Source organism: Novosphingobium sp. FG90, assembly GCF_057808725.1.
Genome location: NZ_JBMDIO010000011.1, coordinates 1 through 56576, shown reverse-complemented (window position 1 = coordinate 56576; position 56576 = coordinate 1). Strand labels below are relative to the sequence as shown.

Genomic DNA, 56576 nt, shown 5'->3' with positions numbered 1-56576 from the left:
TTGAAGCGCACGCCCACCGCGAAAGTGCGGTCGATCAGCAGCGTGCTGGAATTGAACTGCTGCGGGTTACCGACGTCGCCGAACTTGTAGTAGTTCTGCTGCTTCGCCTTGGTGAGGTTCACCGCGTCGAAGGTCACGCCGATATCATCGTTGACGTTCCAGGTCAGCTGCAGGTCGAGGCTCTTTTCAGGCGCGCGCCAGAAGCCGATCGGGTTCGCGAAGGAGCGGCCCTCGTTGCTCTGGAGGAAGCCCTTGCGCCAGATGTACGACAGGCGGGCACCGATCGGGCCGTTGTCGTAAGCCAGCGTCGCGTTGTACGACAGCTTCGACACGCCGAAGAACGCCGACTTGGTGGAGCCGGTGATCTCGCCCTCGGTGTTGACGACCGGGATCGTCTGCTCGGAGTCGAGGATCGTTGCGCTGCCGGTGAAGCCGAGGCCGTTGAGCGGGCCGGGCAGATAGGTCGGGAAGTAGGTCAGGCCCAGTTCCACGCCCTTCAGCACGCCGTCGGAGGCATTGACCGGACGGGTGATGTTGAACGTCTCGGTATAGGTCTCGTTACGCGGCAGGTAGTTGTTCGGGATGATCTCGCGGCCCGTGAGCGGCACGACCAGCCCGTTGATCTCGCGGCGGAAGGCCGTCGCGTAGATCGCGCTGTTGCGCTCGAAGTACCATTCGATCGCGAGGTCGAAGTTCTTCGAATGGGTCGCGGTCAGGTTGGCGTTGCCCGCGCTGCCGGTGCCGAAGCCGATGCGCGACAAGTCGCCCGTCAGCGTGACGTTGGGGTTGAGATCGCCGAAGGCCGGACGGCGCAGCGTCTCGCCGTAGTTGAAGCGGATGCGCAGGTTGTCGGTGATGCCGTAGCGCGCGGTGAACGAGGGCAGCCACTTGGCCGATCCGGTCGACACCCCGGTGCGGGCGAAGTTGTTGCCGCGATCGAAGTATTCGTAGTCGGTGTCGATCTGCACGTAGCGCACACCGGCCTGCAGCTGCAGCGGGCGGCCGAACAGTTCGATCTCGCCGTCCGCCATCAGGTAGGCGGCGGTATTGATCTCGCCGATGCCGAAGACGTGGCCGAAGGTCAGCTGGTCGGACAGCAGCAGCCCCGGGTTGACCGCCTGGTACAGGGTGCGAACCGCATCCTTGTGCATGGAGCGCGGATCGGCGAGCACCCAGCTGGTCGGAATATCGGCGCGGCCGTCGAAGAAGCCGCTGTTGGTGAACGGCGTGCCCTGCCCGAACTGGTCGAGCGTCACGCCCGGCAGGCCGCCCGCGCCCTGGTCACGCACGTAACTGTCGGCCTTGCGGTCGTCGTAGCGGAAGCCCGCCTTGATGCGGCGCAGGAAGCCTTCGTCCCACTCGTACTCGCCGTCGAGCATCACGGTCAGCGCGCTGCCCTTGTTCCTCGTGCCGCTGTCGAACAGGTTGCCCACGGTCCACGCCGAAGCGTCGGTCAGGACGCCCTGGTTGGCGAAGCTGTACGAAGGCAGGCCGCCACCGGCGTTGAAGTCCACGTCGATGTCGAGCGGCGCGCGGTCGGTGCGGATCGCGAAGAACGAGGTCTCGTTCTTGCTGTCCTGATACGTGACGTCGGCAGTGATCTTGCCGCGATCGGCCACGTCCCACTTGGCGTTGAAGGCGTAGACGTAGCTGTCGGTCTTGTTGGTCGCATAGTCGCCGCTGTTGAAGCCCGCCACTGCGCCGACCTGACGCGACTTGATGATGTTGGTGCCGTCATACAGCTCGAAGCTGTTCGCCGCGTCGGCCGGCAGGTTGCCCCACCAGTCCACGAAGCTGAAGTTCAGGCTGTTGTAGGTCTTGCCCCGGAAGCCGGTGTAGAACACTTCGGCGGTGTAGACCGAGCGGTCATCCGGCGCCCACTGCAGCGCGGCGTTGACCGACGGGCGCGTGCGCTTGCCGTAGAGGTCGGAGGCGATCACCGCGTCGCGCGACAGGTAGTAGGGAACCTCGACGCCGTTGATATTGAGCGTGGAGCCCGCCTTGGTCGAGAGCCCCGCATCGAGGCCCGGCGTCCACAGGTTGCCCTGCGGGTTCGACGGGGTGACGGCGCGGCAGTCGGTGGTGAACAGGCGCTCCAGCGCGCCGAAGGGTGCGCCGCCCGGGCACGCGCCCAGCATGGTGCTGGTGGTCACTGACGGGCGCGCGCCATCGACCGTCAGGAACGGCACCATCGCGCCCGCCTGCAGGTTCTGGTTGCGGAATTCGGCGCGGGTATAGCTGGCGTTCACGAGGAAGCCGATCTCGCCGATGCCAGTATCCCACTTGTCCGCCACGAGCAGCGCGACATTGGGGTTCGCCTTGTCGGCCAGTTCAGAATAGATGCCGCGCGCGAGGCCCGAGATGGTGAAGCCGTCGAAGTCGAGCGGGCGGCGGGTCTGCACGTCGATCTGCCCGGCAAGGCCGGTCTCGATCTGGTCGGCCGAGCGCGTCTTGTAGACGTCGATCTTCTTGACGAGGTTCGCCGAGATGTCCTGCAGCGCGAACGAAGTGCCCGCCGCGGTAAAGATGTTGCGGCCGTTCAGCGTGGTCAGCGGATCGGTCAGGCCGCGGATGGTGATCGTTGCCGCTTCACCGCCGGCACGGTCGGTGACCTGGATGCCGGTGACGCGCTGCAGCGCCTCGACCACGTTGTTGTCGGGCAGCTTGCCCACGTCCTCGGCGACGATCGAATCGACGATCTGGACATTGTCCTTGCGGCTGTTGATGGCGCCGACGATCGACGCGCGCACGCCGGTGACGATGATGTCCTCAGCGCTGGCCTCATCGGCAGCGGCCTGCGGCATGGAATCCTGCGGAGCGGCATCCTGAGCCTGCGCCACGGAAGCGAAGCCGAGAGCAAGAACGGATGCGGTGCAGAATGCGAATGGCTTGAACGCCATGATCAACCCTCCCAAGGGGGCTGGCCGATACCATGCCCCGAAAACTGTGTGTCGCCTGATTATTAGTCGGACTATTTAGACGCAAGCGGAAAATGCATTGCTCCGACAAAAAGGCCATGGAGATGTGGCGGAATGGGCGCACTTCCGCACCATACCCGCGTAGACCACCCCGGAATCGACCTAATTAATCAGACAATATCCCGACCCGCTCGCAACGACGGGGGAAGGGAGTGACCGGCGCACTGCGTGCACAATGCTCCGGTCACGCCATGGCCTCAATCCGCCAGCCAGGCCACGCTGGCATCGTAGGAATCGGCCAGCACCAGCCGATCGCCGGCATGCGCGAGCGCCCTGCCTTCGTAAGCAACCGAGGCAAACCGCACGGTGCCGGTAGCGGGGCCGACCTCGCGGCGGAAGCGGTCCTGCGCCGCGACATCGCCGACAACCTCAAGGGGCGCCAGTCGCACCGAACCGTCCGGGCTTGCAGCCAGGCACAAGTCAGGCCTGAGGATCGGCACCAGTTGGACGGTGCCCTCGCCTGCCTCGACCGAACGGAACTGGGTCTGCGGCAGCGGCGCGTCGCTCACTGACAGGGCCATGCCGTCGCAAGCCATGCGCACGGTGCGGTGCACGGCGGGAATGAAGCGCTCCGGCAGCGCGCCGTTGCCCACCGGCACGCCGAAATCGGGCACGCCGTTCGCGTCATAATAGATGCGCTGGATGCGGGTGTGGCGATCGGGGTTGAACAGCGGGTCACCCTCGATCTTCTCATAGTCGCGCCCGTGGTAGACGAGGATATCGCGGCCCTCTTCGTCCACGGTGAAGCTGTTGTGGCCAGGGCCGTAGACCGAGGTTTCCCGGCAAGTCTCGAAGACCGGCCGGGGAGACTTGGTCCAGGCGCGCGGGTCCATGATGTTGGCGGTCTCGTCCACGCTGAGCAGGCCCATGCAGTAGCGCGCATCGGTGGCGCTGGCCGAGTACGTCATGAACAGGCGGCCGTTGCGGTTGAGGAAGGCCGAACCCTCGTTGACCTTGAAGCCGCGCACTTCCCAGTCGAGCGTCGGAACCGTCAGCCGCGCAGGCGCGGAGGCGAGCGTCAGCGCGTCCTTCATCGGCGCGATGTAGACGTTGGAATTGGTCTCGATCCCGGGCTCGCGCTGCGCCCACGAGAAGTAGCGCACGCCCCGGTGCGTGAAGATCGTCGAGTCGAGGTTGAAGCTGTCCCACGGCGCCTGGAACTGGCCGAGCACCGACCAGTTGCCGGTCATCGGATCGGGACCGTCGCAGACCACGGCATAGGTGCGGATACGGAACACGTCCTCGCCGCCGCCGCTTGGGCCGGCCGCGAAGTAGACGATCCACTTGCCGTCGACATGGTGCAGTTCGGGCGCCCACAGGAAGCCTGACATCGGCCCGCTCGCTTCATGACGCCAGAGCACCCGCTCCTCGGCATCGGTCAGGCCCGCCAGCGTCTTCGACCGGCGCAGCGCGAGGCGGTCGTACTCGGGCACCGAGCCCATCGCGTAGTACCAGCCGTCGTCGTGACGGAAGATCTGGGTGTCGGCGCGCTGCCTGATGAGCGGGTTGCTCGCGGCAGGCGCCTGCGGGCTTTTCGAGGTGCCGATCACGCTCTTGCCCGGCGCGGTGCAGGCGATCGGAAGCAGCGATGCGCCGACGCCAAGGCTGGTGGCGAAACTGCGGCGCGACAGGGGGAAGTTCATCATGGCCTCTCCGGCGGTTCTGGTACGTTGTGGTTACCTTAGGGGTATGTTAGGTGCCATTGGGTGCCACCCGAAAAAGACGCCCCGGCCAAGTATCGATAGCCGACCGGGGCGTATTCAGGTGGGTATTCTCAGTATTCGGCGATCCTAGTATTCGGCGGTGGGCCAGCCGTCCGCGTCCCAGCGCAGCGGCGCGATGCGCAGCGTGGGGCGGCCATCGGCATCCTTGTCGTAGGCGTGGTAGACGAGGTAGGTGGTTCCGTCCTTGTCGGTGAACGCTCCGGCGTGACCAGGCCCGCGGAAACGCTGCTTTTCCTGCAGGTCGGAGCGCAGCAGGATGGTCCCCTCGCCCTCCATCATCGAACTGCCGTCACGGCCCAGATACGGGCCGGTGATCTTCTTCGAACGGCCGACGACGGTGTAATACGTCGAGTTCACGCCCTTGCAGCAATAGTCGTAGGACGCGATCAGGAAGTACCAGCCGCCGTGGGGAATGATGAACGGCGCCTCCACCGGCGCCGCCGCTCCCGCAGGAGCCCGGCGGCGCGCAATCGAGTAGGGTTCGGTGCCGGGCACGACCTTGCCGGTCTTCGCATCGAGCGGGAACAGCTTGAGACCGCTCCAGAAACTGCCGAGCGACAGCCACTGGCGCCCCTGCGCATCGACGACGAAGTTGGGGTCGATGGCGTTGAAGTCATCGTCCTTGGTGGACATGACGACAAGGCCATGATCCTGCCATTTCGCCTTCGCGCCGAGGGTCTTGGACGTCGCAAGGCCGATCGCCGAGCGGTTCGACCCGAAAGTCGAGACCGAATAGTACAGCCGGTATTCGCCGTTCACATACGAAATATCCGGCGCCCAGATACCTTCGGTTCCGGGCGCAGCATCTTTCGCCCACGCCGGTATTTCGGAGAACACAGAACCGGCATCCTTCCAGACCTTCAGGTCGGTCGAGGTCTTGATACCGATATACTTGCCCACGGTGCTGAACACGTAATACGTGTCCCCTTCGCGGATGATGACCGGATCATGCACGACAAGGTCGCCGGAAAGCTGCGAATTCAGCGTCCCGGCCCCCTTCTCGCCGACCTGCTGGGCGCTCGCAGCACCGGCAAGAGCCAGCGCCGCAAACCCCAAGAAAACCGCCTTCATCACTGCAGTTCCAGAACCACCACCGACTTCGCCGGCAGCGTCACGACCAGCTGGCCGCCCTGCACGCTCGCCCCGGTGAAAGCGGCGGGCTTGACGACGTCGGGCGCGTCGAAAGTGTTGTGCGAATTGATCGCCGAGCCCGTCAGAATCCGGCCGGAAACCGCCGAAGCGCTGACGCCGTCGAGCTTGATGGTCACCGTGTTCGACTGGTTCGGATCGAGGTTCGACAGCGCGACATGCACCTTGCCGTCCTTCGCCTTCACCGCCGAGCCGCTGACTGCAGGCATGGTGAACTCGTCCTTGGAATACCACGGCGACTTGATTTCAAGAGGCAGCACGGTGGCGTCCTGCCAGGGCTTGTACATCTCGAAGACGTGGTAGGTCGGGGTCAGCACCATCTTGCTGCCCTGCGTGAAGATCATCGCCTGGAGCACGTTCACCATCTGCGCGATGGCGGTCATACGGACGCGATCGGCGTGCTTCGCGAAGATATCGAGGTGGACGGACGCGATCAGCGCATCACGCAAGGTATTCTGCTGCCTCAGGAATCCGGGGTGCGTACCCTCGTCCTGCGCATACCACGAACCCCATTCATCGACCGCGAGGAAGACGCGCTTCTCGGGATCGTACTTGCCCATGATCGCCGAGTGTTTGGTGATAAGCTCGTCCATGTGCCGCGCGCCGTTCAGCGCATCGGCCCAGCCATGTTCGTCGAAGTTCACCGCAGGCGCACGCGGCGGCCAGCCACCGGCGGGGTGGACGTAATAGTGCAGCGAAACACCGTCGAGCTGGTTCGCCGCGACGCGCATCATCGTCTCGGTCCAGTTGTAGTCGTCGACGTTGGCGCCGGCCGCGACCTTCAGGATCTTGGTCCCGGCGGGCGGCTTGATGAAGGTGGCGTAGCGGCGCGTCTCGTCCGCCGCGAACTCGGGGCGCATGTTGCCGCCGCAGCCCCACAGCTCGTTGCCGACGCCGAAGTACTTGACCTTCCAAGGTTCCTTGTGGCCGTTCTTCGCGCGCTCATCCGCCAGCGAGCCGGCGGGCGAGGTCATGTATTCGACCCATTCGGCCATTTCGCGCGGCGTGCCGTTGCCGACGTTGCCCGCGACGTAGGCCTCTGCGCCGACCTGGCGGATCAGCTCGAAGAACTCGTGCGTGCCGACCGCGTTGGGCTCGGTCACGCCGCCCCAGTGGGTGTTGATCTTGACCGGACGCTTGGCCTGCGGGCCGATGCCCTCACGCCAGTTGTACTCGTCGGCGAAGCAGCCGCCGGGCCAGCGGATCACCGGAACCGACAAGTCCTTCAGCGCCTTGACCACGTCGTTGCGGAAGCCGTTGGTGTTGGGGATCTTGCTCCCCTTGCCGACCCACAGGCCACCGTAGATGCCCTCGCCCAGATGCTCGGCGAACTGGGTGAAGACGTCCTTGTTGTAGACCGGACCGGGCTTGCTGCCCTCGATCGTGGCGGTGGTGGGCTGGCCACCCGTATCGGCGGATACGGGCGTGGAAAGCACCGTCGCTGCCATCAGCATGGCGAGCGACGCGCGGCGGAAGAACTTGGTCATTTCAGTCCCCTCCCTAGGGAATGGTCAATCGTGGAATTCGTCTACCAGCTTGCGGTGACCACGCAGGAATGCGTCGGCGACGAGGCGCAACGGGGCCACATCGACATCGCTGCGGCCACCGCGGATAAGGTTGGCGAAGCGCGCGTAGAGCCCCGGATACTCCATGTCCTCGGCATGCTCGGTGCCGCTCGGCAGCGTGAGCACGGCGCCGCCGTTGGCGAGCTTGAGGATTCCTTCGTCAGTCTCCACCACGATGTCCCACGACTGTGGGCCGGTCTGGCGCCAGTCGAGGTCCATGTGGATCGGCGCGCCGGCGGTGTCGCGGAACTGGATGTCGGCGGCGATCGGCGCGGCGCGGTTGGCCGGGATTTCCAGCGTCGCGCCCTGAAGGAACATCGGGCGCGGCAGGATATGCGTGACGATCGAGAGCGCATTGATGCCCGGATCGAACACGCCAAGGCCGCCCGGCTCCCAGATCCATGCCTGACCCGGATGCCACACGCGCACGTCCTCGCGCCACACGATCGAGACTTTCTCGATCTTGCGATCGGACAGCCACGCGCGCGCCGGGGCCACGCCCGCCGCGAAGCGCGAGTGCCACGAAGCGAACAGCGTCGCCCCGACCTTCTCGGCACGGCTTTCCAGCGCCACGACTTCGGACAGCGTCGCGCCCGGCGGCTTTTCGAGGAACACGTGCATGCCCTTCGACAGCGCCTGCACGGCCAGGTCATAGCGGACCTGCGGCGGCGTGCAGAGCGCCACCGCATCGACCGCCGGGCCGTTCGCGATCAGTTCGTCGAGGCTCTTGGCGTGCGGCACGCCATCGACGCCCGGATCACGCGGGCTGACGGTGGCGGCGAGACTGAACGCCTTGTTCCCGGCGATGGCGGGAAGGTGCTGGTCGCGGGCGATCTTGCCCACGCCCACCACCGCAATGCGGATCGGGTCCATCGATCAGAGCGCCTTCACGGCAAAGGCGCGTTCGGGAACGCGGACCAGCTTGTTGGCGACCGGCAGCGTGAACGGCGCGGCCGAGATCTCGAACACGTCGCCTTCCTGCGTCTGCACGCCGTCGCTGAACGAAAGCGTCGCGGTGCCGAAGAAGTGGACGTGCACGTCGCCCGCGCGGCGGAACAGGTCGTACTTGAAGTGGTGATGCTCAAGGTTCGCGAAGGTGTGCGACATGTTGCCCTCGCCCGAGAGGAAGGGCTTTTCCCAGATCGTCTCGCCGCCCCGGATGACCTTGCTGGTGCCCTCGATGTGCGAGGGCGGCGTGCCGAGCAGCAGCTCCGGACCCAGCGCGGCCTGACGCAGCTTGGAGTGGGCCAGCCACAGGTAGTTGTGACGCTCGGTGACATGGTCCGAGTACTCGTTGGCGAGCGCGAGACCGAGACGGTAGGCAGTGCCGTCCTCGCCGATCAGGTAGATGCCTGCGAGTTCGGGCTCCTCGCCGCCGTCCTTGGCGAAGGCGGGCATTTCGAGGTCGTCGGTCGGGCCGACGAGCTGCGAGCCGTCGCCCTTGTAGAACCATTCCGGCTGCTGGCCGGCTTCGCCCGGCGCAGGCTTGCCGCCTTCGAGGCCTTCGAGGAACATGCGCATGGAGTCGGTCGGCTTCTCTTCGGAAGCAGCCGCCTTGTGCATCTTGTCGCGGCCCTCGGCGGAACCGAGGTGAGTCAGGCCGGTGCCCGCGAGCAACAGGTGCGCGCCGTCCTCGTGGTCGATCGGCGCGAGCAGGCGGCCCGCCGCGAACTCGGCGGCGATATCGACGGCTTCGCCCTGCCCGGCATCCTTGGCGGCCTCAGCGAGCGTCTGGCCCGCAGCGATCGCACCGAGCGCGAGTTTACGTACCGAAGCGACGCCCGGCAGGAAATGGGCCGCATCCCCGTCGGCGAGAATGACGGAGCGAACGCCCTCGGCGCTCAGGTGCTGGAGCAGGCGAAGATAAGTCATGAGTACTCTCCCAAAGGCGGCGCGCTTCTTGGGAGCGCGCCGCCCGGATGGTTGGATCAGTTGAGGGTAAGCGTGCCGTCGATCAGGCGCGGGGCGCCGTCACCGAAGGCATCGTCGCGCAGTTCGGCCGGAAGCAGCCCTTGCGCGAAGTTCTGATAGCTGACCGGACGCAGGTAGCGGTCGATCGCCATGCTGCCGACCGACGTGGTGCGCGGGTCGGAAGTCGAGGGGAACGGGCCGCCGTGGACCATCGCGTGACACACTTCGACACCGGTGGGCCAGCCGTTGACGAGGATGCGGCCGACCTTGCGCTCCAGCACCGGCAAGACGCGGGCGGCGGCGCCCTCGTCGGCATCATCCATGTGGAGAGTGGCGGTCAGCTGGCCTTCGAGGCCTTCGAGCACGGTCAGCAGTTCGGCTTCGTCCTTGCAGACGACAACGATGGAGGCGGCACCGAACACTTCGTCGCCCGCCGCCTTGTCCGCGAGGAACTGCGCGGCGGTGGTCTGGAACAGGATCGCGCCGCCGGTAGTGCGGCTGCCTTCCTCGCCCTTGGCCAGCGTCTCGACGCCCGGAACGGCGGCCAGAGCCTCGACGCCCTTGGCATAGGCGGCGGCGATGCCGGTGGTGAGCATGGTCTGCGGCTTGGCCTCCGAAACGCCGGTGGTGGCGGCGGTTACGAAGGCGTTCAGCCCCTCACCCTCGACGGCTAGGATCAGGCCGGGGTTCGTGCAGAACTGGCCCGCGCCCATCGTCAGCGAGCCGACGAAGGCCGCGCCGAGCGCTTCGCCACGCGCCTTGAGCGCTTCTGGGAGCAGCAGAACCGGGTTGATGCTCGACATCTCGGCATAGACCGGGATCGGCACTTCGCGCGCCTGCGCCAGCTTGGCAAGCGCAAGACCGCCGCCACGCGAACCGGTGAAGCCGACCGCCATGATCGCCGGGTGCTGCACGAGCGCCGCGCCCAGTTCGTTCGAGGGACCGACGAGGTGCTGGAACACGCCATCGGGCAGACCCGCATCCTTCACCGCCTTGGTGATGGCGGCGGCGATCAGCGCGCCGGTGACCGGGTGTGCCGGGTGGCCCTTGACGACGACCGGGCAGCCGGCCGCCAGCGCCGAAGCGGTGTCACCACCCGCCGTCGAGAACGCGAGCGGGAAGTTCGAGGCACCGAACACTGCAACCGGGCCGACCGGGATCATGCGCAGGCGCAGGTCCGGGCGCGGCAGCGGCGCGCGGTCAGGCAGCGCGGGGTCGATACGCAGCTGCTGCCACTGGCCCTTACGCACGACGTCGGCGAACAGGCGCAGCTGACCGCAGGTGCGGCCACGCTCGCCCTCGCCGCGACCGCGCGGCAGGCCGCTCTCGGCGATGTAGGCTTCGATCAGCGGCTCGCCGATCGCCATGATCTCGTCAGCGATTCGCTCGAGGAATGCCGCGCGAGTCTCGCGATCGGTGGCGCGGTAGGTATCGAACGCAGCAGCCGCAGCAGCGCAGGCAGCGGCCACATCGGCGGTGGTGCTGATGGCGAGCGGCTCACCCTGAGGCTCACCGGTAGCGGCGACGATGGAACGAAATTCAGTCATTGGGCACTCCCTATTTACTCCGACATATTTCCTGTGCGAGCGAAACGCAATGTTTGTCGTTCCTTCTCGTGCAAACCGCTGTTAGTTTCGCTCCCGGAGGAGCCCATACCTGTGCCAGATGCCGATTTGACGACCACCGACGAAATCACCAAGCAGGGCGAGGAAGCCCGAGGCCCCGGCCGCAGACTGCATGGAGCCATTGCACACAAGCTCGGCACTGCCATCTTGTCAGGCAAATATGCCCCCGGAGATATTCTGTCGGGCGAAGTCGCCTTCGCCGAGGAACTGCAGGTATCCCGCAGCGCCTACCGCGAGGCGATCCAGGTGCTCACCGCCAAGGGCCTCGTCGCGAGCCGCCCTAAAGCGGGCACCCGCGTCCTCCCGCGTGATCGCTGGAACCTGCTCGACCCCGAAGTGCTCGGCTGGGCCTTCGCCGGAGAGCCGGACATCGAATTCGTCCGCAGCCTTTTCGAACTGCGCGCCATCGTCGAACCCGCTGCCGCCCGCCTGGCCGCGCAGCGCCGCGACAAGGCAGACCTCAAGGCGATGAAGGACGCCCTCACCGCCATGCGCCGCCACACCCTCACCACCGAGGCCGGGCGCGCGGCAGACCGGGACTTCCACAAGGCCATCCTTCAGGCGACGCGCAATGACGCCATCCTGACACTCAGCGCCTCGATCGGCGCGGCGGTAAACTGGACCACGCAGTTCAAGCAACGCGCCCGCGCCCTGCCGCGCAATCCGATCCCCGATCACGTGAAGGTCTACGACGCCATTGCCGCAGGGGATGCGGCTGCGGCTGCGGAGGCGATGAACGCGCTGGTGGATCTGGCTCTGGAAGATACACGTAGCTCGATGGAAGATTGAACAGGGGAAAAGCAGGGGTGGTAAACCCCTGCGACTTCCTCTTGCTTCTTAAACAAAAAAAGCCCCGACGATCTCTCGCCGGGGCTCATTTCCTATCTGCCGCGCGACTATTCGAAAGTCGCTTCCGGCGGCGGCACCGCGTTGGTCGGCTTGCTGCCCCACAGCGCGTAGAACAGCACGTAGAGTTCGCAAGCCGCCGTCAGCAGGAACGAGGTCTGCAACCCGTAGTTGTCGGCCAACCAGCCCTGCACCACGACCAGCGCGCCGCCTGCGATCGCCATGACGAGCAGGCCCGAACCTTCCTCGGTCAACGGACCGAGGCCCTTGATGCCGAGGGTGAAGATGGTCGGGAACATGATCGAGTGGAACAGGCCGACGAGGATCAGCGACCACATCGCCACTTCGCCGTGCGCGAAGACAGTGACCATCATCACCGCGAAGGCGCCGATCGAGAAAAACGCCAGCACCTTGCCTGCATCGAAGCGCTGCATGACCGCAGAACCCGCAAAGCGGCCGACCATCATGCCGCCCCACAGGAACGACAGGTACTTGCCCGCCTGTTCATGCGTGAGGTTCGCGATGTCGGGCTGGCTGACGAAATTCACGAAGAGGTTGGCGACGCCGATTTCCGCGATCAGGTAGATGAAGATCGCGGGCACGCCGAACACCAGGTTGCGGTGGTTCCAGAGCGAGAGGTGTTTGCGCTCCTCCTTGGCGGCGCGCGAACCGGCCGAGCCCATTGCGGGCAGCGGGAACTTGGCGATGATAACCGCGAGGATCACCAGCACCACGGCGACGAGCGCATAAGGCAGGATCACCGAGTGGGCGTCGGCCATGCGCTCGGCTTCGGTCAGGACAGTTCCGGCGGTAGCCGTGCCGCCCTTGGAACGACCGAGGATCAGGTAGGCCCCGAAGAGCGGCGCCAGCATCGTACCCGCCGAGTTCAGCGCCTGCACCAGATTGAGGCGCGAGGACGCGGTCTCGGGCTTGCCGACGACGGCGACGTAGGGGTTCGCGGCCACCTGCAGCAGGGTGATGCCGCTGGCGATGACGAACAGCATGACCAGCGTGACGCCGTAGGACGGGATGCTGGCGGCCAGCATCATGCCGCATGCGCCTGCGGCCATGATGAGCAGGCCCGCGACGAGCGACTTCTGATAGCCGATCCGCTCGATCAGCTTGGCTGACGGGATCGAGGCCACGAAGTAGGCGATGAACCACACCGATTCGATCAGTGTCGTCTGGGTGTAGCTCAGCTCGAATACGCTGCGCAGGTGCGGCAGCAGCGTATTGTTGATGACGGTGATGAAGCCCCACATGAAGAACAGGCTGGCGAGCAGCGTAAGCGCGGGACCGTAGCGCACGCCTGCGGGCTGCACATGCAGCACGGGCGCGTCGGTGGATGAAACCACTGGGGGCATGACATTCCTCTCTTTAGCGCACCCGGCGGATCACCTCTTGCGGCAAACCGGCTTGCGCTCATTCTATTTGTCGGACTATATGCGCCAAGCGAAGCCGTCAATGGGGCGTGTCTTCACACAAGAATCGAAATCTCACCGACATGCGGGAGCTAAGGGAATGAGGAATCCGGGCAAGGTCTTTCTGATGGCGACGGCCTCGGTAGCGGTTTTGGCCGCTACGCCGGTGCTGGCCACGGAAGCGACACAGGCGAGCGCCGGCAAGCTGTCGAACGGCAGCGAGGTCACCGCAGTAACGCTGACGGCGGGCAACGGCGTTTCCGCCACGATCCTGACCTTCGGCGCGACGCTGTGGAAGCTGAACGCGCCGGATCGTGACGGCAAGACCGCCGACGTCCTTGTCGCTTACGACAAGCTCTCCGACTTCGAGACGCGCCCGAACTTCTGGGGCGCAACCATCGGCCGCTACGGCAACCGCATCGCCGACGGCAAGTTCACGCTCGACGGCAAGACCTACCAGCTGCCCGGCAACGACCACGGCCAGTCGCTCCACGGCGGCGGCAAGGGCTTCGACGTGCAGAACTGGAAGCTCGAATCGGTGAAGTCGGGCAAAGTGGCAACCGCCGTTTTCTCGCTCGTCAGCCCTGACGGCGATTCCGGCTACCCCGGCACGGTGAAGGCCAAGGTCACCTATTCGCTCGACGAATCCGGCAACCTGCAGATCGTCTTCGACGCGACGACCGACAAGCCGACCGTGCTCAACATGACCAACCACGCCATCTTCAACATGGCGGGCGAAGGCTCCGATCGCGATGCGATGACCAACGTGCTCACCCTCCCGGCGAGCAAGTACACTCCCGTCAACGAAAAGCTGATCCCGACCGGCGAACTGCGTTCCGTCGAGGGCACGCCGTTCGACTTCCGCAAGGGCAAGCCGGTCGCCGTGGGCCTGCGCGACGGCAACGACCAGCAGATCGTCTACGGTCGCGGCTTCGATCACAACTTCGCGCTCGACAAGGGCCAGACCAAGACGCCCGAACTCGCCGCCCGCCTCGAAGACCCCTTCTCGGGCCGCGTGCTGGAACTGCTGACGACCGAGCCCGGCGTCCAGTTCTACTCCGGCAATTTCCTTGACGGCACCTTCATCGGCAAGCAGGGCCACCTCTACCGCATGGGCGACGGCATCGCGCTGGAACCGCAGAAGTTTCCCGACAGCCCCAACCACGCCAATTTCCCGAGCACCCGCGTCGATCCCGGCAAGCCGTATCGGCATGTCATGATCTACCGCGTCACCACTTCTCCGCGCTGAACCAGAACGAAACGACAAACCATGACCGATACTCCTGCTCCCAAGCTGCGCTCGCGCGCCTGGTTCGACAATCCCGACAACATCGACATGACCTCGCTCTATCTCGAGCGATATCTGAACTTCGGCCTCAGCCTCGAGGAACTGCGTTCGGGCAAGCCGATCATCGGCATCGCCCAATCGGGCAGCGACCTGTCGCCCTGCAACCGTCACCACCTCGTTCTGGCCGAGCGCATCCGCGAGGGCATTCGCGAGATGGGCGGCATCGCGCTGGAATTCCCGGTCCACCCGATCCAGGAAACCGGAAAGCGCCCCACCGCCGGGCTCGACCGCAACCTGTCGTACCTTGGCCTCGTCGAGGCGCTCTACGGCTACCCGCTCGACGGCGTGGTGCTGACCACCGGCTGCGACAAGACGACCCCGGCGATGCTCATGGCCGCCGCCACGGTGAACATTCCCGCCATCGCGCTGTCGGTCGGCCCGATGCTCAACGGCTGGCACAAGGGCGAGCGCACCGGTTCGGGCACGATCGTCTGGAAGGGCCGCCAGATGATGGCGGCGGGCGAACTCGACGCGGACGGCTTCATCAAGCTCGTGGCCTCCTCCGCGCCCTCGACCGGCTACTGCAACACGATGGGCACGGCGACGACGATGAACTCGCTGGCCGAGGCGCTGGGCATGATGCTGCCCGGTTCGGCGGCGATCCCCGCACCTTACCGCGACCGCCAGGAATGCGCCTACCACACCGGCAAGCGCATCGTGGACATGGTGCGGGAGGACCTGAAACCCTCCGACATCCTGACCCTCGACGCCTTCCACAACGCGATCGTCATCAATGCCGCGATCGGCGGTTCGACCAACGCACCGATCCACCTTGCCGCGCTGGCCCGCCACGTCGGCGTGGACCTGCCGCTCAAGGACTGGGAGCGCCTTGGCCACAAGATTCCGCTGCTGGTGAACCTACAGCCCGCCGGTGAGTATCTGGGCGAGGACTACTACCACGCGGGCGGCGTCCCTGCCGTCGTCGCGCAGCTGATCGGCCAGGGGCTCATCAAGGAGAGCGCCCTCACCGTCAACGGCAAGACCATCGGCGACAACTGCCGCGACGCCACGATCGAGGACGACAAGGTCATCAAGACCTTCGACCAGCCTCTGGTGGAAGAGGCGGGCTTCCTGGTCCTGTCGGGCAACCTGTTCGACGCGGCGATCATGAAGACCAGCGTGATCTCCAAGGAATTCCGCGACCGCTACCTGTCGAACCCCGCCGACCCGGATGCCTTCGAAGGCCCGGCGATCGTGTTCGACGGTCCCGAGGACTACCATCACCGCATCGACGATCCGGCGATGGGCATCACCGCCGACACGCTGATGTTCATGCGCGGCGCGGGGCCGATCGGCTACCCCGGTGCGGCCGAAGTCGTGAACATGCGCCCGCCCGCCTACCTCATCACCGAGGGCGTCAGCGCCCTGCCTTGCATCGGCGACGGTCGTCAGTCGGGCACTTCGGGCAGCCCTTCGATCCTCAACGCCTCGCCGGAGGCGGCGGCGATGGGCGGCCTTGCACTGCTCAAGACCGGCGACCGGGTACGCATGGACCTCAAGGCCGGCAAGGTCGACGTGCTGATCTCCGATGAGGAGATGGCCGCACGCCGCGCCGAACTGGAGGCTGCCGGCGGCTACAAGTACCCCGCTTCGCAGACGCCGTGGCAGGAAATCCAGCGTGCCCTCGTGGGCCAGATGGATACCGGCGCGATCCTCGAAGGCGCAGAAAAGTACCAGCGCATCGCCCAGACCATGGGCCTGCCGCGCGACAACCACTGATCCAGCATAAACCCCGTCATTCCCGCGAAAGCGGGAAAGACGGGGTTTTTATGGGCCGACAGATCAGCGGCCTCGACACGGGAGAGAGAACTATGGCCCTCTGGCGCAAGATCGAGCGCGACGTGCGCGACACCCTCGGCGAAGGCGCGCTGTGGTGCGCCCGTGATCAGGCGTTCTACTGGGTCGATATCCTTGCCCCGGCGCTCAACCGGCTGACGCTGGCGGACGGCCGGATCGAGCGCTGGGACATGCCCGCGCCGCTCGGCTGGGTCGCTCCGCGTGCTTCCGGCGGCTTCGTCGGCGGCTTCCGTGACGGCGTTGCATCGATCACGCTCGATCCGCTGACCATCGGCGAGCGCTCCGATCCTGAGCCGCACCTGCCCGGCAACCGCATGAACGACGGCAAGGCCGACCGCCACGGCGCCATCTGGTGCGGCACCATGGACATGGCCGAGGAAGAGGTTTCGGGCTCGTTCTACCGCCTCTCGCCGCAGGGCGAGTGGCAAGTCGTCGATACCGGCTACACCGTCACCAACGGCCCGGCGTTCTCGCCGTGCGGGAACTGGCTCTACCATACCGATTCCGGTCGCCGCACGATCTACCGCTTCGCGCTCGACGAACACGGCGCCCGTGATCGGCAGGAGTTCATCCACTTCTCGGAGGACGACGGCTATCCCGACGGCATGACCACCGATGCGGAAGGTTTCCTCTGGGTCGCCCACTGGGACGGCGGCCGTATCAGCCGCTTCGCCTCGGACGGGACCCGCGACCGCTCGATCGATCTGCCCGCCCGGCGCATCACCAACATCGCCTTCGCCGGGGAGAACTTCGACCGCATGTTCGTGACTTCCGCTGCGACGGGCCTGCCGGAATCGGAATTCGACGGCGCGCTCTACGAAGTCGATGCGGGCGTGACGGGCAACCCCTCGGGCATTTATCACGGCTGATCCGCAAGGCTGCTCTTTGTCGCAAGGATTTGCGCAAACGTTACACATTGCTACCAAAATCCCTGCTTACAAGTTGTCCCGCAGCGGCCATACGGAGCACCATGTTCACCACTCGTCGTATCGTGATCGGTGGCGTCGTTCTCGGCGCGTGCATCCTCCTTCTCGTCTGGAAGCTGTTCCTCGCCGCTCCGGCCGAGCCTGACGTCGCGACCGTAAAGGTCGCGCGCGGGGCGCTCGAACGTACTGTCGAGGCGACCGGCACGCTGGAGCCCAAGGAACTGGTCAGCGTCGGCGCGCAGGTTTCCGGCCGCCTCGACGAACTGAACTTCAACATCGGCGACGTCGTCCACAAGGGCGACCTCATCGGCCTGATCGATCCGCGCACCCAGACCAACAGCCTCGAGACCGCCCGCGCCGACCTTGCCAATATGCAGGCGCAGGCGGCATCGGCGAAGGCCACGCTGGCGCGCACGCAACTGGCGTTCAATCGCCAGAAGATGCTCGGTGCGGGCGAGGCGACGTCGCAACAAGACTTCGAGACGGCACGACAGGAACTGCAGTCCGCACAAGCCAGCTACGACGCCCTGCAGGCGCAGATCCGTGCCGCCAGCGTCAGCGTCAACACCGCCGAAGTCCAGCTGGGCTATACCAAGATCACCGCACCGATGGACGGCGTCGTCGTCGCCGTGGTCACCAAGCAGGGCCAGACCGTCAACGCCAACCAGTCGGCGCCGACGATCGTGATCCTCGCCAAGCTGGACGTCATGACCATCAAGGCCGAGGTCTCCGAAGCCGACGTCATCAACGTGAAGCCGGACCTGCCGGTCTATTTCACCATCCTCGGCGATCCCGACAAGCGCTACGAAGCCAAGCTGCGCATGATCGAACCGGCGCCGGAATCGATCGTCGACGAAGTCAGCACCAGTTCCAGCAGCTCCTCGTCCAGCAGTTCCTCGTCGAGCACCGCGATCTACTACAATGCGCTGTTCGAGGTGCCCAACGAGGACAACCGCCTGCGTGCGCTGATGACAGCCAAGGTCACCATCGTCCTCGACCGCCGCGCCAATGCGCTGACGATCCCCGCTACCGCGCTCGGCGCGAAGGACAAGGACGGCGCCTATGCCGTCCGCGTGAAGACCGATGACGGGAAGATCGAAAGCCGCAAGGTCAGGATCGGCCTCAACAACAACGTCAACGTCGAGGTCCTGTCCGGCCTCAAGGAAGGCGAGAACGTCGTCATCGGCGAGGCCAAGGCCGACAGCGGAACGAGCGGTCGCCGCCGCATGGGGCCGCCGGGCTTCTGAGGCGGGTGATGGAACCCGCCCCGCTTCTCTCGCTCTCGCACGTCCGGCGCGAGTATCCTTCGGGTGACGGCGTCTTCGCGGCGCTTAAGGACATCGACCTGACCATCGAGGCCGGCGAGATGGTCGCCATCGTCGGCCAGTCCGGTTCGGGCAAGTCCACCCTGATGAATATCCTGGGCTGCCTCGACCGGGCGACCTCAGGATCGTACCGGGTCAACGGCCGCGACACCGCCAAGCTGGAGCCCGACGAACTGGCCGCGCTGCGCCGCGAGCACTTCGGCTTCATCTTCCAGCGCTATCACCTGCTGACCGACCTCTCCGCCCTCGGCAACGTCGAGGTTCCGGCAATCTATGCGGGCAAGCCGCGCGGCGAACGCGCGTCGCGCGCAGCACAGATCCTGTCCCGCCTCGGCCTCGGCGAGCGGACCGGGCACCGGCCGGGCCAGCTTTCGGGCGGCCAGCAGCAGCGTGTCTCGATCGCGCGCGCGCTGATGAACGGCGGCGAGGTGATCTTCGCCGACGAGCCCACCGGCGCGCTCGATTCCGCCAGCGGCGTGGAAGTCATGGCGATCCTCGGCGAACTCCACGCCGAGGGCCACACCGTCATCATCGTCACGCACGACATGCACGTCGCGGAGCACGCCGAGCGCATCATCGAGATCCGCGACGGCGAGATCATCGACGATCGCCGCACCGCCCAGCCCAAGACCGCGCCCGCCCTCGCCCCGCCGCCAGTCGGCGCCAGCGGCTTCGGCCAGCTAGCCGACCGTTTCCGCGAAGCGTTCCGCATGGCCGTGCTCGCCATGTCGGCGCACAAGCTGCGCACCTTCCTGACGATGCTGGGCATCATCATCGGCATCGCCTCGGTGGTCTCGGTGGTGGCGCTGGGCAACGGCTCGCAGGCCAAGATCCTCTCCGACATAGCGGGCCTCGGGACCAGCACGCTCACCGTCTATCCGGGCAAGAGCTTCGGCGACATGCGATCGGGCAAGATCCAGACGCTAAAGGACAGCGACGCCGAGGCGCTCGGCCAGCTCTCCTACATCGACAGCGTGACGCCCAGCGTCTCCACCAGCGTGACCGCACGCTACCGCAACGTCGCGGCGACCGCACAAGTCAGCGGCGTCGGCGCCGACTACTTCCGCGTGCGCGGGTTGACGCTCAATTCCGGCAGCCTGTTCGACGCACAGGCAGTGCGCCAGCTGGCGCAGGATGCGGTGATCGACGAGAACACGCAGAAGACCCTGTTCCCCGATGGCGAGGACCCGCTGGGCAAGGTCGTGCTGCTCGGCAAGGTGCCCGTGCGCATAGTCGGCATCGTCGGCACCCAGCAGCAGGGCTTCGGCGGCAGCGACAGCCTGACCGCATACGTCCCCTACACCACCGCGATGAGTCGCATGCTGGGCCAGAGCTACGTCTCCAGCATCACCGTGCGCATCAGCGACAATGTCTCGACCTCGGCAGCGCAGGACGCCGTGACGCAGCTGCTGACCCAGCGGCACGGCACCGTCGATTTCTTCATCAGCAACTCCGACGACATCCGCGCCACGATTACCAGCGCCACCCAGACGATGACCCTGCTCGTCGCCGCGATCGCGGTGATCTCGCTGGTCGTCGGCGGCATCGGGGTGATGAACATCATGCTGGTCTCGGTCACCGAGCGCACCGCCGAGATCGGCGTGCGCATGGCGGTGGGCGCGCGCCAGTCCGACATCCTGCAGCAGTTCCTGATCGAAGCGATCCTCGTCTGCCTGATCGGCGGCGTCATCGGCGTCGGCCTGTCGCTGGCGTTGGGCGTGGTGTTCTCCTACTTCGCCTCCGACTTTGCGATGGCCTATTCGACTACCTCGATCGTCGCCGCCTTCGCCTGTTCCACCCTCATCGGCGTCGTGTTCGGCTTCCTGCCCGCGCGCCGTGCGGCCCGGCTCGATCCGGTCGACGCCCTTTCGAGAGACTGACGATGCGCCCTCACCTTCTTGCCGCGCTGGCGCTGTTACCGCTGACCGCAGGCTGCGGCGGCGTGGTCCGCTCACACTATGCCGCGCCCACGGTGCCAGTAGCCGCGAACTGGGATGCCGGCGTGCTCGGTGCCCCGCAGAAGGCCGGCGCACCGTGGTGGAACGAGTTCGACGACGCGGCGCTGACCGCCCTTGTCGACCAGGTCCTTGCCGACAACGCCAACCTTGCCGCTGCGGGCCTGCGCCTCAAGCGCGCGAAGCTTTCGTCGGACCTCGCACGGCAGGCGCTGTTGCCCAGCCTTTCGGCCAATGCCTCGTCGGACGCATCCAAGGCGCTGGAAGGCGGTTCGGCATGGAGCAAGAGCAGTTCCGCCTCGCTCGGCGCATCGTGGGAGATCGACCTGTTCGGCCGCCTCGATGCTCAGGCCGACGCTGCCCGCTGGGAAGCGCAGGCGACCGCGCAGGACCTTGCGGAAACGCGCCTGGCGCTGATCAGCACCACGGTTCAGGCGTGGTGGCAGCTGGCCTATGTCAACGAGCAGATCGCACTGGGCGAGCAAAGCCTCGCCTATGTGCGCCGGGCGCTGGCACTGGTGCAGCGGCAGTACGACGCAGGCGCCGTCTCGCGCCTCGAACTGCGCGACGCGCAGCAGACCGTGGCCGCGCAGGAATCCTCGCAGACGCAGCTGGTGCAGGCCCGCGTCGAAGCGCTCAAGACCATCGCCGCGCTGCTCGCCCGGCAGGACTATGAAGGATCGGAACCGCAGGCTCTGCCCCAGGCCGACCTGCCCGCCATCGCGGCGGGCGTCCCGGCCTCGCTGCTCGCCAACCGCCCGGACCTTGCCGCCGCCGAACTGCGCCTGCGCTCCACGCTGGCGACGAGTGACGCCACGGTGGCGAGCTACTACCCCAGCTTCAGCCTGACCGGCGCACTCGGCACGGCCAGTTCCTCGCTGCTCAAGTTCTTCATCAACCCGGTCGCCAGCCTCGGCGGCGCGCTGGCGCTGGCGGAGTTGAACCCGGCCAAGGTGCGCCTCGCCACCGGAGTCGCGCGGGCCGACTACGACATTGCCGTGCAGGACTTCCGCCAGACCTTCTACGATGCCCTGCGCGACACGCAGGTTTCGCTCTCGGCGCGCGATCAGTACATCCGGCAGGCTCAGTTCGCGGAGCAGAACTACGACGCCGCCGTCGATGCCGAGGTCCTTTACGAACGACAGTACCGCGCTGGCCTCATCCCCCTGCGTGACTGGCTTGACGCTCAGGAGCGTGCCCGCAGCGCGCGCAGCAGCCTCATCCAGAACCGCTACAACCGGCTGGTCGCGCAAGTGCAGGTCTATCAGGCTCTCGGCGGGCAGGTTCCTTCAGCGGGAAGCTAGACGCAGCGCGTTGGCGCTCACCCGCCGGTCGATCATTGCGGCGATCTCGGGATCGTCCTTCCACGCGGCGCGGATGCGCGGGATCAGCGCAGCGTCACCCCAGGCCTCATGCGCCCGATCGGCCGCTTGCAGAAGCTCCACCACGGCGCCTCGTTCGCGTTGCAGCGACGCCACCAGCACCGGCCATGCCCGGCTGCGCGAGCCATCGGCAACGTCCGCCAGCGCCTGCGCATAGACGACGCCCAGCAACTGCCCTCGTGTCGAATGCGCCAACTCGGCCGCCTTCGACAGCAGCCGCGCATCGGCCCGCGCGTTAGCGAAGCGGGTGAAGTGTCGCACGTAGCCCGCACTGTCGCCATCGACGAGGGCGATCACTGCCAGGCAATCCTGTGCGACCGGAAACTCGGGATGGGTCGTGGCGATTTCCTGCAGCGTGGCAACGGCGATCGCATCCTCTCCAGCCGACCACTGGGCCCAGGCAAGGTCGGTGCGGATCGGCAGGGAACCGGGCTCCAGCAGGGCGGCACGCTCAAGCTGTGCCAGCGCGGCGCCGTGGTCGCCGTGATCGCTGAGGATATTGCCGTACCAGAAGTGCGAGAGCACATCGTTCGGATCGAGCGCGAGCGCCCGCGCGAAGCGCCGCTGCGCCTGTGCGAAATCGTGGTCGCGCCAATAGGCGATGAAGCCGAGCAGGCGATGCCCCGAGGCGAGGTCCGGGTCGAGGCGCACCGCCGCCAGAGCCGCTTCCCGCGCCTGCCGGAAGGCATCGGCGTCCGCCCTCCCCCCGAACTCGCGCGAGAGGATCAGCGCTTCGGCGAGCCCCGCGTGCCCGGGGGCGAACCCGGGCGCCTGTGCCGTCACCCCTTCGAGCAACCCGATTGCGCGCTCAAGCCCCGCCGTCTCCCGATCCGCCACGAGGTCCTGCGCCACCAGCAGCCGCCCGCCGATGGTAGGGTCGGACGGCAGTTCGGATGGAAAACCCGTCGCCGCCGACGCGCTTCCCGTGATCGAATAGGTATTGCTGGCCGCCGCCATGAACATGCCCGCCGCCGCAAGCAGCGCCGCCGCCATCAGCACGCCTTCGAACGCCTCGAACCGGCGGGGCTCCGATATGGCTGCGTCACTGGAAAATTCGCGTGAGGAGAGGCCCTCCGTCCACGCTGGACCATTGGTAGAGCCTGCCCTGGTGCCCCCACCTGAACCGACTCGCATCGACGGCACGTTCATCATGGAACCCACCATTCCGCTTTCGGGCACCCCCTGTGATGCCCTCCCCAAACGCTTAGGCGCTAACCCCCGGCCCCGCATCCACCATCTGTTTAGGTCCTGCGTCTTTTCAGTCCGGAGAAATCGTCCCAAAACGGTGCACCAGGCTGGAAAGCCCCGCAAAACTGCGTGTCCCGGTCTTCTCGTAGATGCGGTGAAGATGGGTGCGCGCAGTCGCCCGCGCCATGCCCTGCCGGTCTCCGATCGCGGTGATATCCCCGGTATCGACCGCATCCCTGAGCACCCGCAGTTCGGTGGCCGTCAGACCATATAGGCTGCCGATCGCATCGAAGGCGATGGCGCGCGGCAGATCCACGCGGGTCACATGCACCGCGAAGGTGGCCGCCGGTCCTTCCGCAAGGTCGCCGAATCGAGACGTGTCGAGCCGCCGCGATTCGAGCAGCACGCGGATCGCACCGGCATCATCCCCGGGACTGACCTCCACCGCGACCGGCTCACCCCGCGTGATCGCACGGGTGATGGCGCTGCCAAGTACACCCTCGCCGATCGGCTCGCCGATGCGCAGGCGCAGCAGGGGGACAAGCGCCGGAGCTGCCTCCAGCAGGACATGTTCGGCACTCAGCAGCAGGATCGCACTGCCGGCGCTTCCCGCGAAGGCCCTGTCGGCGGCGGCATGTTCCTGCGCACGCACGAGGTGGCTCTGGATGTAGATCGCGCGGCGCAGATGCGGCACCAGCGCCCCCAGCCTTGCGCATTCGGCCCTGGTATAACGTCCTGCCGGCTCGCGGCGCAGCAGGGCGAGGCTGGCGATGATGCCCGGCCGCTTGATCAGGTTTACCGCCAGGTTATCGACGATCCCCTGCGGCGCCAGGTATTCGCGATAGAAACTGCTCGCGCGGACTTCCGGCGTCTGCAGCAGGTCCCAGGCGGGGCGGCACTCGCCCTCGGGAATGGCATGGAGGTGCGGCAGCAGCACGTCTTGCGCCGCATAAGTCTCGACATAGCGGCCGAGCCATACCGGGTCATTGCCGAACTGGAACTGGAAGCCGACCTGCCGATCCGGATCGCTCCAGCCGATGAAACCCGCCTGCGCGCCCATCATCGCGCCCAGCCCCTCGATAAGCGCCGGAAACCGGGCGCGATCGAATGCCGCGTCGTAAATTTCCCCAATTCCGAATGACATGCCGCTCCCTGTCGCCGCCAGACGATTCCGCCAGATTGCCGCTCCCGTCACCTTTGTCGAGCACCGAACCCGCTGCTCCATGATTTCCAGAGGGTGAATTGCCCCATCTTTTTGCGTCGGTGCATCTGGCAGCACCGGCTGTAGCAGGCATAATGGCTGGCATGATCGAGCCGATGAAGACGCCGCGCACGTCCGCCAGGGGAGAGGCGACGCGCAACCAGATCCTCGACGCTTCCGAAGTGCTGTTCGCGCAAAGCGGCTATCTCGGCACTTCGCTGCGAGACATCGCGCAGGAGGCGGGCGTGCGCATGGGGCTGGTGCACTACCATTTCGGCAACAAGCACCTGATCCTCGACGCGGTGCTGGAACGCAAGCTGGCCCTGCTGCGCGACACCATCGCCGCCAGCTTCGCGCGTGCCGAAAAGGAGGCAGCGGCGACATCGGGCAAGCTCGGGCTGGAACAGATCGTCACCGCCTTCATCCTGCCGTTCCTGCAGTCCGCCTCGCGCCCCGAAGACCCCTTGCGCAACTACATGGTCATGACCTCGCACCTGATGAGTTCGTACCGCCTGCCCGAACTGCGCCCGATCCTCGCCAAGCTCTCGGTGGTGTCGCAGATCCTGATCGACCGCCTGCGCGAACATCGCCCCGATATCGCCGAGCGCGAACTGCTCGCCGGAATCTATCTTATCGAGGCGGCACTGGTGTTCATGGTGCAGGATCCCGGGTTCCTCGACGATATCAGCGAGGGACACCACTCTGTCGCTCGGCTGGAGGACATGGCCGGCCCGGCCCTGCGCTTCTTCGCCGGTGGGCTCGAAAGCCTCGGCGCGCCGTGATCACAGCAACCAGCTGATCGGCAGGCGCGATGCGCAGCCGATCAGCAGGCTGTCGAAGAAGCCCAGCCCCGGCTCACACAGGCCGCTGCCGCGCTCGCCCGTCCAGTTCAGGCGCCCCCTCGCGTCGAGCGTGACTTCATAGGCTGCGCCCGGAACGATCGTCTCGAACGCCTCGGCCACCTGCCCGGCCAGCACCGGGCTGTAGATCACGAAGCCAAGCTCGGTATTCAGCCGCAGCGAACGCGGATCGAAATTGAACGAGCCTACGAACAGCCGCTCCCGATCGGCGGTGATGGTCTTGGCATGGATCGTCGCCGCGCCGGATCGCAGAGCCGCGAACGAGCCGCTGCCCGTCGGTCGCAGACGACTGCCGATGCCGAGGCGATTACCCTGCCGTCGCTGCTTCTTCGACGGGGCATCGCGCACTTGCGCCGCCGTCTCGAACAGCCGCACACCTGCCCGCAGCAGCCGCTTGCGCCAGGGAGCATACCCCGCGTGGACCAGCGCCACGTCGGTCGCGGAATAGCCGTTGGTAAGGACCGTCACCTTCACGCCCGACCGGGCATAGTCGGCAAGCTGGTGCGTCCCCTGCTCTCCCGGCACGAAATACCCCGACACAATGGTCATCTCTTCCCGCGGCCTTCCGATCGCCCCGTCGAGCTTTCCGGCAAGCAGATTGCGGTACTCTATGTCACGCACGACCTTGGCGGGATCGTCGCTGATCATGCGCACCTGTGCCCATTCGACGGTAAGGGTGCCCGCGATTACCTGCTTGACCAGAGGAAGGCTGTCCAGGCGCTCGACATAGCGGCGGGCGGAGACATCGCGCTCCACCACCGACGCGCGCGAACGCAGCTTCGCCCGTTTGTGGCGGCCCAGGATCGGCAGGATCTGACGCGCCGGGTAGGCCGATTCGCTGGTCCAGTAGCGCTGGAAATCCGCCTCGACCTCGCGCGCGACCGGGCCGATCGCCAGCACATCGAGATCCGCGAAGAGCGCACCGTCGCCCGCCCCGAAGTATTCGTCGCCGATGTTGCGCCCGCCCACGATGGTGACGGCGCCGTCCACGGTGAAGCTCTTGTTGTGCATCCGCCGATTGAGCCGCCCGAAATCGACGAGGAAGCCGATGGCCTTGGGGTAGCGGATGCGGAAGGGGTTGAAGAGGCGCACCTCGATGTTGCGGTGGGCATTGAGTGCCGCCAGCACGCCGTCCAGACCGGCGATGCCGTTGTCGTCGAGCAGCAGCCGCACTCGCACCCCGCGCTGCGCCGCCTCATGTACGGCCTCCAGCAGCAGGGTTCCGGTGCGATCGCCGTGCCAGATGTAATACTGCAGATCGATCGTGCGCTCCGCCGCCTTCACCAGCAGCAGACGTGCGGCAAAGGCGTCGACCGCGTCGGACAGAAGGTGCACCCCGGAAAGCCCCGGATGGTGCGCCGCCCGCTCCTGCGTGATACGCGAAAGCGTGGTATCGCCGGTGGCAGGGGGCGGAATTTCGGAGGAGGCCCGGCGACGCGGCAATCGATTGGCCCGAATCAAACCGAATCCGGCGGCAGCAAGCCCGCTCATTCCCAGCAGCGCCACCTGCCATCGCCGCAAAAGGGCCATTCACATACCTCAGTCTCACCCCGCCCCGACGTGGTAGAAGGGAGAGCAACCGCATGTAAACCCATGCCCTGTGACAAACGGCAGGGCAAATTCCATACGTGGTGATTTGGGAGGGATGGTAGCGGAGGAGGGACTCGAACCCCCGACACGCGGATTATGATTCCGCTGCTCTAACCGACTGAGCTACTCCGCCATACCAGGGCCGCTGCGAGGAACGGTTCCGATCCGGCGCCCCGTTGCTGCGGGGCAGGCCGCGTCCTCTAGGGGCAAGGTTCGCATCGGTCAACACCGAAAAAGCACCTTCAACCACGAAAAGATACGAGGCGGATCGGACGCCACAAACCGTCCTCCCATGCATAGAGTCCAAAGCCGCGAAAACGGAACGTGCGCGGCTGGAACTGAGGGGCCAGGTCAGCCTGCAGCGCCCTCGCCGCCTGCGCCGTCACCTTGTTCTGGATCGTCACGTGAAGCCGCAGTGGCTGCGCATCCTGCTGCGTCAGAAGGCCGTGCATCCGATCGGCGATACGGTCGTGCAGCGCCACCATCTCCGGGCTTTCGATGGAAAGGGCCGTGCCGGTGCCCAGCTTCATCAGTCCGCCGATCCGTGCAGGGGGCGGTGCAGTACGGGCAAGGCTTCCCAACAGTTCGACCAGTTCCTCTTCAACCGAGGGCGGCAGCGCGTGGAACAGCGTGACATGGGCGCGCAAGCGATTCCGGTCGGGCGGGTAGTGCGCGCGCCTTAGGGCATCGGCCCAGCCAAGCACGTCTGACGGCAACTCGGCAGTCACGAGCAAGGGCGCGCCCGCCTTGCGCGGCCCGGTGGCGATCCAGTTTGGAGCCGGCCAGTCAGCCGTTTGCTCAGTCATCGTGAAATTCCGCCGCCCCTCCCGAATCCGTCCCGATTGCCAGAAAGAGCCATGCAAGGCAAAGTTCGCGCCGGGAGTGCATGAAGGGGGAGCAGATGCGAACGTTCCGCGTGATCTCGATAATGATCCTGATCTGGAACCTGATCGGCGACTCCGCCTATCTGATGCAGGTCAATGCCAATCTGGACGATGTCGCGAAGACGGACCCGGTCACCGCTCAGGCCTTCGGCTCGATGCCCGCATGGGCCTGGGCCGCTTATGCCGTGGCGGTCTGGGGCGGCACGCTGGGGGCGATCCTGCTGCTGATGCGGCGCGAGATCGCATGGGTGTTCTTCGCCGCGTCGCTGGCAGGGGTAGTGGTTCAGTTCGGCTGGAGCTTTTTCGGCTTCGGCATCGTCGCGGCAAAGGGATGGTCGACGGCGGTGTTCCCGGCCGTGATCTTCGCCATCGCCCTCGCCTCGCTGCTCTATGCGCGGGCGAAGGCGAAGGACGGAACCCTGCGCTAGCTTACAGCTCGCCGCGCTCGCGGCGGATGGCGAACCATTTGGCGACGTTGCGGTTGTGCTCGGCCAGAGTGCCCGCGAAGGCGTGGCCGCCAGTGCCGTCCGCAACCATGTAGAGCGCGTCGGTCTTCGCCGGGTTCAGCACCGCCGCGATCGATTCGCGGCTGGGGTTGGTGATCGGCCCCTTGGGCAGGCCGACCATCGTATAAGTGTTGTAGCCGTTCACCGCCTGGATTTCCGACTGGAGGATGCGGCGGCCCAGACGCTTGCCCTTGGTGATCGGGTAGATGATCGTCGGATCGGCCTGCAGCAGCATGCCGGTCCGCAGTCGGTTCGAGTAGAGCCCTGCCACCATGCGCCGTTCGGAGGGCTTGCCGGTCTCCTTCTCGACGATCGAGGCGAGCACGATCGCCTGCTCGGGCGTCTTGACGACGAGACCCTTGGCGCGGTTCGCCCAGAGTTCCTTGAGCGTGCGGCTCATCGCCGCCTGCATGCGCCGCACTAGCTCCTCACGCGGCTCGCCGTTCTCGAAGTTGTAGGTGTCGGGCAGGATCGAACCTTCTTCCGGCACCGCAACATCCCCGGTCAGCGCCGTCTGTGCCTTGAGGCGATCATAGACCATGACCGAGGGCATGCCTTCGGGGATCGTCACGAAGCGCCGAATGATCTCGTCGCTGGAGATGATCGCCAGCACGGCCGAGGGGCTGGCGTGGGCGGGAATCGCGAACTCGCCCGCCTTGATCCCGCTGCCGCCGCCGAACACCCGCGCGCGCAGCTTGAAGCCGGAAGCGGAGGCGATCACGCCCTGCTTCTCCAGCCGGTCCGCCACGTCGCCAAGGCTGGCGCCGGTGGGGACGACGAAGTGCTTGTCTTCTTCCAGCGGGCCGGAGCCGTACCAACCGCCGAAGAAGGCCCAGAGGCTCCCGACGAAGAGTACGGCGACGACTGCCGCCAGGCCGCATCCGCGCCGGGAGATCATGGGCTTAGTCGATCTTGCGCATCACCAGGCTGGCGTTGGTGCCGCCGAACCCGAAGCTGTTGTTGAGGACCGCGCGCACTTCGCGCTTGCGGGCGACGTGGGGCACGAGGTCGACGCCCTCGCAGCCCTCGTCCGGGTTGTCGAGGTTGAGGGTCGGCGGCACGATCTGGTCGCGCAGTGCGAGGATGCAGAAGATCGATTCGACCGCGCCCGCGCCGCCCAGCAGGTGGCCGATGGCCGACTTGGTGGAGCTCATCGAGACATTGCCGATGGCATCGCCGAACAGGCGGCGCACGGCGCCCAGTTCGATGGTGTCGGCCATGGTCGAGGTGCCGTGGGCGTTGATGTAGTCGATGTCGGCGGGCGTCATGCCGGCCTTCTTCAGCGCCATCTGCATCGAGCGATAAGCGCCGTCGCCGTCCGGGTGCGGAGCGGTGACGTGGTAGGCGTCGCCCGACAGGCCGTAGCCGATCACTTCGCAGTAGATCTTCGCGCCGCGCGCCTTGGCGTGCTCGTACTCTTCCAGAACGAGGACACCGGCGCCCTCACCCATGACGAAGCCGTCGCGGTCCTTGTCGTAGGGGCGGCTCGCCTGTTCGGGGCGGTCGTTGTAGCTGCAGTTGAGCGCGCGGGCCTGCGCGAAACCGGCGATGCCGATCGGGCACACAGTCGATTCGGCGCCGCCCGCCAGCATGATGTCGGCGTCGCCATCACGGATCATGCGCGCCGCATCGCCGATCGAGTGCGCCCCAGTCGAGCAGGCGGTGACGACCGCGTGGTTCGGACCCTTGAGGCCGTACTTGATCGAGACCTGGCCCGAGATGAGGTTGATGAGGCGGCCATGGACGAAGTGCGGGGAGACGCGGCCCGGGCCTTTGTCGGCCAGCACCAGCGATTCGCTCTCGATGCCCGGCAGGCCGCCGATGCCCGAACCGATCGAGCAGCCGGCCATGAGCTTGTCTTCCTCGCTCATGTCGGTGAGCCCGGCGTCTTCGAGCGCCTGGCCCGCGGCGTCGATGCCGAAGACGATGAACGGATCGACCTGACGCTGAATCTTGTGATCGACGCGCTTGCCCGGATCGAAGCCGTATTCGTGATCGGCGGGCTTCACTTCGCACGCGATCAGGCACTTCTGGCCCGTGGTGTCGAACTTGGTGATCGGACCTGCGCCCGACTTGCTCGCGAGGATGTTGGCCCAAACGGTCTCCACGTCAGCGCCCAGGGGGGTGACGAGACCAAGTCCGGTTACGACGACACGACGCATATGCTCTCCGAAAATCTCAAATGGCCGCATCCGGTCGTCGGGAAACCGACGGGCCGAAAACGGCGACAGGCCCGCCCCCTTAAAGGGCGAGCCTGCCGATTTCAATCCGGTGTTGCATTCCGGCCCCACCCCTCACGGGCAGGACGCAGGAATGCAGGCCCGAAATCAGACCGAAGGGCTTAGCCCTTGTTCTCTTCGATGTACTTGATGGCATCGGAGACGGTGCTGATCTTCTCGGCGGCATCGTCCGGAATCTCGACGCCGAATTCTTCTTCGAACGCCATGACCAGCTCGACGATGTCGAGCGAGTCGGCGCCCAAATCGTCGATGAAGCTGGCGTCCTCGGTGACCTTCTCGGCTTCAACGCCGAGGTGCTCGACGACGATCTTCTTAACCCGATCGGCGGTATCGCTCATTTGTATAGACCCCTTCGGTAATAGGCGGGTTTGAATTACGCCAGTCGCCCTAAAGACTGGCGCGCGCGCTGGCAAGGGCCTTGGCGCGACGGCGGATGCCGGGATACCTCGCGTTATCCACGGTTGACCCGGTTTTCAAGCGGTGAACGCCCGTCCCCCGTCTCCGGAGGAAGTGCTCGACGCTTATTCGGTCGCGGCAGCCTTGGCGGGGGCGGCCTGCTTGACCGGCTCCACCACGCGCAGGTGCAGTTCGCGCAGCTGCTTGGGTTCGGCATGGCTCGGCGCGTTCATGAGGAGATCCTCGGCGCGCTGGTTCATCGGGAACAGCGTGATCTCGCGCAGGTTCTGCGCGCCGCACAGCAGCATCACGATGCGGTCCACACCGGCCGCCATGCCGCCGTGCGGCGGGGCGCCGTACTGGAACGCGCGGTAGAGGCCGCCGAAGCGGTCTTCCACGTGCGCTTGCGTCAGGCCGGTCATCTCGAACGCCTTGACCATCAGTTCGGGCGACTGGTTGCGGATCGAGCCCGAGGCGATCTCGAAGCCGTTGCAGACCAGATCGTACTGGAACGCCTTGATCGTCAGCGGATCCTGGTTCTCCAGCGCGTCCATCCCGCCTTGCGGCATCGAGAACGGGTTGTGTGCGAAGTCGACCTTCTTGTTGTCCTCGTCCCATTCGTAGAACGGGAAGTCGACGATCCAGCACAGCTCGAAGCGGTCCTTGTCGATCAGGTCAAGCTGTTCACCGACGCGGGTGCGTGCGAGACCGGCCAGTTTGGCGGCCTGCTCTTCCTTGCCCGCGGCGAAGAATACGCCGTCGTTGGGGCCGAGGCCCAGCGCTTCGATCAGCGCGGCGGTCTTTTCCTCGCCGTGGTTCTTGGCGATCGGGCCGCCGGGGACGCCGTCCTTGATGTTGATATAGCCGAGGCCGGAGTAGCCCTCACCGCGTGCCCAGACGTTCATGTCGTCGAAGAACTTGCGGCTGCCCGCGCCTGCGCCCGGAGCCGGGATCGCGCGAATCGTGCCACCGTTGGCGACGATGCCTGCGAAGATGCCGAAGCCCGATTCGACGAAGTGTTCGGTCACGTCCTTGATGAGCAATGGGTTGCGCAGGTCCGGCTTGTCCGAACCGTAGTCCAGCATCGCTTGCGCGTGCGGGATGCGGCGGAATTCACCGGCCGGGGTGACGGGCTTGTCGCCCGCGAACTCGGCGAAGGTGGCGCGCAGCACCGGCTCCATCGTCTCCCAGATTTCCTCCTGGGTGACGAAGCTCATTTCGAGGTCGAGCTGGTAGAATTCGCCCGGCAGACGGTCGGCGCGCGGGTCCTCGTCGCGGAAGCAGGGGGCGATCTGGAAGTAACGGTCGAAGCCCGCGACCATCAGCAGCTGCTTGTACTGCTGCGGCGCCTGCGGCAGCGCGTAGAACTTGCCGGCGTGGATGCGGCTGGGCACCAGGAAGTCGCGCGCGCCTTCGGGCGACGACGCGGTCAGGATCGGCGTCGAATATTCGGTGAAGCCGGTGTCTTCCATGCGGCGGCGCATGTCGCGGATGATCTGTGTGCGCTTGACGATGTTGGCGTGCAGCGTCTCGCGGCGAAGATCCAGGAAGCGGTACTTGAGGCGGATGTCCTCGGGATACTCCTGCTCGCCGGCAACCGGCATCGGCAGTTCCTCGGCCTTGCCTAGCACGGTGGCGACGCGGGCATAGACCTCGATCTGGCCGGTCGAGAGGTTCGGGTTCACGGTGCCTTCCGAACGCGCCTTCACGGTGCCCTCGATCGTCACGACGCTTTCCGCGCGCAACGAATCGAGCACGGCCAGCGCCGGGCTGTCGCTATCAGTCACGACCTGCGTGATGCCGTAGTGGTCGCGCAGGTCGACGAACAGGACGCCGCCGTGGTCGCGCTTGCGATGGACCCAACCCGAGAGGCGCACGGTCTGGCCGACCTCGGCCGCGCTCAGGGCGCCGCAGGTGTGGGAGCGGTAGGGATGGGTCATGTCGGGCTCTTCAAATAAGCGAAATCAGATAAGCGCGCCCACTAGTCGACTGAGGCCACGATTTCCAGCCGTGGATTTACCGCAGGCCGTCGAAGCGCCCGGTAACTTCAAATAAACCATTGGTCCGCTAAATCCGCGCGCACGGGTCGACACACCAAAAACCGGAAGAACGCAGATGTTTGCTGACGGCAAGCTGGACGAGATTCGCTTCCACCCGACGGACAGCGAGGAAGCGGGACTATATCACGAATGGGCCGATGCGCCGGTTTCCGCGCCTGCCCCTTCTCTGGCCGAGCCCGAATTTCCGGCCATGCTCGACTTGCGCGAACTCGCCGATCCCGAGGCTGATCCGGGGCATGAGCCCGAGGGCCTGTACCTGCCCCTGCCTTATGGCCACACCACCGGATCGCAGTTGCGCCACCGCTTCGTGACCGCCGAAAGCATCGCCGAACTGGCCGGCACGGAGAAGCCCAGCCTCGTGTCCAGGCTGTTGCGACTTCTCCCCGGTCGGAAATAAACTGCGACAAATCGGTTACACGGGGCGTTGATCCCCCGCGCGGTTAGGCGTAACGCCCTCGTTCAATGAAAATTCACCCGCTGATAACGAAAACCGAAGATCTTGCCGCCCTGTGCGAGCGTCTTGCGAAATCCGATTTCGTGAGCGTCGACACCGAGTTCATGCGCGAGAACACCTATTGGCCCGAACTCTGCCTCGTGCAGATCGCCAATACCGAGGAAGCCGCCGCGATCGATCCGCTGGCGGACGGCCTCGACATGACTCCGCTGCTCGACCTGCTCACCAACAACGAGGACGTCCTCAAGGTCTTCCACGCAGGCGGTCAGGACGTGGAGATCATCTTCAACTTCACCGGCCGCACGCCGCACCCGATCTTCGATACGCAGATCGCGATGATGGCGATCAGCCAGTCGGAGCAGATCGGCTATTCCAACCTCGTCGAATCGTGGCAGGGCCTGACGATCGACAAGGGTGCCCGCTTCACCGACTGGTCGCGCCGCCCGCTGACCGACCGCCAGATCGAATACGCGATCGGCGACGTCACGCACCTCTCCAAGATATTCCCCAAGATCCTCAAGCGCCTGATCAAGACCGGCCGCGGAGCGTGGCTGGATCAGGAGATGGAAAAGCTGGCCGACCCGGAGAACTACCGGAACGACCCCAAGGAAGCCTGGCACCGGATCAAGGCCCCCGGCCGCAACCCGCAAGTGCTCGGCCGCCTGCGCGCGATCGCCGAATGGCGCGAACTGGAAGCGCAGGGCAAGAATATCCCGCGCGGCCGCATCGCGCGTGACGAGACGCTGGCCGACATCGCCAGCCACCCGCCCAAGCAGCAGGCCGATCTCGCCAAGGTACGCGGCCTCTCGCAAGGCTGGAAGGACAACGAGATCGGTCGCCGCCTGATGACCGCCATCGCCAAGGCGGAAGCCCTCACCGACGACGAGATGCCGCCCCGCGCCCCGCGCGGTGCTCCGCTCGGCAAGGAAGGTGCGCTGGTCGCGGACCTGCTCAAGCTGCTGCTCAAGATTCGCGCCCGCGAGATCGACGCCGCCGCGCGTTTGCTGGCCCGCAGCGACGAACTGGAACTGCTGGCGGCGGGCGTTCGCAAGAACCTCAGCCTGTTGCAGGGCTGGCGCTACGACGTGTTCGGCCGCGATGCGCTCGATCTGGTCGAGGGCAAGCTCGCCTTCGCGGTGGAGAACGGCAAGCTCAAGATGACGCGCGTGGAAGACGTCGTCGACGATACCGTGGCCGAGTAAGCCCACCCCGCTGCGACTAGGCAGCAAGCTGCCAAGTCTCGCTCCCCTCCCGCAAGCGGGAGTGGCAATACCGCAATTTTCCTTCTCCCCTCCCGCTTGCGGGAGGGGCCGGGGGTGTGGGCTCTCTTCCTCCCCATCTTCCGCATTGCACAACGCCGCCCTTGGCGAAGTCGCGCGAGCGTGCAATAGCCACCACATGACCGTCTACCAACCGACGCTCAAGCAGCTCCAGTATCTCGTCTCGCTCCACGAGCACGGCCATTTCGGCCGTGCCGCCGATGCCTGCTTCGTGTCGCAATCGACGCTTTCGGCGGGCCTGCGGGATCTGGAAACACTGCTCGGCGTAGTCCTCGTGGAGCGCACCAAGCGCGCCGTCCGCTTCACCCCGCTGGGCAATGCCGTCGTCGAGAAGGCCCACCGCATCCTGCGCGAGACGGAGGAACTGTCCGAACTCGTCCAGTCAAGCGGCAAGCCGCTTTCGGGCGAGGTTCGCATGAGCGTGATCCCGACGATCGCACCGTTTCTGCTCCCCCGGATGCTGCCGCGCCTGCGCCGCGAGCGCCCGAACCTCAAGCTGTTCCTGCGTGAGGAGCCGAGCCAGGCGGCGATGGAATCGCTGCACCATGGCCGCGCCGACTGCGTGCTGCTGGCGCTGCCCTATGCGACGGGCGAAGTGGAAAAGGAGACGATCGAACTCGACGCCTTCTTCGTCGCCTTCCCCAGCGACGACCCGCGCAATCCCCCCGCCGAGGTCAGCCCCGACGTCATCGACGAGAATCGCCTGCTGCTGCTGGAAGACGGGCACTGCCTGAAAGACCACGCCCTCGCCGCGTGCAACCGGCCCGAACTGCGGGCCAGCGCGACGATGATCGGCACCTCGCTGCATACGCTGGTGCAGATGGTCGACAATGGGCTGGGGCTGACCATGCTGCCGGAAATGGCGCTCGACGCAGGGATTCTCAACGGCACCAACGTCGTGGCCCGCCCCCTGCTCTCGCCCAACGCCAATCGCGAGATCGCGCTGGTGTGGCGAAAGAACTCTCCGCGGGCTGACGAATTCCGGATGCTGGCGGACGAATTGCGGGCGGGCTGACGCGGGCTTTATGTTCCGGGGGCTTCGACAAGCTCAGCCTGAGCGGGGTTTAAAGACTGGCTCTCCATACCGCTCAGGCTGAGCTTGTCGAAGCCCTGGCGTCCTAGCGCCGCCGCAGCGTCTGCAAGGCCACGCCGAGCGTCGAAAAGCCGATCCCCAAGGCCGAGACCCCGCTCCAGCCCCACTGGTGCCATGCCGCCGTGGCCGCGCCCGAACTCGCCGCGCCGGCGAGGAACATCATCGCCATGTAGACGGTGTTGATGCGCGATCGCGCCTCGGGGCGCAGCGCGTAGATGATGCTCTGGTTGGAAATCTGGCTGAGCTGCACCGCCACGTCGAGCACCAGAACGCCCACGATCAGCCCGGCGATCGAGTGCCAGAAGCCGAAGATCAGCCAAGCCGCCAGCGTCATCACCGTGCCCAGCACGATCGCCGGATGCGGGCCGCGCCGGTCGGCAAGCCGCCCTGCGACCGGCGCTGCGAGCACACCGGCGGCCCCTACGATCCCGAACAGCCCCGCCGCTTCCGGACCAAGTCCGAAGTGCTCCTGCAGGCGCAGTGCAAGCGTGGTCCAGAACACGCTGAAGACGCCGAACAGGCAGCACTGCGTGTAAGCGGCAAGCCGGAGCGCGGGAAATTCGCGCCACAGACCCCAGAGCGAACGCAGCAACCCACCATAGCTGAGCCCGGTATCCTGCGGGCGGCTGCGCGGCAGTTGGAAGGCCATGAGCAGCGCAGTCAGCAGGGCCAGCGGCACGGCAAGCCAGAACATCTCCCGCCAGCCGAAAACCCCCGCCACGAAACCCGCCAGCGTGCGGCTGAGCAGGATGCCGCAAAGCAGACCCGCCATCACCGTGCCGACGATCGCGCCGCGCTTTTCGTCAGGAGCGAGATTCGCCGCGAACGGCACGATCTGTTGCGCCACCGAGGCAAGCAGCCCGACCAGCAGCGAGGCCGCCAGCACCAGCCCTGCACTCGGCGCGATGGCCACGAGCGCCAGTGCGACGGTCAATGCAAGGCACTGCAGCACGATCAGTCGCCGCCGCTCCACGAGGTCGCCCAGCGGCACCAGCACGACGAGGCCGAAAGCATAACCCAGCTGCGTCGCGGTCGGCACGTATGTCGCCGCCGCGCCCGCGAGGTCGCGCTCCATCAGCCCGATCATCGGCTGGTTGTAGTAGATGTTGGCGACGGTCAGTCCGGCAGCGACGGCCAGCGAGAAGACGACCGGCCGACTGGGGCCGCTGACGGCACTGGGCGCCGACATGGTGCTGGACGCGACGGTAATGGTGAAATCCTTCGTGCTGCGAGCCCCCGCTCCGCGCCCCAGATGGCCATCGCGGCGACTCAAACCAAGCGCGCGGAACGCAAGCCCTCTTGCTCGAACCGCAAGCGGAAAGCCGTCAATCCATGTGCTTGAGGCCGACCCGCAGGTAGTCCCAGCCCGTTACCACCGTCAGTACCGCCGCCGCCCACAGCGTCGTCAGGCCCACCGTATGCGGCACGTTGATCACCAGGGCGCCGAGGTCGAGGTTCCACCACGGCATCGCCACGCCAAGGATCAGCGCGCCCAGGCAAATCAGCTGGAACGTGGTCTTCCACTTGGCAAGGCGGCTGACCGGCACCGACACCTGCAACCCACCGAGAAACTCGCGAAGGCCCGACACCGCGATCTCGCGCACAAGGATGATGAGGCCCGCGATGACGTGCATGTCGCCCACGTAAGGCCCGCGCAGGATGCCTTGCGCGGTCAGCACCAGGATCACCGTCGCCACCATGATCTTGTCGGCGATGGGGTCGAGAAACACGCCCAGCTTCGACACGGTGCCGCTCGATCGGGCGAGATAGCCGTCGAAATAGTCAGTGAGCCCCATCAGGCAATAGAGCCCGAAAGCCAGCCCATACCCGAATTCCCACCGGGGCCACCATAGCAGGAAGGCCAGCAGCGGAAGGGCGACGATACGGGAAAGCGTCAGGATGTTCGGCAGAGTCAGCATGATGGGTATGCCATAGCCCGCAATCGCTACGGGAATAAAGTGGTCAACAGGGCTTGTGCCCCCGCCCCATGCCATTAAGTGTCCCGGCGACCAATGAGCAAGGCCGGCGGCGTACTTGAGATCATGACCACGACGACCCAACTCATCCGGGCGCGACGTTTCCTCCCCCTATTCGTCACCCAGCTTCTGGGCGCGTTCAACGACAACCTGTTCAAGAACGCGATGGTCCTCTTCGTCGTCTACGAGGTGTACCATTCCGAAGCGCAGGAAGCCCGGTTCAGCGCCCTGGCCTCGGCGATCTTCATCATTCCCTTCTTCCTGCTGTCGGCGCTGGCCGGACAGCTGGCCGACATGCGCGACAAGGCGAAGCTGATCCGCATCATCAAGGCCTGCGAGATCGGCATCATGCTGGTCGGCGGCGCGGGCCTCGCGCTGGCGTGGCAGGGGCAGGCGCTCGACGCCGTGGCGATCCCGCTGATGCTGCTGGCGCTGTTCGCGATGGGCGTGCACTCGACCTTCTTCGGGCCGATCAAGTACGCGATCCTGCCGCAGCATCTGAAGGAAGGCGAAGTCCTCTCCGGCACAGGGCTGGTCGAGGCGGGAACCTACATCGCCGTGCTGGCGGGCACGATCGTCGCAGGCTGGATCAGCGTCGATGCCGCCGCGATCGGTGTTATCGTAGTGGCCGTGATCGGCTGGTTCGCCGGACGCCAGGTGCCGCCCGCCCCGCCGCTCGGCAAGATCGAGCCGCTCGACTACCATGTCGTGCGCGCTTCCGTGCGACTGGTACGGACGACGATGCAGGACCGCCGCGTGTTCCTCGCGATCTGCGCGATCAGCTTCTTCTGGGCGATCGGCACCGTCCTGTTCGTCCAGTTCCCGCCGCTGGCCAAGAACATGCTGATGACCACCAAGGAAGTGGCGAGCCTGTTCCTGGTGATCTTTTCGGTCGGCGTCGCGATCGGATCGATGGTGATCAATGCGCTGCTCAAGGGCACCGTTTCCGCGCGCTGGTCGCCGATATCGGTCATCGGCATGGGCGTCTTCCTTGTCGCCTTCCAGCAGGTCTGCCGCATCTGGCCCCCGCATAATGGCCCCCAGACGCTGATGGACGTAGGCGTCTTCGTGGTGCAGCCGCTGGCGATCCCGCTCATGCTGACGCTTCTGGGCATCGCGATCTGCGGCGGCATGTTCGTGGTGCCGCTCTACGCCTTCCTCACGACATTTGTGGACAAGTCGCAGACCGCACGGACGATCGCGGCGAACAACATCGTCAACTCGGGCGCGATGGTCGTCGGCTCACTGGCGACGGGCGTGATGACGCTGATGGGCGTCGCAGTGGCCCAGCAACTGCTGGTCGTGTCGCTGTGCTGCGTCGCTTCCGCATGGCTTGGATACCTGCTGTTCCGTGCGGAGAAATGCCCCAGCGCAGGCTGAGGTCCCTGGCTTCGTCATGGCCTCGCATGCTCGCCATGACGATTCGGGAGAACGCCTTGCGCCTCCCGGTATCAGGCTCCGGGATCAGGCGATAAACAGCGTGATCGCTATGAAGCTCGCGCAATAGGCCGTCAGAAATCCGCGCCAGTCGCCGCCGCTGAGGCGCCATTTGCGCGCGGCTTCCGCATCCTCGTCATGCTCCGCCTCAAGCGATTCGGTGAAGACATGGGGCGGCAGAGAGCGGCGGAACCAGTGCCCGGCCGACTCCTGCGTGAGGACGAGTGCGCGACGTGTCATGCTTCGCATAATGCACGCATTAACGATTTGTTTACCATTACGCAAAGCGCATGGAACACCCTTCCCGAAACGGGACGATTCGCTTGCTCAAGCGTCGGAAAGGCAAAGAAAAAGGGCCGCCCGCAGGCAGCCCTTTCGCTGATCTTCCTCAGGAAGGGTCAGGTCAGACCCGGTCGCCCAGCGCGCCCTTGACCTTGCCGATGCCCTGCTGAATCTCCCCCTTCTTTTCCTGGGCCTTGCCCTCGGCCTGCTGGGCCGGATCGTTGCGTGCCTTGCCTGCGGCCTGCTTGACATTGCCGGCAATCTCGTTGCCCAAGCCCTTTACGGTGTCCTTGAGTTCACCCACGGCGGTATCTCCTTAGCCTGGCAGCGAAACATCTCGCTGCCGTCACGGGAAGAGAACACGCAGGTGCGCCGCGAAGTTTCGCACGGCTGCGCCGAGGCGTGCCTTGGCAGCGATGTGACGTCACTCCCCGGCCAACCCCAGGACGTAGCTCCATTCCTCCGGCGTCACTACCGCCACCGACAGACGTGAGAATTTCACCAGTTCCATCTCCGCCAGCCTGGGATCGCCCTTTACCTGGGCAAGTGTCACCGGGCGCTTCAGCTTGCGCACCGGTTTTACCTTGACCGCAGCCCACTTGCCTTCCGGATCGCTCGGATCGGTGATCCCCGCCTTGCTTACCGTGGCGATGCCGACGATCTCCTTGCCGATGTTGGAGTGGTAGAAAAACACTTCGTCGCCCACTTGCATGGCGCGCAGGTTGTTGGCGGCGCGATGGTTGCGCACGCCGTCCCAGGTGCCCTCGCCTTCCTTCACGAGGTCGTTCCAGCCGTAAGCATCCGGTTCAGACTTCATCAGCCAGTATGCCATGCGCGCACCTTCCATCGTGAATCCCCGCCCGGATTAGACTGTTACGGTCGGGGCGATTAAAGGGGCGGCATACCGACTCGTTACGGATTGCACTACCATGGACCTCGCACAAATCCCCGTCCTCAGCCTCGTGGCCGACAGCGCCGACCTTCCCGCGCGCATCGGCGAGAGCTTCCGCACTTTCGGCTTCGCGATGATCCGTGACCACGGCATCGACCAGTCGCTGATCGATCAGGCCTGGGCCAGGACGGAGGAATTCTTCGCCCTTCCGGTCGAGACGAAGCAGAAGTACTTCATCCCGGGCCAGGGCGGCGCCCGCGGCTACACGCCGTTCCGCACCGAAGTCGCCAAGGGTGCGACCGAGAAGGACCTCAAGGAATTCTGGCACGTCGGCCGCGACGTTCCCGCCGATTCACCCCTTGCCGCCTCGATGCCGCCGAACATCTGGCCGACCGAGGTGGAGGGCTTCGAGGAGACCTTCCGCGAACTCTACGCCCAGTTCGACGAGGCGGGCGCCAAGGTCCTCTCCGCCATCGCCGTCGATCTGGGACTTGACGCCGACTGGTTCGACCCTGCGATCGAGGACGGCAATTCGGTGATGCGCCTGCTGCACTATCCGCCGGTTTCAGCCGAATCGGGCGGTGCCATCCGCGCAGGAGCACATGAAGACATCAACCTGATCACGCTGCTGCTCGGCGCACAGGAAGCGGGCCTCGAACTGCTGAGCAAGGATGGCCGCTGGCTCTCCGTCGCACCACCCGAAGGGGCGATCGTCGTCAACATCGGCGACATGCTGCAGCGCCTGACCAACCACGTGCTGCCCTCGACCACGCATCGCGTGCGCAATCCCGAAGGCGCACGGGCGGGTCACAGCCGCTACTCGATGCCCTTCTTCCTGCACCTGCGCAGCGACTTCCCCTTCGTCACCCTGCCCGAGTGCGTGAGCGACCAGAACCCGGACCGCTACCCGGTCTCGATCACCGCCGACGACTACCTTCAGGAGCGCCTGCGCGAGATCGGCCTGAAGATGTGAACAGCGTCGATTAAATTACTGTAATTCCGCAAGGCCCCGGTCCGCACGCGCAGACCGGGGCCTTCTCGTTAACCGATATTTCAGAGGAACTGCGTAGCTCCGGCGACTTAGAACTTACGCCCTTGGAGGGGGCACATTCGTGCACGCAGCCAATTCCCTTTCCTCCGGGCGTGAGGCCGAGCGCAGCGAGTTCGACGTCGTCGCACTGGGCATCGTCACCGCAGCGATCATCCTCTTCGTGGCCACTGGCAGCGAAATCGGCCCGGCCGTGGTCAGTTCGCTGGCCGGACAGGGACCGGGGCCGGACAACTTCCTGCTCAATGCCTTTCTGCTTAACATCGCGATCATCATCTTCGGCTGGAGCCGCTACCGCGAGCTGTGCGAGGAGATCATGCTGCGCAAGGCCGCCGAGCGCGAGGCACGGCGTCTGGCCGAGACCGATTCGCTCACCGGCTTCCATAACCGCCGCAGCTTCAACCTCGGCGTCGATGCCCTGATCGATCGCAGCGTCACCGCCGGACAGGCCGTGGCGGTCCTGATGATCGACCTCGACAACTTCAAGCAGGTCAACGACTACAACGGCCATGCCACCGGCGACCGCCTGCTGGTGGAATGTGCCCGCCGCATCGTCGCCGCCCTGCCCGCAAGCGCTGTGGTCGGCCGCATCGGCGGGGACGAATTCGCCGTCGCGCTCGCCTTCGAACGCCAGCACAGCGAAACCATCGACCGCGTCGCCGGCGCCCTTGTCCAGGTGATCGCCGAGGGTTCTCGGGCCAGCACCACGACGATCGACGTCACCGCCTCCATCGGCCTGTCCCGCGCCGAATCGCGCACCACCACCTCGCAGGCGCTGCTGGAGATGGCCGACGTCGCCATGTACCACGCCAAGCGCCAGGGCCGGAACCAGTTCTCCTGGTTCGAGCCGCAGATGGCCCACGAGATGCGTTTCCGCGCCGATCTCGAAGCGGGCATCCGCGCCGGCATCCCGCGCGGCGAATTCGTGCCGTTCTACGAACAACAGGTCGATCTGGAGACCGGCGAACTCACCGGCTTCGAGATGCTGGCGCGTTGGGATTCGCCGCAGTTCGGCATCGTCGCGCCAGACATCTTCATCCCCGTCGCCGAAGAGATCGGCGCTATCGCCGAACTCTCGCGCAGCGTCATCGCGCAGGCGCTGGAAGATGCGAAGCTGTGGGACCCGAAGCTGACGCTGGCGGTCAACATCTCACCCATCCAGCTGCGCGACCCGTGGTTCGCCCAGAAGCTGCTGCGCATGCTGGTAGAGGCGAACTTCCCGCCGCAGCGGCTCGAAGTCGAGATCACCGAAAGCTGCCTGCACCAGAATCTCGGGCAGGTCCGCACGCTGGTAACCAGCCTCAAGAACCAGGGCATCCGCATCAGCCTCGACGACTTCGGCACCGGCTACAGTTCGATCGGCCAGCTCAAGCAGCTCCCGTTCGACCGCATCAAGATCGACCGCAGCTTCGTCTCCAGCCTGATCGACGACGAGGACAGCGCCGCCATCGTGCGCGCCGTGGCGACGCTGGGCGAGGGGCTGCACATGCCCGTCACCGCCGAAGGTATCGAGACGCAGGACGTGCTCGACCACTTGCGACAGTACGGCGGCATCACCGGACAGGGCTACCTCTACGGCCGCCCCCGCCCCGCTGCCGAGCTCGGCGAATGGCTGGGCGAGGAACCGAAGGCCGAGGTCGCCCCGGACGAAGCGCCGGAAGTGAAGCGCGCCTGACGTCATCCGGGATCAAGTCCGGGACGACGAAAACGGCAGGGGAAATTGACCTTCGCCCCCGCAACTCCTAGATCGCGCCCATGCGGATCGACTTCACCAAGATGCACGGCCTGGGCAACGACTTCATCGTGCTGGACGGCCGCACGCACGCCCTGCCCCCGGTGGACGCCGCCTTCGCCTCGGCGCTGGCGGATCGGCATACCGGGATCGGGTGCGACCAGCTGATCGTCCTCGAACCCTCGATGGACGCCGACTTCCGCATGCGCATCTTCAACGCCGACGGCAGCGAGGTCGAGGCTTGCGGCAACGCCACCCGCGCGGTCGGCCTGCTCCACGGCGAGCCTGCGCGCATCGAGACACTCGGCGGCCTCGTCACCTCCACGCCCACCGATGGCGGCATCAGCGTCCAGATGGGCAAGCCGCGCTTCGACTGGAACACGATCCCCCTCGCCTATGCCATGGACACCCACGCCATGCCCGTCGCGTGGGAGGAACTGGTGAACCCGATCGCGGTCAACGTCGGCAACCCGCACGTCATCTTCTTCGTCGCCGATCCCTATGCCATCGACATGGCCCGCATCGGCCCGATGATCGAGACCGACCCGCTGTTCCCCGAGCGCATCAACGTCAACGTCGCGGGCATCACCGCGCGCGATGCGATCACCCTGCGCGTGTGGGAGCGCGGCGCCGGCCTCACGCGGGCCTGCGGCACCGGCGCCTGCGCCACCGCGATCGGCGCGATGAAGCGCGGCCTCGTCGACCGCCGCGTCACCGTGACGCTGCCCGGCGGCCCGCTCGTCATCGAGTGGCGCGAGGACAACGAGATCGTCATGACCGGCCCGGCGACCGAGGCGTTTCGCGGCTCGTTCGACACCGCCGATTTCGGGGCTGCCATCAGGATCCCCATTTGACCGTCGAGGTCCATTCGCTCGGCTGCCGCCTGAACCTCGCCGAAAGCGAGTCCCTGCGCGGCATGCTGAGTGAGGCGGACAACCTCGTCGTCATCAACTCCTGCGCGGTCACCGCAGAGGCCGTGCGCCAGACCCGCCAGGCCATTCGCCGCGCCCGCAAGGCCCGTCCCGACGCGCGCCTGCTCGTCACCGGCTGCGCCGCTGAAGTGGAACGCGACGCCCTCGCCGCGATGCCCGAGGTGGATGGGCTGATCGCCAACACCGCCAAACTCGATCCGCGCGCCTGGAACGTGCCGCTCGCGGCACGGGCGCCGGAAACCCGCACCCACACCCGCGCTTTCATGCAGGTCCAGAACGGCTGCGACCACGCCTGCACCTTCTGCATCATCCCGCAAGGCCGAGGCCCGAGCCGCTCGCGCACTGTGGTGCAAGTGCTGGACGACGTCGCCCGCCACCTCGACGCAGGGGTACGGGAAGTGATCCTCACCGGCGTCGATCTCACCTCATGGGGCGGCGACCTGCCCGGAGAGCCGCGCCTCGGCGCGCTGGCGGAGGCTATCCTCGCCCGCTTCCCCGCCCTGCCCCGCCTGCGCCTCTCCTCGATCGACGGCGCTGAGGTGGACGACCAGTTGTTCGACCTCCTCGCCTCCGAGGCGCGAGTGATGCCCCATGTCCACCTCTCGCTGCAGCACGGCCACGACCTGATCCTCAAGCGCATGAAGCGCCGCCATTCGCGCGCCGACGCGGTGGACCTCGTCGCAGCCCTGCGCGCTCGCCGCCCCGAGATCGCCATCGGCGCCGACCTCATCGCCGGTTTCCCCACCGAGGACGACGAGGCCCACGCCGCAAACCTGTCGATCATCGCCGACTTGGGCGTCGTCCACGGCCACGTCTTCCCCTACTCGCCGCGCCCCGGCACGCCTGCCGCGCGCATGCCGCAGGTGGAGCACGCGACGATCCGCGCCCGCGCTGCAGAGCTACGCGCAAAGGTGGCCGAAACGCGCGCATCGTGGCTTGCCGCGCATCTGGGCTTGCCGCTATGGGTGCTCGCCGAAAAGGGCGGGAGCGGCCACGCGGCCGACTTCGCGCCCGTCCGGGTTCCCCCCGGCACGCCGCCCGGCGCGCTGGTGGAGGTGATCCCGGCAAGAATAGTCGAAGGAATGCTGGAAGCATGAGTACCCCTGACGCCCAGCAGAACGAGGGGGCAGCAAGCGACTGGTCCGACCGTCTCTTCGGAGGCTTTCGCCAGACTTCGCAGCGCCTTGCGGGCAATCTTGCCGGCATCGGTGGCGGCTCGCGCCTGACCCCGGCGCAGCTCGACGCGCTGGAAGATGCGCTCATCATGTCCGACCTCGGCCCCCGCGCCGCCGCCCGCATCCGCGACCGGCTGGCCGAGGAACGCTTCGAGCGCGACGCCGACGAACGCGCCATCATGGAAGTCGTTGCGCGCGAGATTGCCGAGATCCTGCGCCCGGTCGCCAAGCCGCTCGACATCGTCGCCTTCCCGCGCCCGCAGGTGATCCTCGTCATCGGCGTGAACGGTTCGGGCAAGACCACCACGATCGCCAAGCTGGCGCACCTGTTCCAGGAACAGGACTATTCGGTCATGCTGGCGGCGGGCGACACCTTCCGCGCCGCCGCGATCGGCCAGCTCAAGGTCTGGGCGGACCGCCTGTCGATCCCGATCGTCACCGGCCCCGAGGGCGGCGACCCCGCCTCGATCGTGTTCGACGGCCTCAAGGCCGCGACCGAGCAGGGCATCGACGCGCTGATCGTCGACACCGCCGGGCGCCTCCAGAACAAGCGCGAACTGATGGACGAACTGGCCAAGATCCGCCGCGTCCTCGGCCGCCTGAACCCCGCCGCGCCGCACGACGTGGTCTTGGTGCTCGATGCCACCAACGGCCAGAACGCGCTCTCGCAGATAGAGATTTTCAAGGAAGTGGCGGGCGTCTCCGGCCTCATCATGACCAAGCTGGACGGCACCGCACGCGGCGGCGTCCTCGTCGCGGCGGCGGAGCAGTACGGGTTGCCCATCCATGCCATCGGCGTCGGCGAGAAGATCGACGACCTGCGGCCCTTCAACCCCGACCTGCTCGCGCGGGTCATCGCGGGGATCGCGTGATGAGCGCCGATGCTGCCAAGAAGCCCAAATCCAGCTGGCTGAACCTCGTCGTTGATTTCGGGCCGCTGCTGGTATTCTTCCTCGCCTATCGGCACTTCTCGCCCGAGGGTGACGGCAATTCGATCGCCACCGTCACCGCCGTCATCAAGGGCACGATCGCCTTCATGGTCGCGACCGTGGCGGCGCTGGTCGTGTCGAAGTGGCGGCTCGGCCATGTCTCGCCGATGCTGTGGCTGACGACGGTGCTGATCCTCGGCTTCGGCGCGCTGACGGTGGTGTTCCGCAATGCGATCTTCATCCAGCTCAAGCCCACCGCCGTCTACCTGATGTTCTCGGCCGTGCTGTTCTTCGGGCTGTGGCGCGGCAAGGCGATGCTCAAGTACCTGCTGCAGGCCGCCTTCGAGGGGCTGGACGACGCCGGCTGGATGATCCTGTCGCGCAACTGGGCGTGGTTCTTCCTGGTGCTGGCGGTGCTGAACACCGTGCTGGTCTATACCGTCAGCTTCGACACGTGGCTGCAGGCCAAGCTCTGGGGCTTCACCGTGCTGTCGTTCCTGTTCACGTTCTCGCAGCTGCCGATGGTGCTGAAGCACGGCATGGGCGAGGCGGCGAAGGACGAAGTGATCGAGAACCCGCCGCACGATTGAGCAATTTGGGCGTCGCGGCGAAGGCTGGGATGCCGATCGGGCTGAATGGCACCGCCCCGCCCCAATAGGCTTCGTCATCCTGAACTTGTTTCAGGATCCATCGGGCAGTCGGTGCCGGTATGGTGTGCCGTAAACCGCCATCTCGGTTCGCTAATCACGGAACTGAGCTATCGGCTTGATGGACCCTGAAACAAGTTCAGGGTGACGGGAATTTGGGTGGGTTGCAGCCATCTACCACCAATTCACCAAATTCGTCATTGCGAGCGCAGCGAAGCAATCCAGGGCAGTCTTGAGCCGCCCTGGATTGCTTCGCTGCGCTCGCAATGACGAACCGGGGGATAGCCGCTAAGGGTGGAAAGCGGATCTGTCCCAAGGGCGCTTCGTCATCCTGAACTTGTTTCAGGATCCATCGGGCAGTTGGGGCCGGTATGTTGTTTCGCAAACCGCCATCTCGGCTCGCTGATCACGAAACTGCGCTATCGGCCTAATGGACCCTGAAACAAGTTCAGGGTGGCGGTGGGTTTGGGTGGTTACCTGCCGATCAGAGAGGCAAAGGCTATGGTAAAGAGCAATGCGAAGGCAAAGTTCAGGCTGTAGCCAAAGACGCCGAACCAATACCTAAATGGGGCTTGCTCCCGATGAACAAACCACCCGATTCCTCGGAGCTTACTTGATCGCAGCGCATCAGCCGCAAGGAAGCCGAAAAGCGCGACAAACACCGAGGAGAACAAGGTTGCACCGAGATACATGTTGAGAGGTTACCACCTCGCTCTTTGTCCGCAACGGGGCGCTTCCAGACGGGCCGCTTTCCTACATGCTCTCGGTAACGATATGTTACGCTTATGCCCAACCTGATCGTCCCGTGTCCCGCAAGGTTACACCACAAGGTGACACCTCCCCCTCTCGACCGTGTAAACCGTGTAAACCTGTCACCTTGCAAGCACGCACAAAAAAGCCCCCGTCCAAGGACGGAGGCTTCTTGATCCCACCAGCAAGGGTGAGGAAATCAGATCCCGGCGATAGCCTGATCCACCAGCGCCTTGTCGGCGGCGGCGGAGTGGTTCGCGGCGATCAGACCCTTCGCGGCTGCGGCGGCAGCAGCGGCGGCCTGATTGCGCAGCTGGGTCACGGCAGCGAACTCGGCTGCGGTGATCTTGTCCTGCGCCATCTTCTCGCGGCGGGCGATGGTCTCGGTGGTGTCCGCCTCGGCCTTGGCGACGATCGCCTCGGCTTCGTGACGGGCATGGTCGAGCATCGCGGCGGCGTCCTTCTCGGCGTTCGCGATCTTGCTCGCATATTCCGAACGAAGGGCTTCCGCCTCGGCGCGCAGCGACTTGGCTTCGGCGAGCTGCGACTTGATCTCGGCGATCTTGGCGTCGAGGCCCTTGCCGATCATCTTCGGCACGCCCTTCCAGGCCAGGATCGCAAGCAGCACGATCATCGAGCTGCTGACGACCGCAACCGGCGGAGCGAAGCCGAGGAACAGCGGTTCGGCGTGATGCTCGGTCGAAGCGTGCGTTTCCGCGCCGCTCACTTCGGCGGCTTCGTGGTCGAGGCCATGCTCGACGGCGGCGTTGGCGTCAGCCATGGACCAGGTTCTCCTTCACGGCGCCGCGCACCGCGTCGTCGCCCAGCGTCAGGCCGGCGATGCGGCTGACGATGTCGCGGGTCGCCTCGGCGGCCACGGTCTCGATATCGTCGGCAGCGGCTCGGCGAGCCTCGGCGATGCGGGTTTCCGCACCGGCCAGGGTGGCGTCGATCGAAGCCTGGGCAACGGCGAGGCGCTGCTCGGCAGCGGCTGCTGCCTTGGCACGGGCGTCGGCGATGGTGCCCTGCGCCGAAGCGCGGTTGGCGTTCTCGCGGGTGCGCCAAGCGGCCTCTTCGGCATCGGCCTGGGCACGAGCGGCTTCGGCTGCCTTGAGGTCGGCGGCGATCTGGTTGTCACGGCTGGCGACGGTGTCCATCACCTTCGGCACCATGCCCCGTCCAACGACGAAGAAGGTGATACCGAAGAAGATCAACAGCCAGAAGATCTGGCTGGAGTAGAACTCGCCTAGCTGAGCGATCTGAGGCATGGGTTCAGCCCTGTCTCGAAGGAAGCCGGAAAAAATCTTGCCGGAAATCCCGGCCGCCTCACCAAAGGGTCAGGGCGGCCGGAAATCCGGTCAAACGCGAGCGATCAGGCGAAGATCAGCAGCGCGGCAATGACGAACGAGAGCAGGCCGAGAAGCTCTGCACCGGCGAAGCCGATGAACAGGCGGCCCTGCTGGGCGTCAGCGGCGCCCGGGTTGCGCAGCGCGCCTTCGAGGAACTTGGCGAAAACGTTGCCCACGCCGATCGAGGCGAGGCCTGCGCCGATTGCAGCGAAACCGGCTCCGAGCAGCTTTGCAGCTTCTGCGTCCATATCAAAAACTCCCTTTGGTGTGCCCGCAAATGTGGCGAAAAAAGATGATCAGTGAAGGTTCTCGGCGTCGTTCAGGTAGACGCAGGTGAGAAGAGCGAAGACGTAGGCCTGGATGCCAGCGACCAGCAGTTCCAGCGCGCAGATGCCGACCATCAGCACGAAGCTGGGCAGACCTGCGATCACGAAGAGCGCGGGACCGGCGTTGCCGCCCGAGATCACGAAGCTGGAGAGCACTTCGAGCAGGACGTGGCCGGCCATCATCGCGACGAACAGTCGCAGGCCGAGGCTGAACGGGCGCACCAGGAACGAGATCAGCTCGACCACGAAGATGATCGGGATCATCGCCACCGGCGTACCGTGCGGCACGAAGAGCGAGAAGAAGTGCAGCTTGTGCTTGGCGAAGCCGACGATCAGCACGATCGAGAACGACAGCACCGCGAGAACGCCCGTGGCCGAGAAGTGGCTGGTGAAGGTGAAGGCATGAACGCCCAGCACGCCCAGCGGCATCAGGCCGAGGAAGTTCGCGAAGAGGATGAACATGAACAGCGAGAAAATGTACGGAACGTACTTCTTACCGTTCTTGCCGACGTTGGCGGCGAGCATGCCGTCGATGAAACCGGTGAAGGTCTCCACCGCCATCTGCCAGCGACCGGGCACCAGCTGACGCTTCATGCCGCCCGCAACGAACACGATCAGCGCGAGGGTGGCGATGGCCATCCACAGCGCACTGTTGGTGAAGGCGATATTGTAACCGGCAATGTTCCAGTCCGCGCCCGCCAGCTTTTCAAGCTGGAACTGGTGCATCGGATCGAGCTTCGCTTCGGCTGCCACGCGATTACCCCTGTCGCCTATTGAACTACAGCGCCCCACTCCCCAATTCGCGGGTCAGTCAGGACGCTGGTTCGTAATCCTTAGTATGTTCCTGAAGGCGATACCAATTCCCACGAACAGCATCACCATCAGACTCAAGGCCATATATCCGCTGAAATGGCCGATGAGCCACCCCAGGAACAGACCGCCCGCAACCCCGCCGAGCAGTTCCGAAAGGACCCGGTTGCCCATGCGATAGCTCGCATCGGTTTCCGCGCCGGCTTTCGGTCGGTTGCGTTCCTCTTCCCGCTCGCGAAGGGCCTTGAGCCTTTCGTCGAGCGAATCGATGCGCGCATCCCCGCCAACAGGGTCTCGTGCAGGTTGCTCGTCGGTCATGTCACGTCCTCCTCACGATGACAGGAACGTTAGACACAAACGACGGCTGCCCGCCAAGAGCACCGGCCCCTTAGGGTGGGGCTTATCCCGAGTCAACCGGGGCGGCGGCTCTGCGGCGCCTGTTGTTGACAGGACCGCGCGCCGGGATGCGGCTTGAGTGAAGTAGAACTGCGGCGATCGCCCCAATACCGCAATGGCGATGGAGCCGGAATGGACGCGAAAAAGGCCGGAAAAGCGCGCCCGCCTCCGGCCTTTTCTTGATTCGTCAGTGGGCTAACGAAACTGTTGAACGGTTCAGCCTAGTACTTTTGGCCGGACGCCGTTTTCACCGCCTCATGGAGAACCTTACGGACAACGCGGATCGAGGTCCGGCGCACCGGCACCGCGCGTTTTCCACGAACCGTCGAGGCCCTGGTACTTCTCGCCGGGCTTGGTGTCGCGGATCAGCTTGCAGCCGGTGGTGAAAGCGTATTCCTCGATCGTGCTCTTGCCCTGCGCGGCCGTTGTGTAGACCGAGCGGCGCTTGTTGTTGATGTCGCGGACCATGGCGGAGATGTCCCCGCCGCCGCTCACCACGCCGAGATAGCCGTCGCGCTGCTCGCCGACCTGCCCGGCCGCGCGCGCCGCGACGTATTCCGGCGAGCGCTGCGCATAAGCCGTGGACGCACCGGCGACGGCGAGAACCGTGGCTGCTGCGGCGGCAATGAAACGAATGCTCGTCATCAGAAAATGCCCTCGTTCTGCTCCACCGTCTTGGCCGCGTCGGCGGCCAGACGGTAGACGACTTCCTGCCGGATGTTGATGTTGAGTTCGATCACGATCGGCTTGTCGGGCGCTGCGACCTGAATGCAGCCTCCGAGACCGAAAGCGACCGCCATCACCGTCGCGGCCATCATTGCGGCGCGAACGGCGCGCCTGCCGGACCGTGTGCCCACCTGCTGCTCTGTCGAATACCCGTCGATCATCGCCGGGCTTGTCGCAGCCGGAAGGCTTCCGGTCAATTCCGAGGGCATCATGGCTCTTTCTCGCTGACTGGAGGCTGAATAGCGCCGGATTGAGCCGAAGCCGGTTTTGGCGGCGCCAGATTGAGCGTCGCATCGGGCGCCGTGGTCGATCGCGTCCCGTCCGTATTGAGCAGGCCGAGCACCCTCGGATCCGTCACGTATGTCGGATCGTAGAGCGAGCGCATCGAGCCGAACAGGCTGAAGAACGGCGCCTTGATGTTGACGATGAAGCGGATCGGCAGCTTGGCGATCTGCTTGGTGATGAAGTTCTTGCTCGCCCCCTGCCCCTGGCTGAGCCCGTCGAAGCTGATCTTCGTGACGATGTCACCGGAGAGCGAACCGCCCAGCCCGATCTCCATCTTGCGGTAGTTCACCGACTTGAGTGCGTCGAAGGCGTAATTGCCCATCGCCGACAAGTCCTTGTACGTCAGCGCGCCGACGTAGGAGACATTGCCGCCCGGATCGCGAGAGCGCAGGAAGCCTTTCTCGATCCGCCCGCCGTTCTCGTCAAAGATCAGCGGCAGCTCACCGTCGAAGATGCCGCTGGCGTTGATGTTCGTCAGTTCCAGATGCTGCACGAAGTCCGCCGCGTCGAGGCCGGAGACGCGCAGCGTGTAGTAGCGCGTCTCCGCCGCACCGATCTGCATCTTCGCCGGATCGAGCGTCAGCGTACCGCTCATGAACGGCCACTTAGCGCCGTGCACGATGAGGTTGTAGCCAGGACGCAGTTCATAGGAAAGCGAGCCGTCGGTCACCTCGACACCGGGGTTCATGGAAGCGATGCGCACGCTCTGGTTGGGCGCGGTGACCATGCCGAGCAGGTCGGTGAACACCACGTCGCCCGACAGGCCGCGCACCGGACCGAAGGCCGCCGCGAAGTCGACGCCGTCGGTGGAGAAGCGGCCACGGCTGGTCACGCTCTTCGGGTTCCAGTCGATCCGCCCGGTGCCGCGCACGACGCCCTTGAGGTCGGATACCACGCCCAGCACCAGCCGCGAGAGCGCGTCGGGCTGAAGCTTGTCGTCGAAGACGATGCCCTCGGCCGCGAGATTCGCATGGCCGTCCGCCCGCGACAGGTCGTGGAGGATGTCGGCGCGGACCACGGCACGGTCGCTGGTCGGCTCGCGCAGCAAAGCCTGCGCTGTGATGCGGTTGTCGGCCAGTTGCAGCGTCGCGTCGCGCGCGATCATGGGCTGGAAGCGGGCGACTTGCTGGCGGTCCACCAGCGTGAACTGCGCACCCTCGATCGAGGCCACGCCGCCCGCGTAACGCCAGCGGCCCGCCGCCTGCCGCATATCCAGCGGCACGGCGGCGAGGCGGATGTCGGCCTCGTCGAAGGTGCCCGCGATGTCCTTGCCGATCTGCCCGTCGAGATGGCTGACGGTAAAGTGCGATGCGGTGTCCGCCGGGCCAAGCGCCACGTTGATCGCGCTGGCCTTGAGGACGCCGGGCTTACCGCCGCCCATCGCGAAACCGAGCGGCCCGCTGGCGATGCGGATCGGCGTCTCCCCAAGGTGGCCGGACAAGTCGAGCGCCGTCATGCCTGCCGCGAGCAGCAGGTTGTCGGGGCGCCCTTCCACGATCGCGCCGCCGCGCGCCGGGCACAAGGTCAGCTTGCGCTTGTCGATGGTCAGGTTGGAGAAGCTGAGGGCATCGAAGGCGACGTCGGTGCAGCGGCGCCACACGGCGAGCCTGCCGTCCGCGCCCCATCGGCCATCGACCGGAAGCTGCAGGTTGCGCGTGTTGCCGCTCGGAAGATCGCCGCTGAGAGTGACCTGCCCGTTGAACGAAAGCGCGCCATCGGGCGCCTGCTCAAGCGCCAGCCTCGGCACGCCGACCATCGCCGATCCGGCGCGGTAATCCGTCATCGTCGCGCGCATGGTGAGGTGGCCGTCGTCGCCGGTCTCCATCCGCCCCCACGCCTGCGGAAGTCCTCGCCCGCCGGTCGTGAAGTTGCCGTTCACCTGCGGCACGCCGCCCTTGCGGCCGAACATCGCCTGCACGCGCGAGAGCGAGAGCACCGATTCTCCGCTGCCGCCCTTCAGCGACCCGCGCGTGACGACGACGCTCAGCCCCTCGCGCGAATTGCGCACAAGGAGGCCCGCATTGACCGTGCTCCCGCGCATCTCGCGGCCGAGCGCCTGACGCACTTGCGCCGCGATCGGCGCGCCGAGCGTGCCCGCGCCCGCCTGCTGCGCGACAAGCAGTGCGCGGTCCACGGTGCTGCCCAGCGCCAGTTCCCGGCCGGTGAGGTCCGCATCCACGTCGAATCGGGCAAGGCCGCCGGTCGAGCGCGCTCGCCCTTCGAGGGTGACTTCGCGCATCCGCGCCTGCGGTGTGTCGAGGCCGCGCCCGGTCACCCGATACGTGGCGCTCAAGGCATTGCCGCGATAGGTGAAGCGCCCAGAGCCGCTCGCCCCCGCCAGCTTCTGAACACCGAAACGCGCGGCTCCGGCGGAAAGGCCGAGCTTGCCCGAAGCCCCGTCGAGCGCCTCGTCGAGCGTCACGTCCAGTTGCACACCGGCCCGGGCCAGTCGCAATCCCTGCGACGGGCACGACAGGCTCTCCAGCCGCACCGGCCCCTCGAATCGGGGCTTCGCGGTCGAGGTCGTCAGCTTGCCGTAGACTGTGGCCCGCCCGGTTGAGCAGCCGCCGCCGGTGAGCGCGGGCGAAAGCGCGGCCAGTTCGCCGGAGAAGCCGCCGCGCAATTCGCCCTCGCCCGCCAGCTTGACGCCGATGCGGCCGTGGTCGCTGTCGATCAGGGCGCGTCCATCGACCACCGCGAGGTCGAGGTCGGGCATCTCGAACGGTCCGCCCTTGCCGCTGAACAGCGCCTTGTCGAGACTGCCGAAGCTGGCCTTGCCGCCGCGCCACGAACCGTAGAGGCGCGGCTTCACGACGGTGATGCGGCCGATGCCGGGCAGCCCCCAGGAAAGGCGCGTCGCCACCCGCAATTCCTGCACCGTCAGGTCCGGCCGCGCCGGATCGCCGATGACGAGATTGCGAATCACCTGCTCCGAAGGCCCGATCCGCACGATCTCGTAACGGGCATCGAGACCCAGCGAATCGAGTTCACGCTCTATGAGGTTCGCCGCGATCTCCTCGCGCGATAGCCAGGCAGCGCCCAGCGCCGCCGCCAGCAGGCCGCCCACGACAAGCACGGGAGCGCCCCAACGCCTGCGCCAACTGTGGCCGCTCCGAAAGCGCCCACGCGAAGAAAGGCCCCCGGTAGCGGCCTCGTCGGTGTCCGGGGTCTGGTCGATCTCTTGCGACATCCGATCGTTCACTTGCGCCGGGCGGACGGGAAAGGCAATTGTTTGTACGCAGCATGGACGGACAACCTCCCCTCTTCGATGAACGCCCCGCCCCTCTCAAGGAGGCGCGCAGCGATTTTGCCAATGATTCGAGCGGCCACCGCGCACGGTTGCGCAAGCGGCTGCTCGATGGCGGGGCGGAGGCTCTGGCGGATCATGAGGTCATTGAACTCCTGCTGATGCAGGCCGTTCCGCGCCGCGACATGAAGCCGCTGGCGCGCAGCCTGATCCATCGCTTCGGCTCGCTCGCGGGCGTGCTGCAGGCCGAGCCGCGCGCCCTCGCCGCTCACCCCGGCATGGGCGACGCAACCGCCGCCGCGCTTCGCGTGGTCACCGTCGCCGCCACCCGCATGGCCCGCCAGAAAGTGCGCGAGGCGCCGGTGCTGTCCTCGTGGCACGCCCTCATCGACTACCTGACGATCGACATGGCGCACCTGACGGTCGAGCGGGTGCGCGTCCTCTATCTCAACGCGCGCAACATGCTGATCCTCGACGATCTCGTCGGCGAAGGCTCGATCGACGAGGCGGCGATCCACCCGCGCGAGGTGATCCGCCGCGCGCTCGACCTCGGCGCCACGGCGCTGATCCTCGTGCACAATCACCCTTCGGGCTCGCCGCAGCCGAGCCGGGCGGACATCGACATCACCAATCGCATCGCCGAGGCCGGGCGCCTGCTCGGCGTCTCCGTCCACGACCACGTGGTGATCGGACGCGAGGGTCACGTCTCGCTGCGCGCCAAGGGACTGATCTGAGACCATGTGCGTCGCCGCCGTCGCCTGGGATGCCCATCCCGACTGGCTCCTCGTCGTGGCAGGCAACCGCGACGAGTTCCATGCCCGTCCCGCCGCGCCGCTCGCGCACAGGCCGGACGGCATCATCGCCGGGACCGACCTCACCGGCGGCGGCACCTGGCTGGGCGTTACAGAGGCAGCCCGTTTCGCCCTCGTCACCAACTACCGCGTGCCGGAGGGCTCGCAGCCCGGCCGCCCCTCGCGCGGGAAGCTGGTGACGGACCTGCTGGAGGGCGCGCTCCCGGACACGCTGACCGACGCGATGGCGCAGATGAATCCGTTCAACCTGATCCTGGCCGATAAGGGCGACGCCTCGTTCCTCACCAATCACCCGCAGGTCGAGCTGCGGCCGCTGTCTCCGGGCATCCACGGATTGTCGAACGGCGGTTTCGACGTGCCCTGGCCCAAGACGCTGCAGGTGGGGGAAGCCATCACGAAATGGCTGGATAGAGGCGCGGCCGAGGTGGAACCGCTGCTCGGCGCCCTGCGGGACGAGACGCCGGCACCCTCGCCCCATCGCCCCGAACTTGGCCCCGAACTTGGTCCCGAGCCGCGCTTCGCGCCCGTGTTCATCCGCGATGCGATCTACGGTACGCGGTGCAGCACGGTGATCACGGTCGACCGCGAGGGCCGAGGCTCGATCGTCGAACGCAGCTTCGATGCCGACGGTGCCCGCACCGGCGACGTCCGGATCGACTTCGTCTGGGCCGTGTGAGTCACGAACGGGAAAATGACTAAGCCGCGATCATCTGGTTGCGGCCACCACGCTTCGCTTCGTAGAGCGCCATGTCCGCGCGGTTGAGCAGGTCGATGCCGCCCTGCCCCGGCGCACGATGAACGAGGCCGCAGCTGATCCTCGCCTCGGTATGACCGCCCATCGGCAGTTCGACCGGGGCCGCCGACACCGTGTCCACGATGCGGCGGCAGATGTCCTGCGTCATGCCGGGATCCGCAGCACCGAGCAGCACAACGAACTCATCCCCGCCCAGCCGTGCGACGAGGTCGCCGGCGCGCACCGACTGCAGCAGGCGGCGGGCGATCTCGGCAAGCACCGCGTCACCCGCGACATGGCCATGCTCGTCATTGAGCGACTTGAAGCGATCGAGTCGGCCGTGAACAATGCGATGTTCGTTTCGGCGACGGGTAGATTGCGTCCGATG

Annotated in this window: 51 protein-coding genes and 1 tRNA gene (1 of these 52 running past the window's edge); 21 read left to right on the top strand and 31 right to left on the bottom strand. The window is 66.0% G+C overall.

Translation table 11 applies throughout. The features are described 5' to 3' along the window. The 7 genes from ACODRZ_RS12130 to ACODRZ_RS12100 all read right to left on the bottom strand — a co-directional run. Positions 1-2900, bottom strand: the 5' portion of a protein-coding gene (locus ACODRZ_RS12130) for a TonB-dependent receptor (RefSeq protein WP_488972668.1). Its footprint begins 10 nt before the window's first position; 2900 of the gene's 2910 nt are visible here — the first part of the coding sequence; it begins with the start codon at positions 2898-2900; its stop codon lies beyond the left edge, outside the window. Between the two features lie 275 nt (positions 2901-3175). Beyond that, positions 3176-4621: a family 43 glycosylhydrolase gene (locus ACODRZ_RS12125; protein ID WP_488972669.1), complete on the bottom strand. Its 1446-nt coding sequence runs from the start codon at positions 4619-4621 to the stop codon at positions 3176-3178. A 147-nt stretch (positions 4622-4768) separates the two neighbouring features. Further along, positions 4769-5773 carry an arabinan endo-1,5-alpha-L-arabinosidase gene (locus ACODRZ_RS12120; RefSeq protein ID WP_488972667.1) on the bottom strand — a complete coding sequence of 335 codons (1005 nt, stop codon included), beginning with the start codon at positions 5771-5773 and terminating at the stop codon, positions 4769-4771. Further along, entirely contained in the window at positions 5773-7338 is a 1566-nt protein-coding gene (locus ACODRZ_RS12115) for an alpha-N-arabinofuranosidase (protein WP_488972666.1), read from the bottom strand. Before ACODRZ_RS12115 ends, ACODRZ_RS12120 begins: the two co-directional genes overlap by 1 nt. 24 nt (positions 7339-7362) lie before the next feature. Further along, complete coding sequence (locus ACODRZ_RS12110; RefSeq protein ID WP_488972665.1) at positions 7363-8289, bottom strand: Gfo/Idh/MocA family protein; 927 nt, start codon at positions 8287-8289, stop codon at positions 7363-7365. A 3-nt stretch (positions 8290-8292) separates the two neighbouring features. Continuing rightward, a complete protein-coding gene (gene araD1 / locus ACODRZ_RS12105) occupies positions 8293-9288 on the bottom strand; it encodes an AraD1 family protein (protein ID WP_488972664.1) in 996 nt (331 codons plus the stop codon). A gap of 56 nt (positions 9289-9344) precedes the next feature. After that, entirely contained in the window at positions 9345-10874 is a 1530-nt protein-coding gene (locus tag ACODRZ_RS12100) for an aldehyde dehydrogenase (NADP(+)) (protein ID WP_488972663.1), read from the bottom strand. A 111-nt stretch (positions 10875-10985) separates the two neighbouring features. On the opposite strand from ACODRZ_RS12100, the gene ACODRZ_RS12095 reads away from it, so the two are divergent. Further along, positions 10986-11741, top strand: a complete 756-nt coding sequence (locus ACODRZ_RS12095; RefSeq protein WP_488972662.1) for a FadR/GntR family transcriptional regulator — start codon at positions 10986-10988, stop codon at positions 11739-11741. Positions 11742-11848: 107 nt separating this feature from the next. Here ACODRZ_RS12095 and ACODRZ_RS12090 read toward each other — a convergent pair whose 3' ends face one another. Continuing rightward, positions 11849-13162: a sugar MFS transporter gene (locus ACODRZ_RS12090; protein WP_488972661.1), complete on the bottom strand. Its 1314-nt coding sequence runs from the start codon at positions 13160-13162 to the stop codon at positions 11849-11851. Between the two features lie 157 nt (positions 13163-13319). Here ACODRZ_RS12090 and ACODRZ_RS12085 point away from each other — a divergent pair, with 157 nt between their 5' ends. The 6 genes from ACODRZ_RS12085 to ACODRZ_RS12060 all read left to right on the top strand — a co-directional run bounded on the left by ACODRZ_RS12085 (position 13320) and on the right by ACODRZ_RS12060 (position 21874). Beyond that, positions 13320-14468 (top strand): aldose epimerase family protein, encoded by a 1149-nt coding sequence (locus ACODRZ_RS12085; RefSeq protein ID WP_488972660.1) that lies wholly within the window; start codon positions 13320-13322, stop codon positions 14466-14468. A 21-nt stretch (positions 14469-14489) separates the two neighbouring features. Beyond that, positions 14490-16286 carry an IlvD/Edd family dehydratase gene (locus ACODRZ_RS12080; RefSeq protein ID WP_488972659.1) on the top strand — a complete coding sequence of 599 codons (1797 nt, stop codon included), beginning with the start codon at positions 14490-14492 and terminating at the stop codon, positions 16284-16286. A gap of 92 nt (positions 16287-16378) precedes the next feature. Beyond that, positions 16379-17233, top strand: coding sequence for an SMP-30/gluconolactonase/LRE family protein (locus ACODRZ_RS12075; protein WP_488972658.1), 855 nt, complete (start codon positions 16379-16381; stop codon positions 17231-17233). Between the two features lie 101 nt (positions 17234-17334). After that, a complete protein-coding gene (locus ACODRZ_RS12070) occupies positions 17335-18537 on the top strand; it encodes an efflux RND transporter periplasmic adaptor subunit (RefSeq protein WP_488972657.1) in 1203 nt (400 codons plus the stop codon). A gap of 8 nt (positions 18538-18545) precedes the next feature. Continuing rightward, the gene (locus ACODRZ_RS12065) at positions 18546-20495 is read left to right on the top strand and encodes a MacB family efflux pump subunit (protein WP_488972656.1); all 1950 of its coding nucleotides are present in this window, start codon (positions 18546-18548) and stop codon (positions 20493-20495) included. A gap of 2 nt (positions 20496-20497) precedes the next feature. Continuing rightward, positions 20498-21874, top strand: a complete 1377-nt coding sequence (locus ACODRZ_RS12060; protein ID WP_488972655.1) for an efflux transporter outer membrane subunit — start codon at positions 20498-20500, stop codon at positions 21872-21874. Here ACODRZ_RS12060 and ACODRZ_RS12055 read toward each other — a convergent pair. Together ACODRZ_RS12055 and ACODRZ_RS12050 are read right to left on the bottom strand one after the other, a co-directional pair. After that, a complete protein-coding gene (locus tag ACODRZ_RS12055) occupies positions 21860-22945 on the bottom strand; it encodes a tetratricopeptide repeat protein (protein WP_488972654.1) in 1086 nt (361 codons plus the stop codon). The two genes, ACODRZ_RS12060 and ACODRZ_RS12055, sit on opposite strands and share 15 nt — an antisense overlap. A 265-nt stretch (positions 22946-23210) precedes the next feature. Next, positions 23211-24284, bottom strand: a complete 1074-nt coding sequence (locus ACODRZ_RS12050; protein WP_488972653.1) for a helix-turn-helix transcriptional regulator — start codon at positions 24282-24284, stop codon at positions 23211-23213. Positions 24285-24436: 152 nt separating this feature from the next. On the opposite strand from ACODRZ_RS12050, the gene ACODRZ_RS12045 reads away from it, so the two are divergent. Beyond that, complete coding sequence (locus tag ACODRZ_RS12045) at positions 24437-25123, top strand: TetR/AcrR family transcriptional regulator (RefSeq protein ID WP_488972652.1); 687 nt, start codon at positions 24437-24439, stop codon at positions 25121-25123. Here the strand turns inward: ACODRZ_RS12045 and ACODRZ_RS12040 are convergent, their stop codons facing one another. The 3 genes from ACODRZ_RS12040 to ACODRZ_RS12030 all read right to left on the bottom strand — a co-directional run bounded on the left by ACODRZ_RS12040 (position 25124) and on the right by ACODRZ_RS12030 (position 27597). Further along, entirely contained in the window at positions 25124-26731 is a 1608-nt protein-coding gene (locus ACODRZ_RS12040) for a phospholipase D family protein (RefSeq protein WP_488972651.1), read from the bottom strand. Between the two features lie 116 nt (positions 26732-26847). Further along, positions 26848-26924 (bottom strand) — tRNA-Met (locus ACODRZ_RS12035). A 109-nt stretch (positions 26925-27033) separates the two neighbouring features. Further along, positions 27034-27597 carry a 2'-5' RNA ligase family protein gene (locus ACODRZ_RS12030; RefSeq protein ID WP_488972708.1) on the bottom strand — a complete coding sequence of 188 codons (564 nt, stop codon included), beginning with the start codon at positions 27595-27597 and terminating at the stop codon, positions 27034-27036. Between the two features lie 95 nt (positions 27598-27692). Between ACODRZ_RS12030 and ACODRZ_RS12025 the strand changes: the two genes are divergently transcribed. Next, entirely contained in the window at positions 27693-28103 is a 411-nt protein-coding gene (locus tag ACODRZ_RS12025; protein WP_488972709.1) for a sugar transporter, read from the top strand. 1 nt (position 28104) lies between these two features. Here the strand turns inward: ACODRZ_RS12025 and mltG are convergent, their stop codons facing one another. From mltG to aspS, 4 genes are all read right to left on the bottom strand, one after another. Further along, the gene (gene mltG / locus ACODRZ_RS12020; protein ID WP_488972710.1) at positions 28105-29079 is read right to left on the bottom strand and encodes an endolytic transglycosylase MltG; all 975 of its coding nucleotides are present in this window, start codon (positions 29077-29079) and stop codon (positions 28105-28107) included. A 4-nt stretch (positions 29080-29083) separates the two neighbouring features. Next, a complete protein-coding gene (fabF, locus tag ACODRZ_RS12015) occupies positions 29084-30343 on the bottom strand; it encodes a beta-ketoacyl-ACP synthase II (protein WP_488972711.1) in 1260 nt (419 codons plus the stop codon). 179 nt (positions 30344-30522) lie between these two features. Continuing rightward, entirely contained in the window at positions 30523-30759 is a 237-nt protein-coding gene (locus tag ACODRZ_RS12010; RefSeq protein ID WP_007679564.1) for an acyl carrier protein, read from the bottom strand. A 183-nt stretch (positions 30760-30942) separates the two neighbouring features. Next, positions 30943-32757, bottom strand: coding sequence for an aspartate--tRNA ligase (gene aspS, locus ACODRZ_RS12005; RefSeq protein WP_488972712.1), 1815 nt, complete (start codon positions 32755-32757; stop codon positions 30943-30945). A gap of 175 nt (positions 32758-32932) precedes the next feature. On the opposite strand from aspS, the gene ACODRZ_RS12000 reads away from it, so the two are divergent. The 3 genes from ACODRZ_RS12000 (at position 32933) to ACODRZ_RS11990 (ending at position 35626) form a co-directional block, all read left to right on the top strand. Then, positions 32933-33274 (top strand): hypothetical protein, encoded by a 342-nt coding sequence (locus ACODRZ_RS12000; RefSeq protein ID WP_488972713.1) that lies wholly within the window; start codon positions 32933-32935, stop codon positions 33272-33274. A 65-nt stretch (positions 33275-33339) separates the two neighbouring features. Further along, positions 33340-34533, top strand: coding sequence for a ribonuclease D (gene rnd / locus ACODRZ_RS11995; protein ID WP_488972714.1), 1194 nt, complete (start codon positions 33340-33342; stop codon positions 34531-34533). Positions 34534-34729: 196 nt separating this feature from the next. Then, positions 34730-35626, top strand: coding sequence for a hydrogen peroxide-inducible genes activator (locus ACODRZ_RS11990; RefSeq protein WP_488972715.1), 897 nt, complete (start codon positions 34730-34732; stop codon positions 35624-35626). Positions 35627-35729: 103 nt separating this feature from the next. Here ACODRZ_RS11990 and ACODRZ_RS11985 read toward each other — a convergent pair whose 3' ends face one another. After that, positions 35730-36893, bottom strand: a complete 1164-nt coding sequence (locus ACODRZ_RS11985; protein WP_488972716.1) for an MFS transporter — start codon at positions 36891-36893, stop codon at positions 35730-35732. A gap of 136 nt (positions 36894-37029) precedes the next feature. Then, the gene (gene pgsA / locus ACODRZ_RS11980) at positions 37030-37623 is read right to left on the bottom strand and encodes a CDP-diacylglycerol--glycerol-3-phosphate 3-phosphatidyltransferase (protein WP_488972717.1); all 594 of its coding nucleotides are present in this window, start codon (positions 37621-37623) and stop codon (positions 37030-37032) included. 123 nt (positions 37624-37746) lie between these two features. Between pgsA and ACODRZ_RS11975 the strand changes: the two genes are divergently transcribed. Beyond that, positions 37747-39060 (top strand): MFS transporter, encoded by a 1314-nt coding sequence (locus tag ACODRZ_RS11975; RefSeq protein ID WP_488972736.1) that lies wholly within the window; start codon positions 37747-37749, stop codon positions 39058-39060. An 84-nt stretch (positions 39061-39144) separates the two neighbouring features. On the opposite strand, the gene ACODRZ_RS11970 is transcribed toward ACODRZ_RS11975, so the two are convergent. The 3 genes from ACODRZ_RS11970 to ACODRZ_RS11960 form a co-directional block, all read right to left on the bottom strand. After that, positions 39145-39357 (bottom strand): hypothetical protein, encoded by a 213-nt coding sequence (locus ACODRZ_RS11970; protein ID WP_488972718.1) that lies wholly within the window; start codon positions 39355-39357, stop codon positions 39145-39147. 163 nt (positions 39358-39520) lie between these two features. Further along, positions 39521-39703 carry a CsbD family protein gene (locus tag ACODRZ_RS11965; RefSeq protein ID WP_488972719.1) on the bottom strand — a complete coding sequence of 61 codons (183 nt, stop codon included), beginning with the start codon at positions 39701-39703 and terminating at the stop codon, positions 39521-39523. Positions 39704-39823: 120 nt separating this feature from the next. Next, positions 39824-40231: an EVE domain-containing protein gene (locus ACODRZ_RS11960; protein ID WP_488972720.1), complete on the bottom strand. Its 408-nt coding sequence runs from the start codon at positions 40229-40231 to the stop codon at positions 39824-39826. 97 nt (positions 40232-40328) lie between these two features. Here ACODRZ_RS11960 and ACODRZ_RS11955 point away from each other — a divergent pair, with 97 nt between their 5' ends. The 6 genes from ACODRZ_RS11955 to ACODRZ_RS11930 all read left to right on the top strand — a co-directional run bounded on the left by ACODRZ_RS11955 (position 40329) and on the right by ACODRZ_RS11930 (position 46697). Further along, complete coding sequence (locus tag ACODRZ_RS11955) at positions 40329-41264, top strand: isopenicillin N synthase family dioxygenase (protein ID WP_488972721.1); 936 nt, start codon at positions 40329-40331, stop codon at positions 41262-41264. Positions 41265-41403: 139 nt separating this feature from the next. Continuing rightward, positions 41404-43014, top strand: a complete 1611-nt coding sequence (locus tag ACODRZ_RS11950; protein WP_488972722.1) for a putative bifunctional diguanylate cyclase/phosphodiesterase — start codon at positions 41404-41406, stop codon at positions 43012-43014. An 80-nt stretch (positions 43015-43094) separates the two neighbouring features. Next, positions 43095-43925 carry a diaminopimelate epimerase gene (dapF, locus tag ACODRZ_RS11945; RefSeq protein WP_488972723.1) on the top strand — a complete coding sequence of 277 codons (831 nt, stop codon included), beginning with the start codon at positions 43095-43097 and terminating at the stop codon, positions 43923-43925. Then, positions 43922-45100: a MiaB/RimO family radical SAM methylthiotransferase gene (locus tag ACODRZ_RS11940; RefSeq protein ID WP_488972724.1), complete on the top strand. Its 1179-nt coding sequence runs from the start codon at positions 43922-43924 to the stop codon at positions 45098-45100. Before dapF ends, ACODRZ_RS11940 begins: the two co-directional genes overlap by 4 nt. After that, positions 45097-46050, top strand: a complete 954-nt coding sequence (gene ftsY / locus ACODRZ_RS11935) for a signal recognition particle-docking protein FtsY (protein ID WP_488972725.1) — start codon at positions 45097-45099, stop codon at positions 46048-46050. The genes ACODRZ_RS11940 and ftsY overlap by 4 nt, the downstream gene beginning before the upstream one ends. Beyond that, complete coding sequence (locus ACODRZ_RS11930) at positions 46050-46697, top strand: inner membrane-spanning protein YciB (protein ID WP_488972726.1); 648 nt, start codon at positions 46050-46052, stop codon at positions 46695-46697. Before ftsY ends, ACODRZ_RS11930 begins: the two co-directional genes overlap by 1 nt. A gap of 1006 nt (positions 46698-47703) precedes the next feature. Here ACODRZ_RS11930 and ACODRZ_RS11925 read toward each other — a convergent pair. From ACODRZ_RS11925 to ACODRZ_RS11890, 8 genes are all read right to left on the bottom strand, one after another. Further along, positions 47704-48285, bottom strand: coding sequence for a F0F1 ATP synthase subunit B family protein (locus ACODRZ_RS11925; RefSeq protein ID WP_488972727.1), 582 nt, complete (start codon positions 48283-48285; stop codon positions 47704-47706). Beyond that, positions 48278-48772, bottom strand: coding sequence for a F0F1 ATP synthase subunit B family protein (locus tag ACODRZ_RS11920; RefSeq protein WP_488972728.1), 495 nt, complete (start codon positions 48770-48772; stop codon positions 48278-48280). Before ACODRZ_RS11920 ends, ACODRZ_RS11925 begins: the two co-directional genes overlap by 8 nt. A 104-nt stretch (positions 48773-48876) precedes the next feature. Then, positions 48877-49101, bottom strand: coding sequence for a F0F1 ATP synthase subunit C (locus ACODRZ_RS11915; protein WP_008833283.1), 225 nt, complete (start codon positions 49099-49101; stop codon positions 48877-48879). 48 nt (positions 49102-49149) lie between these two features. Beyond that, the gene (locus tag ACODRZ_RS11910; RefSeq protein ID WP_488972729.1) at positions 49150-49932 is read right to left on the bottom strand and encodes a F0F1 ATP synthase subunit A; all 783 of its coding nucleotides are present in this window, start codon (positions 49930-49932) and stop codon (positions 49150-49152) included. 54 nt (positions 49933-49986) lie between these two features. Beyond that, a complete protein-coding gene (locus ACODRZ_RS11905; protein ID WP_488972730.1) occupies positions 49987-50307 on the bottom strand; it encodes an AtpZ/AtpI family protein in 321 nt (106 codons plus the stop codon). 345 nt (positions 50308-50652) lie between these two features. Beyond that, complete coding sequence (locus ACODRZ_RS11900; protein WP_488972731.1) at positions 50653-51030, bottom strand: YdbL family probable chaperone protein; 378 nt, start codon at positions 51028-51030, stop codon at positions 50653-50655. Further along, a complete protein-coding gene (locus tag ACODRZ_RS11895; RefSeq protein ID WP_488972732.1) occupies positions 51030-51320 on the bottom strand; it encodes a YnbE family lipoprotein in 291 nt (96 codons plus the stop codon). Before ACODRZ_RS11895 ends, ACODRZ_RS11900 begins: the two co-directional genes overlap by 1 nt. Then, entirely contained in the window at positions 51320-54586 is a 3267-nt protein-coding gene (locus tag ACODRZ_RS11890; RefSeq protein ID WP_488972733.1) for an intermembrane phospholipid transport YdbH family protein, read from the bottom strand. The genes ACODRZ_RS11895 and ACODRZ_RS11890 overlap by 1 nt, the downstream gene beginning before the upstream one ends. A gap of 53 nt (positions 54587-54639) precedes the next feature. On the opposite strand from ACODRZ_RS11890, the gene radC reads away from it, so the two are divergent. Both radC and ACODRZ_RS11880 read left to right on the top strand, forming a co-directional pair. After that, on the top strand, positions 54640-55377 hold the full coding sequence (gene radC / locus ACODRZ_RS11885) for a RadC family protein (RefSeq protein WP_488972737.1): 738 nt from the start codon (positions 54640-54642) through the stop codon (positions 55375-55377). Positions 55378-55381: 4 nt separating this feature from the next. Then, a complete protein-coding gene (locus ACODRZ_RS11880) occupies positions 55382-56131 on the top strand; it encodes an NRDE family protein (RefSeq protein ID WP_488972734.1) in 750 nt (249 codons plus the stop codon). Between the two features lie 19 nt (positions 56132-56150). On the opposite strand, the gene ACODRZ_RS11875 is transcribed toward ACODRZ_RS11880, so the two are convergent. Beyond that, positions 56151-56576, bottom strand: a 426-nt coding sequence (locus ACODRZ_RS11875; RefSeq protein WP_488972735.1) for a GGDEF domain-containing protein, incomplete at its 5' end; no start/stop codon positions are given.

Excerpts from the sequence above, each read along its gene's own strand:
- ACODRZ_RS12125 (WP_488972669.1), bottom strand. The coding sequence starts at position 4,621 with ATGAACTTCCCCCTGTCGCGCCGCAGTTTCGCCACCAGCCTTGGCGTC.
- ACODRZ_RS12120 (WP_488972667.1), bottom strand. The coding sequence starts at position 5,773 with ATGAAGGCGGTTTTCTTGGGGTTTGCGGCGCTGGCTCTTGCCGGTGCT.
- ACODRZ_RS12115 (WP_488972666.1), bottom strand. The coding sequence starts at position 7,338 with ATGACCAAGTTCTTCCGCCGCGCGTCGCTCGCCATGCTGATGGCAGCG.
- ACODRZ_RS12110 (WP_488972665.1), bottom strand. The coding sequence starts at position 8,289 with ATGGACCCGATCCGCATTGCGGTGGTGGGCGTGGGCAAGATCGCCCGC.
- araD1 (WP_488972664.1), bottom strand. The coding sequence starts at position 9,288 with ATGACTTATCTTCGCCTGCTCCAGCACCTGAGCGCCGAGGGCGTTCGC.
- ACODRZ_RS12100 (WP_488972663.1), bottom strand. The coding sequence starts at position 10,874 with ATGACTGAATTTCGTTCCATCGTCGCCGCTACCGGTGAGCCTCAGGGT.
- ACODRZ_RS12090 (WP_488972661.1), bottom strand. The coding sequence starts at position 13,162 with ATGCCCCCAGTGGTTTCATCCACCGACGCGCCCGTGCTGCATGTGCAG.
- ACODRZ_RS12085 (WP_488972660.1), top strand. The coding sequence starts at position 13,320 with ATGAGGAATCCGGGCAAGGTCTTTCTGATGGCGACGGCCTCGGTAGCG.
- ACODRZ_RS12080 (WP_488972659.1), top strand. The coding sequence starts at position 14,490 with ATGACCGATACTCCTGCTCCCAAGCTGCGCTCGCGCGCCTGGTTCGAC.
- ACODRZ_RS12075 (WP_488972658.1), top strand. The coding sequence starts at position 16,379 with ATGGCCCTCTGGCGCAAGATCGAGCGCGACGTGCGCGACACCCTCGGC.
- ACODRZ_RS12070 (WP_488972657.1), top strand. The coding sequence starts at position 17,335 with ATGTTCACCACTCGTCGTATCGTGATCGGTGGCGTCGTTCTCGGCGCG.
- ACODRZ_RS12065 (WP_488972656.1), top strand. The coding sequence starts at position 18,546 with ATGGAACCCGCCCCGCTTCTCTCGCTCTCGCACGTCCGGCGCGAGTAT.
- ACODRZ_RS12060 (WP_488972655.1), top strand. The coding sequence starts at position 20,498 with ATGCGCCCTCACCTTCTTGCCGCGCTGGCGCTGTTACCGCTGACCGCA.
- ACODRZ_RS12055 (WP_488972654.1), bottom strand. The coding sequence starts at position 22,945 with ATGGCGGCGGCGCTGCTTGCGGCGGCGGGCATGTTCATGGCGGCGGCC.
- ACODRZ_RS12050 (WP_488972653.1), bottom strand. The coding sequence starts at position 24,284 with ATGTCATTCGGAATTGGGGAAATTTACGACGCGGCATTCGATCGCGCC.
- ACODRZ_RS12045 (WP_488972652.1), top strand. The coding sequence starts at position 24,437 with ATGGCTGGCATGATCGAGCCGATGAAGACGCCGCGCACGTCCGCCAGG.
- ACODRZ_RS12040 (WP_488972651.1), bottom strand. The coding sequence starts at position 26,731 with ATGGCCCTTTTGCGGCGATGGCAGGTGGCGCTGCTGGGAATGAGCGGG.
- ACODRZ_RS12030 (WP_488972708.1), bottom strand. The coding sequence starts at position 27,597 with ATGACTGAGCAAACGGCTGACTGGCCGGCTCCAAACTGGATCGCCACC.
- ACODRZ_RS12025 (WP_488972709.1), top strand. The coding sequence starts at position 27,693 with ATGCGAACGTTCCGCGTGATCTCGATAATGATCCTGATCTGGAACCTG.
- mltG (WP_488972710.1), bottom strand. The coding sequence starts at position 29,079 with ATGATCTCCCGGCGCGGATGCGGCCTGGCGGCAGTCGTCGCCGTACTC.
- fabF (WP_488972711.1), bottom strand. The coding sequence starts at position 30,343 with ATGCGTCGTGTCGTCGTAACCGGACTTGGTCTCGTCACCCCCCTGGGC.
- ACODRZ_RS12010 (WP_007679564.1), bottom strand. The coding sequence starts at position 30,759 with ATGAGCGATACCGCCGATCGGGTTAAGAAGATCGTCGTCGAGCACCTC.
- aspS (WP_488972712.1), bottom strand. The coding sequence starts at position 32,757 with ATGACCCATCCCTACCGCTCCCACACCTGCGGCGCCCTGAGCGCGGCC.
- ACODRZ_RS12000 (WP_488972713.1), top strand. The coding sequence starts at position 32,933 with ATGTTTGCTGACGGCAAGCTGGACGAGATTCGCTTCCACCCGACGGAC.
- rnd (WP_488972714.1), top strand. The coding sequence starts at position 33,340 with ATGAAAATTCACCCGCTGATAACGAAAACCGAAGATCTTGCCGCCCTG.
- ACODRZ_RS11990 (WP_488972715.1), top strand. The coding sequence starts at position 34,730 with ATGACCGTCTACCAACCGACGCTCAAGCAGCTCCAGTATCTCGTCTCG.
- ACODRZ_RS11985 (WP_488972716.1), bottom strand. The coding sequence starts at position 36,893 with ATGTCGGCGCCCAGTGCCGTCAGCGGCCCCAGTCGGCCGGTCGTCTTC.
- pgsA (WP_488972717.1), bottom strand. The coding sequence starts at position 37,623 with ATGCTGACTCTGCCGAACATCCTGACGCTTTCCCGTATCGTCGCCCTT.
- ACODRZ_RS11975 (WP_488972736.1), top strand. The coding sequence starts at position 37,747 with ATGACCACGACGACCCAACTCATCCGGGCGCGACGTTTCCTCCCCCTA.
- ACODRZ_RS11970 (WP_488972718.1), bottom strand. The coding sequence starts at position 39,357 with ATGACACGTCGCGCACTCGTCCTCACGCAGGAGTCGGCCGGGCACTGG.
- ACODRZ_RS11960 (WP_488972720.1), bottom strand. The coding sequence starts at position 40,231 with ATGGCATACTGGCTGATGAAGTCTGAACCGGATGCTTACGGCTGGAAC.
- ACODRZ_RS11955 (WP_488972721.1), top strand. The coding sequence starts at position 40,329 with ATGGACCTCGCACAAATCCCCGTCCTCAGCCTCGTGGCCGACAGCGCC.
- dapF (WP_488972723.1), top strand. The coding sequence starts at position 43,095 with ATGCGGATCGACTTCACCAAGATGCACGGCCTGGGCAACGACTTCATC.
- ftsY (WP_488972725.1), top strand. The coding sequence starts at position 45,097 with ATGAGTACCCCTGACGCCCAGCAGAACGAGGGGGCAGCAAGCGACTGG.
- ACODRZ_RS11930 (WP_488972726.1), top strand. The coding sequence starts at position 46,050 with ATGAGCGCCGATGCTGCCAAGAAGCCCAAATCCAGCTGGCTGAACCTC.
- ACODRZ_RS11925 (WP_488972727.1), bottom strand. The coding sequence starts at position 48,285 with ATGGCTGACGCCAACGCCGCCGTCGAGCATGGCCTCGACCACGAAGCC.
- ACODRZ_RS11920 (WP_488972728.1), bottom strand. The coding sequence starts at position 48,772 with ATGCCTCAGATCGCTCAGCTAGGCGAGTTCTACTCCAGCCAGATCTTC.
- ACODRZ_RS11915 (WP_008833283.1), bottom strand. The coding sequence starts at position 49,101 with ATGGACGCAGAAGCTGCAAAGCTGCTCGGAGCCGGTTTCGCTGCAATC.
- ACODRZ_RS11905 (WP_488972730.1), bottom strand. The coding sequence starts at position 50,307 with ATGACCGACGAGCAACCTGCACGAGACCCTGTTGGCGGGGATGCGCGC.
- ACODRZ_RS11900 (WP_488972731.1), bottom strand. The coding sequence starts at position 51,030 with ATGACGAGCATTCGTTTCATTGCCGCCGCAGCAGCCACGGTTCTCGCC.
- ACODRZ_RS11895 (WP_488972732.1), bottom strand. The coding sequence starts at position 51,320 with ATGCCCTCGGAATTGACCGGAAGCCTTCCGGCTGCGACAAGCCCGGCG.
- ACODRZ_RS11890 (WP_488972733.1), bottom strand. The coding sequence starts at position 54,586 with ATGTCGCAAGAGATCGACCAGACCCCGGACACCGACGAGGCCGCTACC.
- radC (WP_488972737.1), top strand. The coding sequence starts at position 54,640 with ATGGACGGACAACCTCCCCTCTTCGATGAACGCCCCGCCCCTCTCAAG.
- ACODRZ_RS11880 (WP_488972734.1), top strand. The coding sequence starts at position 55,382 with ATGTGCGTCGCCGCCGTCGCCTGGGATGCCCATCCCGACTGGCTCCTC.